At 65.7% G+C, this 57,063-nt stretch carries 53 protein-coding genes (1 of these 53 only partly in view); 31 read left to right on the top strand and 22 right to left on the bottom strand.

The genetic code is table 11. The features are described 5' to 3' along the window. On the top strand, positions 1-1,714 hold the 3' portion of the coding sequence (locus ACTXG9_RS13670; RefSeq protein ID WP_031270010.1) for a TonB-dependent receptor. 1,043 nt of this gene lie to the left of the window's left edge; the window shows 1,714 of its 2,757 coding nt (coding positions 1,044-2,757); its start codon lies beyond the left edge, outside the window; the stop codon is at positions 1,712-1,714. A gap of 281 nt (positions 1,715-1,995) precedes the next feature. Here ACTXG9_RS13670 and ACTXG9_RS13665 read toward each other — a convergent pair whose 3' ends face one another. Then, the gene (locus tag ACTXG9_RS13665) at positions 1,996-3,609 is read right to left on the bottom strand and encodes an alpha-glucosidase family protein (protein WP_111101858.1); all 1,614 of its coding nucleotides are present in this window, start codon (positions 3,607-3,609) and stop codon (positions 1,996-1,998) included. A gap of 214 nt (positions 3,610-3,823) precedes the next feature. On the opposite strand from ACTXG9_RS13665, the gene ACTXG9_RS13660 reads away from it, so the two are divergent. Next, positions 3,824-4,822 (top strand): polyprenyl synthetase family protein, encoded by a 999-nt coding sequence (locus ACTXG9_RS13660; protein ID WP_111101859.1) that lies wholly within the window; start codon positions 3,824-3,826, stop codon positions 4,820-4,822. Between the two features lie 288 nt (positions 4,823-5,110). On the opposite strand, the gene ACTXG9_RS13655 is transcribed toward ACTXG9_RS13660, so the two are convergent. Further along, a complete protein-coding gene (locus ACTXG9_RS13655) occupies positions 5,111-5,902 on the bottom strand; it encodes a dienelactone hydrolase family protein (protein WP_456115862.1) in 792 nt (263 codons plus the stop codon). 133 nt (positions 5,903-6,035) lie between these two features. Here ACTXG9_RS13655 and ACTXG9_RS13650 point away from each other — a divergent pair, with 133 nt between their 5' ends. Next, the gene (locus ACTXG9_RS13650) at positions 6,036-6,629 is read left to right on the top strand and encodes an SMI1/KNR4 family protein (RefSeq protein ID WP_329859523.1); all 594 of its coding nucleotides are present in this window, start codon (positions 6,036-6,038) and stop codon (positions 6,627-6,629) included. A gap of 60 nt (positions 6,630-6,689) precedes the next feature. Here the strand turns inward: ACTXG9_RS13650 and ACTXG9_RS13645 are convergent, their stop codons facing one another. From ACTXG9_RS13645 to ACTXG9_RS13630, 4 genes are all read right to left on the bottom strand, one after another. Next, on the bottom strand, positions 6,690-7,223 hold the full coding sequence (locus tag ACTXG9_RS13645) for a hypothetical protein (RefSeq protein WP_111101861.1): 534 nt from the start codon (positions 7,221-7,223) through the stop codon (positions 6,690-6,692). Positions 7,224-7,318: 95 nt separating this feature from the next. Beyond that, positions 7,319-8,728 (bottom strand): UDP-N-acetylmuramoyl-L-alanine--D-glutamate ligase, encoded by a 1,410-nt coding sequence (murD, locus tag ACTXG9_RS13640; protein WP_197576105.1) that lies wholly within the window; start codon positions 8,726-8,728, stop codon positions 7,319-7,321. Then, a complete protein-coding gene (gene murL, locus ACTXG9_RS13635; protein WP_197576104.1) occupies positions 8,709-10,061 on the bottom strand; it encodes a UDP-N-acetyl-alpha-D-muramoyl-L-alanyl-L-glutamate epimerase in 1,353 nt (450 codons plus the stop codon). Before murL ends, murD begins: the two co-directional genes overlap by 20 nt. A 76-nt stretch (positions 10,062-10,137) precedes the next feature. Beyond that, on the bottom strand, positions 10,138-12,732 hold the full coding sequence (locus ACTXG9_RS13630) for a bifunctional aspartate kinase/diaminopimelate decarboxylase (protein ID WP_329859524.1): 2,595 nt from the start codon (positions 12,730-12,732) through the stop codon (positions 10,138-10,140). A gap of 75 nt (positions 12,733-12,807) precedes the next feature. On the opposite strand from ACTXG9_RS13630, the gene ACTXG9_RS13625 reads away from it, so the two are divergent. Both ACTXG9_RS13625 and ACTXG9_RS13620 read left to right on the top strand, forming a co-directional pair. Beyond that, positions 12,808-13,683, top strand: coding sequence for a PhzF family phenazine biosynthesis isomerase (locus ACTXG9_RS13625; RefSeq protein WP_134730457.1), 876 nt, complete (start codon positions 12,808-12,810; stop codon positions 13,681-13,683). 113 nt (positions 13,684-13,796) lie between these two features. Further along, positions 13,797-14,675 carry a PhzF family phenazine biosynthesis protein gene (locus tag ACTXG9_RS13620; RefSeq protein ID WP_019659395.1) on the top strand — a complete coding sequence of 293 codons (879 nt, stop codon included), beginning with the start codon at positions 13,797-13,799 and terminating at the stop codon, positions 14,673-14,675. 99 nt (positions 14,676-14,774) lie between these two features. On the opposite strand, the gene ACTXG9_RS13615 is transcribed toward ACTXG9_RS13620, so the two are convergent. Then, positions 14,775-15,206, bottom strand: coding sequence for an OsmC family protein (locus ACTXG9_RS13615; RefSeq protein WP_111098229.1), 432 nt, complete (start codon positions 15,204-15,206; stop codon positions 14,775-14,777). Positions 15,207-15,578: 372 nt separating this feature from the next. Between ACTXG9_RS13615 and ACTXG9_RS13610 the strand changes: the two genes are divergently transcribed. From ACTXG9_RS13610 to ACTXG9_RS13595, 4 genes are all read left to right on the top strand, one after another. Beyond that, on the top strand, positions 15,579-15,977 hold the full coding sequence (locus tag ACTXG9_RS13610; protein ID WP_005408442.1) for an HU family DNA-binding protein: 399 nt from the start codon (positions 15,579-15,581) through the stop codon (positions 15,975-15,977). Positions 15,978-16,259: 282 nt separating this feature from the next. Continuing rightward, on the top strand, positions 16,260-16,568 hold the full coding sequence (locus ACTXG9_RS13605; protein ID WP_019659397.1) for a DUF3861 family protein: 309 nt from the start codon (positions 16,260-16,262) through the stop codon (positions 16,566-16,568). Between the two features lie 55 nt (positions 16,569-16,623). Beyond that, positions 16,624-17,172: a hypothetical protein gene (locus tag ACTXG9_RS13600; protein ID WP_019659398.1), complete on the top strand. Its 549-nt coding sequence runs from the start codon at positions 16,624-16,626 to the stop codon at positions 17,170-17,172. Positions 17,173-17,254: 82 nt separating this feature from the next. Then, on the top strand, positions 17,255-17,851 hold the full coding sequence (locus ACTXG9_RS13595; protein WP_019659399.1) for a DUF1439 domain-containing protein: 597 nt from the start codon (positions 17,255-17,257) through the stop codon (positions 17,849-17,851). Positions 17,852-17,923: 72 nt separating this feature from the next. Here the strand turns inward: ACTXG9_RS13595 and ACTXG9_RS13590 are convergent, their stop codons facing one another. Further along, positions 17,924-18,466, bottom strand: coding sequence for a type 1 glutamine amidotransferase domain-containing protein (locus tag ACTXG9_RS13590; protein ID WP_019659400.1), 543 nt, complete (start codon positions 18,464-18,466; stop codon positions 17,924-17,926). 161 nt (positions 18,467-18,627) lie between these two features. Next, positions 18,628-19,095 carry an SET domain-containing protein gene (locus tag ACTXG9_RS13585; RefSeq protein WP_026346957.1) on the bottom strand — a complete coding sequence of 156 codons (468 nt, stop codon included), beginning with the start codon at positions 19,093-19,095 and terminating at the stop codon, positions 18,628-18,630. A 206-nt stretch (positions 19,096-19,301) separates the two neighbouring features. On the opposite strand from ACTXG9_RS13585, the gene ACTXG9_RS13580 reads away from it, so the two are divergent. The 5 genes from ACTXG9_RS13580 (at position 19,302) to ACTXG9_RS13560 (ending at position 24,605) form a co-directional block, all read left to right on the top strand. Continuing rightward, a complete protein-coding gene (locus ACTXG9_RS13580) occupies positions 19,302-19,757 on the top strand; it encodes an SUF system Fe-S cluster assembly regulator (RefSeq protein WP_005408436.1) in 456 nt (151 codons plus the stop codon). A gap of 18 nt (positions 19,758-19,775) precedes the next feature. Beyond that, positions 19,776-21,251 carry a Fe-S cluster assembly protein SufB gene (gene sufB / locus ACTXG9_RS13575; protein WP_019659402.1) on the top strand — a complete coding sequence of 492 codons (1,476 nt, stop codon included), beginning with the start codon at positions 19,776-19,778 and terminating at the stop codon, positions 21,249-21,251. A 74-nt stretch (positions 21,252-21,325) separates the two neighbouring features. Continuing rightward, positions 21,326-22,090 (top strand): Fe-S cluster assembly ATPase SufC, encoded by a 765-nt coding sequence (sufC, locus tag ACTXG9_RS13570; RefSeq protein ID WP_111098228.1) that lies wholly within the window; start codon positions 21,326-21,328, stop codon positions 22,088-22,090. After that, positions 22,090-23,352 (top strand): Fe-S cluster assembly protein SufD, encoded by a 1,263-nt coding sequence (gene sufD, locus ACTXG9_RS13565; RefSeq protein ID WP_456115814.1) that lies wholly within the window; start codon positions 22,090-22,092, stop codon positions 23,350-23,352. The genes sufC and sufD overlap by 1 nt, the downstream gene beginning before the upstream one ends. Next, the gene (locus ACTXG9_RS13560; protein ID WP_010483557.1) at positions 23,349-24,605 is read left to right on the top strand and encodes a cysteine desulfurase; all 1,257 of its coding nucleotides are present in this window, start codon (positions 23,349-23,351) and stop codon (positions 24,603-24,605) included. Before sufD ends, ACTXG9_RS13560 begins: the two co-directional genes overlap by 4 nt. Positions 24,606-24,781: 176 nt before the next feature. Here the strand turns inward: ACTXG9_RS13560 and ACTXG9_RS13555 are convergent, their stop codons facing one another. The 9 genes from ACTXG9_RS13555 to ACTXG9_RS13515 form a co-directional block, all read right to left on the bottom strand. Continuing rightward, positions 24,782-25,084: a hypothetical protein gene (locus ACTXG9_RS13555; RefSeq protein ID WP_021203140.1), complete on the bottom strand. Its 303-nt coding sequence runs from the start codon at positions 25,082-25,084 to the stop codon at positions 24,782-24,784. A gap of 58 nt (positions 25,085-25,142) precedes the next feature. Next, entirely contained in the window at positions 25,143-25,535 is a 393-nt protein-coding gene (locus ACTXG9_RS13550) for a hypothetical protein (RefSeq protein ID WP_197574768.1), read from the bottom strand. Between the two features lie 311 nt (positions 25,536-25,846). Continuing rightward, the gene (locus tag ACTXG9_RS13545) at positions 25,847-26,308 is read right to left on the bottom strand and encodes a hypothetical protein (protein WP_021203141.1); all 462 of its coding nucleotides are present in this window, start codon (positions 26,306-26,308) and stop codon (positions 25,847-25,849) included. A gap of 31 nt (positions 26,309-26,339) precedes the next feature. Next, positions 26,340-26,822 carry a hypothetical protein gene (locus ACTXG9_RS13540; RefSeq protein WP_206621310.1) on the bottom strand — a complete coding sequence of 161 codons (483 nt, stop codon included), beginning with the start codon at positions 26,820-26,822 and terminating at the stop codon, positions 26,340-26,342. Between the two features lie 686 nt (positions 26,823-27,508). Further along, positions 27,509-28,015 (bottom strand): hypothetical protein, encoded by a 507-nt coding sequence (locus ACTXG9_RS13535; protein ID WP_197574770.1) that lies wholly within the window; start codon positions 28,013-28,015, stop codon positions 27,509-27,511. Positions 28,016-28,553: 538 nt separating this feature from the next. After that, a complete protein-coding gene (locus ACTXG9_RS13530) occupies positions 28,554-28,775 on the bottom strand; it encodes a hypothetical protein (RefSeq protein WP_019659408.1) in 222 nt (73 codons plus the stop codon). Positions 28,776-29,145: 370 nt separating this feature from the next. Beyond that, positions 29,146-29,601: a hypothetical protein gene (locus ACTXG9_RS13525; RefSeq protein ID WP_019659411.1), complete on the bottom strand. Its 456-nt coding sequence runs from the start codon at positions 29,599-29,601 to the stop codon at positions 29,146-29,148. Then, positions 29,588-30,511 carry an RHS repeat-associated core domain-containing protein gene (locus ACTXG9_RS13520; RefSeq protein WP_100463638.1) on the bottom strand — a complete coding sequence of 308 codons (924 nt, stop codon included), beginning with the start codon at positions 30,509-30,511 and terminating at the stop codon, positions 29,588-29,590. Before ACTXG9_RS13520 ends, ACTXG9_RS13525 begins: the two co-directional genes overlap by 14 nt. A 3-nt stretch (positions 30,512-30,514) precedes the next feature. Next, positions 30,515-35,845, bottom strand: a complete 5,331-nt coding sequence (locus ACTXG9_RS13515) for an RHS repeat domain-containing protein (RefSeq protein ID WP_206621311.1) — start codon at positions 35,843-35,845, stop codon at positions 30,515-30,517. A 241-nt stretch (positions 35,846-36,086) separates the two neighbouring features. Between ACTXG9_RS13515 and ACTXG9_RS13510 the strand changes: the two genes are divergently transcribed. From ACTXG9_RS13510 to ACTXG9_RS13450, 13 genes are all read left to right on the top strand, one after another. Next, positions 36,087-36,626 carry a GNAT family N-acetyltransferase gene (locus tag ACTXG9_RS13510; protein WP_021202565.1) on the top strand — a complete coding sequence of 180 codons (540 nt, stop codon included), beginning with the start codon at positions 36,087-36,089 and terminating at the stop codon, positions 36,624-36,626. Further along, on the top strand, positions 36,623-36,955 hold the full coding sequence (locus ACTXG9_RS13505) for a non-heme iron oxygenase ferredoxin subunit (protein WP_010483575.1): 333 nt from the start codon (positions 36,623-36,625) through the stop codon (positions 36,953-36,955). Before ACTXG9_RS13510 ends, ACTXG9_RS13505 begins: the two co-directional genes overlap by 4 nt. Before the next feature lie 204 nt (positions 36,956-37,159). After that, entirely contained in the window at positions 37,160-37,564 is a 405-nt protein-coding gene (locus ACTXG9_RS13500; RefSeq protein ID WP_021202566.1) for a hypothetical protein, read from the top strand. A gap of 148 nt (positions 37,565-37,712) precedes the next feature. Further along, positions 37,713-40,019 (top strand): TonB-dependent receptor domain-containing protein, encoded by a 2,307-nt coding sequence (locus ACTXG9_RS13495; protein WP_206621312.1) that lies wholly within the window; start codon positions 37,713-37,715, stop codon positions 40,017-40,019. A 68-nt stretch (positions 40,020-40,087) separates the two neighbouring features. Beyond that, the gene (locus ACTXG9_RS13490) at positions 40,088-40,807 is read left to right on the top strand and encodes a tetratricopeptide repeat protein (protein ID WP_206621313.1); all 720 of its coding nucleotides are present in this window, start codon (positions 40,088-40,090) and stop codon (positions 40,805-40,807) included. Between the two features lie 10 nt (positions 40,808-40,817). Further along, positions 40,818-41,495, top strand: a complete 678-nt coding sequence (locus ACTXG9_RS13485; protein ID WP_134735822.1) for a Fe2+-dependent dioxygenase — start codon at positions 40,818-40,820, stop codon at positions 41,493-41,495. 164 nt (positions 41,496-41,659) lie between these two features. Beyond that, on the top strand, positions 41,660-42,061 hold the full coding sequence (locus ACTXG9_RS13480) for a hypothetical protein (protein WP_021202570.1): 402 nt from the start codon (positions 41,660-41,662) through the stop codon (positions 42,059-42,061). Between the two features lie 145 nt (positions 42,062-42,206). Next, entirely contained in the window at positions 42,207-44,627 is a 2,421-nt protein-coding gene (locus ACTXG9_RS13475; protein ID WP_456115813.1) for a TonB-dependent receptor domain-containing protein, read from the top strand. Positions 44,628-44,803: 176 nt separating this feature from the next. Beyond that, positions 44,804-45,442: a PepSY-associated TM helix domain-containing protein gene (locus ACTXG9_RS13470; protein WP_021202572.1), complete on the top strand. Its 639-nt coding sequence runs from the start codon at positions 44,804-44,806 to the stop codon at positions 45,440-45,442. A 26-nt stretch (positions 45,443-45,468) separates the two neighbouring features. Further along, positions 45,469-45,987 carry a DUF2271 domain-containing protein gene (locus ACTXG9_RS13465; RefSeq protein WP_021202573.1) on the top strand — a complete coding sequence of 173 codons (519 nt, stop codon included), beginning with the start codon at positions 45,469-45,471 and terminating at the stop codon, positions 45,985-45,987. A gap of 74 nt (positions 45,988-46,061) precedes the next feature. Beyond that, complete coding sequence (locus tag ACTXG9_RS13460) at positions 46,062-46,865, top strand: DUF4198 domain-containing protein (RefSeq protein ID WP_021202574.1); 804 nt, start codon at positions 46,062-46,064, stop codon at positions 46,863-46,865. Between the two features lie 54 nt (positions 46,866-46,919). Then, entirely contained in the window at positions 46,920-47,891 is a 972-nt protein-coding gene (locus ACTXG9_RS13455) for an FAD:protein FMN transferase (protein WP_456115812.1), read from the top strand. Continuing rightward, positions 47,888-49,492, top strand: a complete 1,605-nt coding sequence (locus ACTXG9_RS13450) for a sulfite reductase subunit alpha (protein WP_456115811.1) — start codon at positions 47,888-47,890, stop codon at positions 49,490-49,492. The genes ACTXG9_RS13455 and ACTXG9_RS13450 overlap by 4 nt, the downstream gene beginning before the upstream one ends. A 213-nt stretch (positions 49,493-49,705) precedes the next feature. Here ACTXG9_RS13450 and ACTXG9_RS13445 read toward each other — a convergent pair whose 3' ends face one another. The 4 genes from ACTXG9_RS13445 to ACTXG9_RS13430 form a co-directional block, all read right to left on the bottom strand. After that, positions 49,706-50,314, bottom strand: coding sequence for a HutD/Ves family protein (locus tag ACTXG9_RS13445; protein ID WP_021202577.1), 609 nt, complete (start codon positions 50,312-50,314; stop codon positions 49,706-49,708). Between the two features lie 34 nt (positions 50,315-50,348). Then, positions 50,349-51,074 carry a murein L,D-transpeptidase catalytic domain family protein gene (locus ACTXG9_RS13440; RefSeq protein ID WP_019659426.1) on the bottom strand — a complete coding sequence of 242 codons (726 nt, stop codon included), beginning with the start codon at positions 51,072-51,074 and terminating at the stop codon, positions 50,349-50,351. 17 nt (positions 51,075-51,091) lie between these two features. After that, a complete protein-coding gene (locus ACTXG9_RS13435; protein WP_111104316.1) occupies positions 51,092-52,174 on the bottom strand; it encodes a L,D-transpeptidase in 1,083 nt (360 codons plus the stop codon). A 351-nt stretch (positions 52,175-52,525) separates the two neighbouring features. Then, a complete protein-coding gene (locus ACTXG9_RS13430; protein ID WP_227844087.1) occupies positions 52,526-52,852 on the bottom strand; it encodes a ComEA family DNA-binding protein in 327 nt (108 codons plus the stop codon). A gap of 199 nt (positions 52,853-53,051) precedes the next feature. On the opposite strand from ACTXG9_RS13430, the gene ACTXG9_RS13425 reads away from it, so the two are divergent. The 4 genes from ACTXG9_RS13425 (at position 53,052) to murU (ending at position 56,681) form a co-directional block, all read left to right on the top strand. Then, complete coding sequence (locus tag ACTXG9_RS13425; RefSeq protein WP_021202579.1) at positions 53,052-54,545, top strand: M20 family metallopeptidase; 1,494 nt, start codon at positions 53,052-53,054, stop codon at positions 54,543-54,545. 70 nt (positions 54,546-54,615) lie between these two features. Then, entirely contained in the window at positions 54,616-54,885 is a 270-nt protein-coding gene (locus ACTXG9_RS13420) for a GlsB/YeaQ/YmgE family stress response membrane protein (RefSeq protein ID WP_019659430.1), read from the top strand. A 63-nt stretch (positions 54,886-54,948) separates the two neighbouring features. Further along, positions 54,949-55,974 carry an aminoglycoside phosphotransferase family protein gene (locus tag ACTXG9_RS13415; RefSeq protein WP_456115810.1) on the top strand — a complete coding sequence of 342 codons (1,026 nt, stop codon included), beginning with the start codon at positions 54,949-54,951 and terminating at the stop codon, positions 55,972-55,974. Next, positions 55,971-56,681 carry an N-acetylmuramate alpha-1-phosphate uridylyltransferase MurU gene (murU, locus tag ACTXG9_RS13410; protein WP_111098211.1) on the top strand — a complete coding sequence of 237 codons (711 nt, stop codon included), beginning with the start codon at positions 55,971-55,973 and terminating at the stop codon, positions 56,679-56,681. Before ACTXG9_RS13415 ends, murU begins: the two co-directional genes overlap by 4 nt. Positions 56,682-57,063 lie beyond the last annotated feature (382 nt).

The raw sequence follows: 57,063 nt of genomic DNA, 5'->3' as shown, positions 1-57,063 counted from the left end.
GCTGGTGCGCGGCATGTACAACAAGCGCAAGGACAAGATCGATGCGTTCGGCTGGAACAACGAGTTCAACTTCAGCGGCGTCAAGCTGGTCGCCGACCTGAACTACTCCAAGGCCACGCGCGATGAGCTGAACCTGGAAAACAACCTGCAGCTGACCCCGATGCCACAGCTGGATACGGTCGGCGTGTCGATCCGCCAGAACGGCTTCTCGCAGATCAGCCCGGGCCTGAACTACTCCAATCCCGATGCGCTGTTCCTGACCAACACCATCTACGGCTCCGGCTACGGCAAGGTGCCGCAGGTGGAAGACCGCCTGAAGGGTGGCAAGCTGGCCGCCACCATCGCGCTGCCCGATGCCATCGCGTCGTGGGCGCCGGACATCGACATCGGCGTGAACTACGCCGACCGCCGCAAGGTGAAGACCCAGTCCGAAGGCAACATCCTGCTGGGTGCGCAGGGCGATGCCAACATCGCCTCGGACCTGCAGTATCGCCCGGTCAACCTCGGCTTCGCCGGCCTCGGCACCATCCCGGCCTGGAACGTCCCGGCCGCGGTCGGCCGCTACATGACCTTCAACCCGGTCGACAACCTGGACTACCTGATTCCCAAGTCGTGGACGGTGCAGGAGAAGATCACCACCGCCTGGGCGCGCCTGAACATCAACGCCGACATCGGCGACGTCGGCGTGCGCGGCAACATCGGCGTGCAGATGCAGCACACCGACCAGAGCTCGGATTCGCGCTACTGGGACAGCTCGCAGTCGGCCGGCAACAACGTGCAGCCGTACTCGAACGGCCGCACCTACAACGATTGGCTGCCGAGCCTGAACCTGGCCTTCCTGTTCCCGCACCAGCAGACGCTGCGCTTCGCCGTCGCCAAGCAGGTCGCACGCCCACGTGTGGACCAGATGCGCGCCGGCCTGGAGTTCGGCGTGGACACCGGCACCGGCCGCCCCGGCGGCAGCGGCGGCAATCCGCTGCTGGACCCATGGCGTGCCACCGCGCTGGACCTGTCCTATGAGAAGTACTTCGGCGAGAAGGCCTACGTGGCCGCCGCGATCTTCTACAAGGACCTGAAGAGCTACGTCTACACCCAGTCGGTCGATAACTACGACTTCACCGCGCTGCTGGGCAGCTACGTGCCGCCGCCGGGCATGACCGCACCGGTGCTGACCACCGGCACCTTCTCCGCGCCGCAGAACGGCAAGGGCGGCACGCTGAAGGGCCTGGAGCTGACCGCATCGTTCCCGCTGGAGATGCTGACCGACAGCCTGCGTGGCTTCGGCGTGCAGGCCAGCGCGACCTTCAACAAGAGCGACATCACCATCCTGGATCCGGAGAGCGCCTCCAGCGTGGGCAGTGACCCGATCAGCCTGCCGGGCCTGTCCAAGCGCGTGTACAACTTCACTGCCTATTACGAGCGCAGCGGTTTTGAAGCACGCGTCAGCCAGCGCCGCCGATCGGACTTCATCGGTGAGATCGGCAACTTCAACGGCAACCGCAGCCTGCGCTATGTCGTCGGCGAAAACGTGACCGATGCGCAGGTCAGCTACACCTTCAGCGACAGCAGCGCCCTGCGTGGCCTGACCCTTCTGCTGCAGGGCAGCAACCTGACCAACGAGCCGTACCGCACCTACGCCGGCAGCAAGGACCGCCCGCTGGAGTACATCGAATGGGGCCGCACCTACATGCTGGGCGTGAACTACAAGTTCTGACCACAGCCGGGTAGTGCCGGCCGCTGGCCGGCAACCACCCCATCGGTAGCGCCGGGCCATGCCCGGCGACGGAAGCCAGGAGCAGGACCGGAAACCCGCTGCGCAGGCAGCGGGTTTTCTTCTGCGCGAATGCCGGCAGCGGATCGGCAAGGCCCATGCAGCGACGCTCCAACCCGTAGATCCACGCCATGCGTGGATGCCGTTCTCTGGAACTCCACCCACAAAAAAGGGACGGGGCGCTTCGGCCCCGTCCCCGCAAGTACCGCCACCGGAGAAAACGGTCAGCTGCGTCGGGCGCAATACACCGCGCGCGGCGGCAGCTGGAGTTCGTTGCCCTGCATCGTGCCCGCATCCGGGCCCGGTACCGCCACCTGCTGCCAGTTCCCCGGCGGCAGCGGATGGGTCACCGCCTCGGCCGACAGGTTGAAGGCCAGCAGGAGGGTTTCATCTGCAAGCATACGCTCGAACAGCAGCACAGGCTCGGCACTTTCAAGGAATCTGATGCTGCCGTGCAGGAGGGCCGGCTGGGTATGCCGCCAGGCCAGGAACGCGCGGAACGCCGCCAGCACCGAATGCGGGTCGCGCTCCTGCACGGCCACCGCCGCCGCGCGGTGCTCGGCCGGGATCGGCAGCCAGGGCTGCCCGGTGGTGAAACCCGCTAACGGCGCATCGGTCCATGGCAGCGGGGTACGGCAGCCGTCGCGGCCCTTGAAATTCGGCCAGAAGGTGATGCCATACGGGTCCTGCAGGGCCTCGAACGGCACCTCGGCCTCGGCCAGGCCCAGCTCCTCGCCCTGGTACAGGCAGACCGAACCGCGCAGCGAGCACAGCATCGCCACCAGCATCCGCGCCAGGCGCGGATCGGCCGGGTGACCGCCCCAGCGGCTGACCGCACGCTCCACGTCGTGATTGGACACCGCCCAGCACGGCCAGCCTTCGGTCATCGCCGCTTCCAGCCGCGAGACCGTATCGCGGATGTAGGCCGCACTGTAGTCGTCCACCAGCAGCTCGAAGCTGTAGCCCATGTGCAGGCGGCCATCGCGGGTGTACTCGGCCGTGGTGGCCAGCGAGTCTTCCGAAGAGATCTCGCCCAGGCTGACCGCCCCCGGGTATTCGTCCAGCAGCGCGCGCAGGCGCTCCAGGAACGGCAGGTTCTCCGGCTGGGTATTGTTGTAGTAGTGGTACTGGTAAGCGTACGGGTTGTCCGGGCTGAAGCCGCGCCCCACCCGCTTCTCCGCCGGCTTGGGCGGGTTGTCACGCAGCTGCGCATCGTGGAAGCAGAAGTTGATCGCATCCAGGCGGAAGCCATCCACGCCGCGATCGAGCCAGAAGCGGACATTGTCCAGGGTGGCCTGCTGCACGTCCGGGTGATGGAAGTTCAGGTCCGGCTGGTCGACCAGGAAGTTGTGCAGGTAGTACTGCTCGCGGCGCGGCTCCCATTGCCAGGCACAGCCGCCGAACAGTGACAGCCAGTTGTTGGGCGGGGTGCCGTCCTCGCGCGGGTCGGCCCAGACGTACCAGTCCGCCTTCGGATTGCTGCGGTCCTGGCGGCTCTCGCGGAACCAGGCATGCTCGATCGAGGTATGGCTCAGCACCTGGTCGATCATCACCTTCAGGCCCAGGCCGTGGGCCTTGGCCAGCAGGCGGTCGAAGTCGTCCAGGCTGCCGAACAGCGGGTCGACGTCGCGGTAGTCGGCGATGTCGTAGCCGAAGTCGGCCATGGGGGACTTGAAGAACGGCGAGATCCAGATCGCATCCACGCCCAGCGCGGCAATGTGGTCCAGGCGCTCGATGATGCCCGGCAGGTCGCCCACCCCATCGCCGTTGGCATCGAGGAAACTGCGCGGGTAGATCTGGTAGATGACGGCTCCGCGCCACCATGGATAGTGCGACATCGACAGCCCCCCTCCGGGCATGCGGGACCCGCCGGCAGCGGGCCGAAATCCTGATCCGGCAAGCTTAGCGGTGGCCTCGCGGGCATGGCGCAACCTGCATACGTATTCACGCGAAGGGCCGCGCAGGCCGGGCTGGAATTGCCGCTCGGACCGGTTTGCGCCCGAATTCACGGCCAGCGCCTATAATCGATGGTGAGCCTGAAAGCCTGATCGCATGACCATCACCGAAGACACCCGTCCCGCCCTGGGCCTGCCCCAGATCCAGTCGCTTGCCGCGGCCGACATGGCCGCCGTCGACGCCCTGATCCGGCGCCGGCTGTCTTCGGACGTCGTGCTGATCAACCAGATCGCCGACCACATCATTTCCGCCGGCGGCAAGCGCCTGCGCCCGATGCTGGTGATGCTGGCCGGCCACGCGGTCGGCCAGGCCGGCCCGGAGCACCACCAGCTGGCGGCGATCATCGAGTTCATCCACACCTCCACCCTGCTGCACGACGACGTGGTGGACGAATCCAGCCTGCGCCGTGGCCGCAGCACCGCCAACGCACTGTGGGGCAACGCGCCCAGCGTGCTGGTAGGCGACTTCCTGTACTCGCGCAGCTTCCAGCTGATGGTCGAGCTGGAGCGCATGCCGGTGATGCAGATCCTGGCCGATGCCACCAACCGCATCGCCGAGGGTGAAGTGCTGCAGCTGCTGCATGTGCACAACCCGGACACCGATGAAGCCGCCTACCTGCGCGTGATCGAGCGCAAGACCGCGGTGCTGTTCGCCGCCGGCACCCGCCTGGGCGCGCTGGCCAGTGGCGTAGACGAAGCCAAGCAACAGGCCCTGTTCGACTACGGCATGCACCTGGGCTACGCGTTCCAGATTGCCGACGACGTGCTGGACTACTCGGCCAACGCCGAGGAGCTGGGCAAGAACCTGGGCGACGACCTCGCCGAGGGCAAGGCCACGCTGCCGCTGATCCACGCGATGGCCCACTCCGACGACGCTACCCGCGAACGCCTGCGCACCATCGTGCAGGACGGCGACGCCTCGGCGATGCCGGAAGTACTGGCCGCGATCCGTGCCACCGGCGGCCTGGAGTACAGCCGCGCGCGTGCCGAGGAATATGCCGAAGCCGCCGAGCGCGCGCTCGATGGCCTGGGCGACAACGATGCCGTGGCCGCCCTGCGTGGCCTGGCCCGCTACGCGGTGCAGCGCTCGCATTGACCGGTAGTGCCGACCAACGGTCGGCACGTACCAAACCGGCATTCCGGTGGGTGCCGACCGTTGGTCGGCACTGAAACGGTCGCATTGACCGCATCTGGTAGTGCCGGCCGCTGGCCGGCATTGAAGCCTCGGTAGGTGCCGGCCGCTGGCCGGCATTGAAGCATCGGTAGGTGCCGACCGTTGGTCGGCACTGAAGCATCGGTAGTGCCGGCCGCTGGCCGGCATTCCCGATGACATCCGCAGCATCATGAGGTTGCCGGCCAGCGGCCGGCACTACCGCTGCACGAATCAACGTTTCTCGAAGCGCTCCTCGAAGAACTCATCCAGCGCCTTCCACGCGCGCTTGGCCGCCCGCTCGTTGTACTGGCACCCCGGCGGGCTGTTGGCGTCGCGCTCGGCGAAGCAGTGCACGGCACCGCTGTAGTTGGTGAACTCCCAATCGACCTTGGCCGCGTCCATTTCCTTCTGGAAAGCGGCGATGTCCTCGGCGGTCACGCTCTTGTCATCGGCCCCATTGAGCACCAGCACGGACGGATGGCTGCCACCGGCCTGCGCCGGCAGCGGTGAACCCAGCCCGCCGTGCAGGCTGACCACAGCGGCCAGCGGCGCACCGGCGCGAGCCAGCTCCAGCACCGTGGTGCCACCGAAACAGAAACCGACCGCACCGATCCGGCTGGCATCCAGCGGTACCTTGCCGGCCTGCGCCTTGAGCACGTTCACCGCTTCCAGTGCACGCGCGCGCAGCAGCGGCCTGTCGTTGCGCAGCTTGGTCGCCACCGGCCCGGCCTCGGCATCGGTCTTCGGCCGCACGCCCTTTCCGTAGACATCGGCCACCAGCACCACGTAGTCGTCACCGGCCAGCTGCTTGGCCTTCTCGATGGCCGATTCGTTCACGCCCTTCCAGTTCGGCACCATCACCAGGCCCGGGCGCTTGTCGTGCCCACCATGGTCATAGACCAGCACGCCACTGAAGGTCGTGCCCTGGTGCTTCCACTCCACCGGCTGCGTCTTCATCGCCGCCCACGCCGGCATCGTCGCCAGCCCCAGGATCATCGCCACACCGCATCGCCAACGATTCATGCGCCTGCTCCGCAAGAAAAAGGGGACGGAGGGGATTAAGCCGTATTCGCCCCTCCCGCGTCGCATTCTGCATTGGCGGCGTGACGCAGGTGTGGTTGGATACGACTTAATCCCCTCCGTCCCCTTTTTTCGCATGAATCTTGTTGATCGCTTTCTGTCTGGCCTGATCCCGCGTTTGCCTGCCGAGGATGCCCCGCAATGGGCACATGTCCAGGGCGCCAGCGCCGAGGACCTGCAGCGCCTGCGTGTGCAGTGGCCGCAGGTGCCGGGCAGCCTGGTGGAACTCCTATCGCGCGTGGATGGCACCCACTACCGGGAGTACCCCGGCGGCAAGGTCTGCGTACTGATGCTGGGCTCGGACGTGGAGGACGGTGGCTACCCGTACTACCTGCGCTCGGTCGCGCAGATCTTCGAGGACCAGCAGCAGTGGGACGACAGCATCCGTTCCATCTACGAAGAGTGGCTGGATGAGGAGCCGGAGATCCTCGGTGAGGGCATCGACGGTGATCTGCCGATGAGCAGGCGCCTGTGCTTCTCGCACTGCATGAACAACGGTGGCACCTCGATGCTGTATCTGGATTTCGATCCGGCACCGGGCGGCACCGTCGGCCAGGTGGTGCGCTATCTGCACGATCCGGACAGCTACATAATCATCGCACCCAGCTTCGATGCGTACCTGCAGCAGCTGATTGATCGCGATTACGCGTTCATCCGGCACGAGGACTGAAATCCAGCCGAGCATGGGCTCGGCTCTACAGTAGATCCACGCCATGCGTGGATAACGGCCTCACCCGCCTTCGATCCAATTCAATGTGCCCGGCTCGAACGCCAGCAGATCCGCTGCGGCCAGCTGGCCCCGCGGCCAGTGACGTTCCGGCGGCTTCGGCTGCCGGGCACCGACCGAACCGTCGTAGTCGCGTACCAGCAGTCCGACGCGTGCCGCGCCTGCGGCCAGCAGGGCATCGATGCGCTGCAACCACTGGCCGGCATCCCCCAGAGCTTCATCGCGACGTACCTGCTGATCCTGTTCATGGCGCGCTCGCTGCTCGGCCAGCGCGCGGGCGATCTTGGCTTCGCTCCAGCCCTTCTTCCGCCAGCGCTCGGCATCGCCCTTCCACTCCCGCTCGGCCCGCGACGAGGCCAGCGCAGTACCGCAATCGCAGTGCGCGGCGCTCAGCCACGGCTGCCAGCCGGGCCCGACCGCGGCCTGCAGGCTGGGCGAATCCTGTACGAACAGGCGCCGGCCGCTCCGCTCCATGATCGTGGCGGCTTTCACGTTCGCACACGAGGTGGGCAGGAACAGGGTGACGAAGGTGCACATGCGGCTATCCGGGTCCGTCCGGGGATACGCCCATGGTAACTCGCCCGGGTCAGAGCCCTTTCCTGAGGAAAGGGATCCGACCCCGTTCTGGCGGATCAGGCGATGCCCAACCCCGGAATCGCGCTGATGCTGTCCGGATCGAATCCGGCCAGTTCGGCGAAATGGCGACCACGCGCCACGTAATCGCGGTAGGCACCAAAACTGGGCGCGCCCGGCGACAGCAGCACCACCCCGCCCTGCGCACCCAGCGCCGCGCGTGCAAGCGCCATCGCCTCGGGCAGATCCGACGCCGCGTGCAGACCGAAGCAGCCGGCATCGGCCAGCGGCTGCAGCATGGCATGGATGCGCGGGCCGTTGCTGCCCATGGTCACGATCTCCACCGGTGGCACGTCGTGGGCCATGTGCTGCATGAAATCGGTCCAGTCCAGGCCACGGTCGTGCCCGCCCACCAGCAGCGCGATGCGCTGCCCGGCGAAGCACTCCAGCGCGGCCAGGCTGGCGTGCGGCGTGGTGCTGATCGAATCGTTGACGTAGGTCAGGCCATCGGCCACGCCGATGCGCTGCAGGCGGTTCGGCAGCGGACGGAAATCCTGCACCGCCGGTGCCAGCGCCACCGCGTCCAGGCCCAGTGCCTCCAGCGCGGCCAGCACCGCGCACAGGTTGCCGCGATTGTGACGGCCCGGCAGCGGCGTGTTACGGGTATCGAACACGGCCTGCTCACCGCGATGCACGATGTCGCCCCGCATGTGCCAGCCCTGCGGCTGGTTGAACCAGACCACCTCACTCTCGGGCAGCGACAGTGCCGCCAAGTGCGGATCTGCGGCATTGAGCACGGCGATGCGCGGTGCGGCTTCCGTCACCAGCCGCAGCTTGTCCTCGATGTAACGCTGTTCGCTGCCGTGCCAGTCCAGGTGTTCCGGGAACAGGTTCAGCACCACGGCCACCTGCGGGCGGGCGCCACTGCGCGCCACCTCACCGGTCTGGTAGCTGGACAGTTCCACCGCCCAATACTCGGGCGCGGGCTGGGGATCCAGCACTTCAAGCAGCGGCAGGCCGATGTTGCCGACCAGTCCGGTGCGATGCCCGGCGGCCCGCAGCAGGTGCGCGACCAGCGCGGTGGTGGTGCTCTTGCCCTTGGTGCCGGTCACGCACACGGTGTCGTGCACGATGCCATCGTCAGCCGCGTGCTCCGCAAACCACAGCGCGGTGCCGCCGATGAAGGTGGTGCCCTGCTCTGCCGCCGCCAGCGCGATCGGCTGGTAAGGGCTGATGCCGGGCGACTTGATCACCACATCGAACGCCGCCAGCGCTTCGGCCGAGGGTTCGCCAAGTACCTGCAGCGCGCCCTGCGTTTCCGCACGCGCGGCTTCGGCTTCAGCGGCCGGGCAGAACAGGCTCAGGCCAAGCGTTGGCAGGCGCTCACGCAGCACCGCAAACGCGGCGCGGCCCTCACGGCCCCAGCCCCACAGCGCGACGCGCTTTCCTTCAAGCTTCGAAATCTTCACGCACCCGTTCCCACAGCGCAGCCGGAACGCGGTGCTCGCCCTGCAGCTGCAGCAGCGGTGCCAGTTCCAGTTCGGCGGCATCCAGCTGCGGCTGGATCTCATTGCAGAAGCGCTTCACCAACAGGTCTTCCTTCCATTCCGGGCGCTGCGCCAAGGTCGCCATCGCCGCACGCGATTCGCGGCCTTCGCCCACGCACTCGAACGGCTTGTGGTCCTGGAATTCCAGCAGCGCGTCGAAGCCACCGGCCTGTTCAGCATCGTCCAGCAGGTTGCGGCCAAAGATGCGCACCAGGCGCGTCTTGGGCATGAACGGGGCCAGCGCCAGGAAGACGAAATGGCACTTCGGGCAGACACCGCACCAGCGGTTCACCGGGCGCTCGCCGAGGATGTGGAAATTGCGGTTGCAGCTGGAGAAGTGCGCGTCGTAGAAATCGGTCTTGGCGAACTGGCGGGCCACCGCCAGCTCGGACATCGGGCGCAGCAGCGAGTAGTACTGCAGATCCGCCGCCACGTACTTGCGCACATGGCTGCCGAACGCCTGCTCGCAGGCCCAGCCCTTGGACCACTGGTGATTCACTTCGCCGGTGCCCGGAATCTGGCTGCCGTAGCTGGCCGAACGCTCGTTGGAGAACACGACCTGGTCCACGCCGTGCAGCAACGCGGCCAGCACCATGATTGCCGAGTTCACCACCGTCACCGGGATATGGCCGTTCCAGGCGCCCTGGCGGTTCAACTCGAACAGTTCCGGCGCCAGCGTGCGGCCCAGGTTCAATGTCGGCAGGCCGGTGCGCTCAGCGCACGCACGGATCAGCTGCGAGCCACCGATCCAGGTCACGGTCTCGTCCACGCCGGCACGGCGCAGCGCTTCGATGCTGACCAGCGAATCCTTGCCGCCGCCGATGGCCACCAGCGCGTGCGGCCGCAGGCCCAGCGCCGGCGCCTGCACAGCCTCGCCCTGCACCGGCAACCGGAAGCGGCCGCGCAGGTTCAGGCCGTTGCGATAGGCGAATTCGCCCAGGCCATTGAGGTAAATGGTCTCCACCAGTGCGGCGGTATCGGCATCGATGCTGTAACTGTCGATGCTGACCGTATCCGGTACGCCGGCCTTGTAGTAGCTGACGCCGGCAATCAGGTGCAGCAGCTGCAGCGCACGCTGCACGGCGGCGGCGCGCGCCTCGTCCAGCGGGAACGGGGCACCGGGCACGGTGATGGTTTCCACCATCTCCGGGCCGTCGTCGAAGGCGTAGACCAGCCGGGCCACGCCGGTATCCGCTGCGAAGTCGCAACGGACGAAGCGGAAGCGGGAAACCTGGTGTTTGTCGAAAGCAGTCATGGTGTATCCGGTCAGGCACGGGCCCGCGCGAGGGCGCGGGGCGTGTCGGTGGGCGGGTGCAGGGCGAGCATGGTGATCATTCGATCACGTCTTCGCGCGGCAACATCCGCTGGTTGTAGGTGTTGGCCATCACATAGCCGTAGGCACCGGCATCTGCGATCAGCATCACGTCGTCCGGCGCGGTGGACACCGGCAGCTTGCGGCGCTTGCCGAACACATCGCTGGATTCGCAGATCGGGCCGACCACATCGAACGCCGCTTCGGCATAACCGCCCTGGCGGCTGAGGTTCTCGATGTCATGCCAAGCGTCGTACAGCGCCGGGCGCATCAGTGCGTTCATGCCGGCGTCCAGGCCGACACGGCGCACGCCGTCCTTTTCCACCACCTGGGTGGCATGGGTCAGCAGCACGCCCGATTCGGCCACCAGGTAGCGGCCCGGCTCGATCGCCAGGCGGAATGCCGGGTGCAGCGCCTTTACCTCGGTCAGGCCCTCGGCCCAGGCGTCCAGGTCGAAGGGTTCGTCTTCGTCGCTGTACGGAATTGGCAGGCCGCCACCGATATCGATGGTCTGCACGCTGCCGATGCGGCGGGCGAAACCGGCCAGCTCATCGCACATCAGGCGCCAGTGCTGCGCGGTTTCCACGCCGCTGCCCAGGTGCGCATGCAGGCCCACCACGCGGCTGCCCAGTTCGGTGGCCGCGCGCACGAACTCGTCGACGCGGGCGATCGGCAGGCCGAACTTGGACTCCTTGCCACCGGTACGGACCTTGGCGTGGTGGCCCTCGCCCCGGCCCAGATCGACGCGCAGCCACAGCTCGCGGTTGCGGAACAGGTCCGGCCAGCGCTGCAGCGCTTCCACGTTGTCGACGGTCACGGTCACGCCCAGCGCGAACGCCGCCTCGTACTCGCTGCGCGGGCAGAAGCTGGGGGTGAACAGCACGCGCCTGGGCGACAGTTCCGGCAGGTGCTGGAACACATGCTTCAGCTCGCCGTGCGACACGCACTCCAGGCCGAAGCCTTCGGCTTCCAGCAGCTGCAGGATGGCCGGGTGGCTGTTGGCCTTGATCGCGTAGTAGCGCTGGTCGATCGGCTTGATTGCGGCCAGTGCACGGGCGCGGGCGCGCACCGTCGGCAGGTGATAGACGTAGCGCGGCGTACCGGCATCGGCCAGCTGCAGCAGGTGCGCACGCTGGCCGCGCCACCACGGCGTGCCGCGCGGGCGCACGGTGCCGGCAATCTCGCGCCAGCGCGGGCCGAACACTTCGGTCTCCTCCACCGGCATCGCGCCGCTGTCGATCAGCTCGGCGTGCAGGATCGGCAGCAGGCCATCGGCATCGGCCTCGTCGATGACGAAGGTCAGGTTCAGGTCGTTGGACGACTGCGAGATCATGTGCACGCGCTCGCGGCCGAAGGTGGCCCACACGTCCGACAGCTTGTGCAGCAGCGAGCGCATGCCGCGGCCCACCAGGGTGATCGCCGCGCACGGCACGATCACCTTCACCTTGCAGATCTGCGACAGGTCGGCCGACAGCGCGGCCAGCACATCGGTGTTGACCAGGTTCTCGGACGGGTCCAGCGACACGGTGACGTTGGTCTCGGCCGAACCGATCAGGTCCACCGACAGGCCGTGCTTCTTGAACAGGTTGAACACATCGGCCAGGAAGCCGACCTGCTGCCACATGCCGATGCCTTCCATCGACACCAGCACGATGCCATTGCGGCGGCTGATCGCCTTCACCCCCGGCACCGGTGCGGCGCTGCCATCGATGCTGGTGCCCGGCAGTTCCGGGCGCTCGGTATCGAGGATGGCCATCGGCACGCCGGCATCGCGGCACGGCTTGATCGAGCGCGGGTGAAGCACCTTGGCGCCGGTGGTGGCGATTTCCTGCGCTTCGTAATAGTCCAGGCGGGTCAGCAGGCGCGCGTCCGGCACGTCCTTGGGATTGGCGCTGAACATGCCCGGCACATCGGTCCAGATCTCCACCCGGCTGGCGCCGAGCAGCGCACCGAAGTACGCCGCCGAGGTATCCGAGCCACCACGGCCGAGGATGGCGGTACCGCCATCGGCATGCCGCGAAATGAAGCCCTGGGTGATCAGCAGGCGGGTCGGCTGCGCGCGGAAGCGCTGCACCCACTCCGCGTCTGCGCGCCACTGGCAGTTCACCGACAGGCGCTGCGACCAGTCGCTCTGGTTCGGCTGCGGCGGCATCGCGTCCAGCCACTGGCGGGCATCCATCCAGCCCATGTCCAGGCCCGAGGCGCGCAGGTAGGCCGCGCCCAGGGTGGAGGACAGCAGCTCGCCCTGGCCCAGCACTTCGGCCTGCCAGTCGAGCGGACGGGTGGCTGCACGCGCATCGTCGAGCAGGCCCTGCAGCGCGGCCAGCCGTTCGGCCAGCACCTCGCGACCCAGGCCGAGTTCGGCCAGGAAGCCTTCATGGCGTTCGACCAGCGCTGCCACGCGGTCCCGGCTATCGGGCGCGCCGTCGGCAATCGCGGTCAGTTCGTTGGTGACCCCGGACAGCGCCGATACCACCACCAGCACGCGCGAGCCGGTCTCTTCCGCGCGTTTTTTCGCCAGCTTCCCGATCGTGTCCCAGCGGTGACGACGCGACACCGAAGTGCCGCCGAACTTCAGTACGATCCAACGATCGACAAGGGGGGAAGCTGACATGGATTGGCTATGTAGAATGTGGGGAAGCCGCCCTCGGGGGCGGAACCTTTGATTCTAAGCGCATTATCCCCGTAGATGGCCGTCCTCCGTTACCTGCAGCTCGATGTCTTCGCCGCCCGCCCCGGCACCGGCAACCCGCTGGGCGCCATCCTGGACACCGACGGGCTCTCCAGCCGCCAGATGCAGGCCCTGGCTACCTGGCTGAACCTCTCCGAGACGGTGTTCTTCCTGCGCCCCACCGCGCCCGGCGCCGATTACCACATCCGCATCTTCACCCCGACCCGCGAGCTGGCGTTTGCCGGCCACCCCAGCGTCGGCGCCGCCTGGGCGGCGGTGACCTGCGGCCTGGCCCAGCCTCGCGACGGCGCCCTGCTGCAGCAGTGCGTGGCAGGGTTGCTGCCAGTACGGGTGAGCGGCCCGGCCGAGGCACTGGAGATCCAGCTGGCCAGCCCGCCGGCACGGCAACTGGACACGGCCGCGGACGGAGCACCCGAAACACTGCTGGCCCTCGCCGCCAACGGGCACGTGCCCGAACTCTGGGACAACGGCGCGCGCTGGTGGCTGTTGCCGCTACGCGACGCCGCCGCCGTACGCGGGCTGGCACCGGACATGGCCGCGCTGGCCGCCTGGAGTCTCGCCACCGACGCTACAGGCCTGGCCGTCTTCGCCGACGAGGCCAGCTCCGACCACACCCGCGTGGTGCGTGCCTTCTGCCCCGCTGATGCGCCCGCCGTGCCCGAGGATCCAGTGACCGGCAGTGCCAATGCGCTGATAGGCGCCTGGCTGCGGCAGCGGAATGCTCTGCCCGGCCGCGAGGGCCGCTACGTGGCCAGCCAGGGCCGCGAAGTGGGCCGCGATGGCCGCGTGCAGGTGCAGGTCGACGCGCAGGGCACGGTGTGGATCGGCGGCCAGGTGCAGCCGGTCATCGACGGCCAGATCCGTTGGCTGTAGAGCCGAGCCCACGCTCGGCTGCTTCTTCTCACACCCCGACACAGCCGAGCATGGGCTCGGCTCTACAACCGCGCGTTAAGCTGCGCGCCAACCGATCCTGGAGTTTCGCCCCGATGACCACCCGCCGTTTCCTGCAGCTGGATGTGTTCTCACCGCGCGCCGGCGCTGGCAACCCGCTGGCCGTGGTACTCGATGCCGAGGGCCTGGACGACGCCAGCATGCAGGCGATCGCGCGCTGGACGCGTCTGCCCGAGACCACCTTCGTGTTCCCGCCCCAGGCAGCCGGTGCCAGCTACCGGCTGCGCATGTTCAGCCCGCAGAAGGAAGTGCCGTTCGCCGGCCACCCCAGCGTCGGCACCGCGCATGCGGTGCTGCAGGTGGGCCTGGCCGGAGCGGTTGACGGTGTGCTGGTGCAGGACGGCATTGCCGGCGCGCTGCCGCTGCGCGTCAGCGGTGAGGGTACGCAACAGCGCATCGCCATCCGCACCCCGCGCGCGCAGCTGGCCGAAACTGCCGAGGCCTGCGATCCACGCCTGCAGGCTGCACTGAGGGGCTGGCCGCTGGGTTCGTTGCCGCCGGCGCGCATGCAGGGCGGGCGTAGCTGGTGGGTGGTGCAGGTGGCCGATGAAGCCGCGTTGCGCGCCCTGCAACCCGACTGGGATGCGGTGGCCGCACTGGCCGAGTCCACCGACAGCATGGGCGTGTTCGCCTATGCCTTCAGCGATGGCGGTGAGGGATTCGATCTGGCCGTGCGTGCCTTCGTCGGCAACGGTCGCCGCTTCGAGGACGCCGCCTCGGGTGCGGCCAATGCGGTGCTTGCCGCATGGCTGGACCTGCGCGACGCGCTGCCGCGTGGGCGGACGCCGTTCGAAGTCAGCCAAGGCCGCGAAGTCGGCCATGACGCGCGCCTGACCCTGCTGGTCGATGAGGATGGCGAGGTATGGTCAGGCGGCCAGGTGCAGACCGTCATCACCGGCACCATCGATTGGTAAAGGGACACTGTAGAGCCGAGCCCGCGCTCGGCTGCTCTCCGGCCAGATCACGGGAGCTGCAGAAGCCGAGCATGGGCTCGGCTCTACAGATGCGTCGGCTCAGCCCAGTTCGGCTTCCAGGCTGATCGGCACCGCACTGAGCGCCTTGGACACCGGGCAGTTCTGCTTGGCGTCATCGGCAATGGCGCGGAACTGCGTCGCGTCGATGCCAGGCACCACCGCCTTTACCTTCAGCCGGATCTGCGACAGCTGCGGGCCGCCTTCCATCGACAGGTCGACCTTGGCTTCGGTGTCCAGCGAGGTCGGGGTAAAGCCAGCCTCGCCGAGCTTGGCCGACAGCGCCATGGTGAAACAGCCGGCATGTGCGGCGGCAATCAGCTCTTCCGGATTGGTGCCCTTTTCGTCGCCGAAGCGGCTGTTGAAGCCGTAGCGGGTCCTGTCCAGCAGTCCACTCTGCGGCGTGCTCAGCTGCCCCTTGCCCGACTTCAGATCGCCTTCCCAGTGCGCGGTGGCGTGTCGCGAGATTCCCATTGTGCTGCTCCTGCGTGGCGGTGATGAACGGCCACCCTCGCATGCCACGCGTTAGCCCTGCGTCGCTCCGCCGCACGCCCCACGTCGCCCCCGCCCCCGGAAGATGGACACTTCCTCGCCAGCGCGCAACGCATTTTCCTCTTGTTTTCAGTGGTTTCGCGCAGTGCACCAATGGGCAGGCGGCGGGCTTCGAGCACGCTGACACGCCCCCAGCCCCCACCGCCGGCCATGTACTGAATCGGCCTGGATATGAAAAAACATGCACTTTCCGCGCTTCGGGCTATTGGCGGCGCCCAAGAGTTGCCCTACATTGCGCTTGCCGACGGGGTTCGGCGCCGACCAAACAACCAACCGTTCACGGAACAGGAAACCATGGCAAAGACCGCTAAGAAGGCTGCCCCGAAGAAGGCAGTGAAGAAAGTCGCGACGAAGGCAGCCGCCAAGCCGGCCGCTCCGAAGCCGATCAAGGAAGTGCTGACCAAGTCCGGCCTGGTTGCACACATCGCTGAAGCCTCCGGCGTCGTCGCCAAGGACGTCCGCGCTGTGCTGGCCTCGCTGGAAAGCGCCGTCGCCTCCTCGGTGCACAAGAAGGGCGCTGGCTCGTTCACCCTGCCGGGCCTGCTGAAGATCACCACCGTCAATGTGCCGGCCAAGCCGAAGCGCAAGGGCATCAACCCGTTCACCAAGGAAGAGCAGTGGTTCGCTGCCAAGCCGGCCACCACCAAGCTGAAGGTGCGTCCGCTGAAGAAGCTGAAGGACGCCGCGCTGTAAGCGCGCGCCCCAACGCGGATTGCAACGGGACGGCTCTGGCCGTCCCGTTTTTTTTGCGCGCTTCCCGCGCCATGCGTGGATGCGCCGCCCCGGGGCCATCCGCAACACAGCGTTGCCGCATATCGGGAAACGACCGCTCAGGCCCGCCGTCACTGGCAGGGCGCGCCCTGTGCAGGCCCCGGAACGTACCGGGTGGAACACTGCGTGCGGCGCCAGCCGTCGCAGCCGGCCGTGGCCTTGCCTATGGTGAGCACATCCTCCACAGCTACGGCGAGCACCCCCATGGCCAGCCCCTCCACCCGCTACCGGATCTCGGTGACCCCCATCGAAAAGGACGGGTTGCAGTGCACCGGGCGCTGCACCATCGAACTGGAACATCGCGCCAGCCGAGACCTCATGCGCCTGCTGGAAGCGGCGCCGCGCACCGCTGGCGTCAGCGGCGACGAGCGCGCGACCCTGGTGATCGCCACCCAGCTGCTGCGCGACATCGTGCAGCGCCACGCCGAAACAGAAGGCCATGCCCTGGCCGCCATCGCCGCGCAGGTGCTGCCGGCGCTGGATGCACTGGAACAGCTGCCCTCCTCCCGCTGATCGCCGCACAGCCGATACACTGCCTCCTTCCGTTCGCCTCGGGGAGGAGGCTGGCATGCGCAGGTTCCTGATACTGATCGCACCACTGGTGCTGCTGGCCTGCTCCAGGCCGCCATCGCAATCCGACGCAGCGGATGCCGCACCGCCGGTAGCGGCCAGGACGACTGCCAGCACGAAGCCACAGACCGCCGCAGCAAGCGATGCAGCGGCTGCGCGGGCCATCGATGTCGATCCCCTGTTTGCCGCCGTCGCGGCCGACGCCGAGCTGCCCGCGGCCATGCTCAACGCGTATGTCATGGCCCTGCTCAATCGCGATCGCAAGGCCGCCGACGCCGCGTGGACTTTCCCGCCCAGCGATGCCCGGCGCGCTGACGATGCCGCATTGCGCCAGCTGACGGACGTACGCAGCCTGCGCCTGACCAGCGAGCTGCCGATCGCGCGCGACGGCCACCAGCCGCCTCAGCTGCTGGAGGTTCCGGTGCGGATCCGCGCGGTGACTCCTGAAGGCACCTTCCGCTTCGGCGGCTGGTACCGGGTGCAACCCAGCGCCGACGGCAGCGCCTGGCAGATCCAGTCGGCACAACTGCGGCCATCGCTGGACTGAACCGTTGCGGCGGCATGCACGCGCGATTCAGCCGGCAAGGCTACTCTTTGAACCATCCATTCCGCATCCATCGGTCTCTGCCATGCGCCTGCGTTCCCTGATGACCCGCCTCGCGGCCTCCACCGTGCTGATCGCCGCTGCAATCGGCGCCCAGGCTGCGCCTTCCATTTCCGGCCGGGAACTGTCGGTCGGTGCCAGCGACGTACAGCAGTACCTTGATGGCAGCTTCCCGCGCACGCAGGACGCGCTCGGCGGCCTGATCGCCCTGACGATGAGCCACCCGCAGCTGAGCCTTCCGGCCGGCGAGCGCTTGAACCTGGGCATGGATGTGGCGCTGGCCACCGCCGGTGGTAGCCCGGCCAAACTTGGTACGGTGAAGCTGAGCAGCGGCCTGCGCTACGACGCGCAGACCCAGGGGTTCCACCTGCAGCAGCCGAGCGTGGATGACTTCACCCCGGCCAACCAGGGCGGTCGTCTCGACTCCCGTACCCGCGGCCTGCTCAACGCCTGGCTGAGCGACTACGCCCAGCGGGAGCCGATCTACAAGCTGGACCCGGCCGTGGCCGGCATGCTCGGCGCCCTGCAGGTGCAGTCGGCACAGGTGAAGAACGGCAAGCTGGTGGTCACCTTCAACCAGAACCTGGGCAACCTGGTGCCAGCGGGCCTGCTGGGCAAATAAGGTAGTGCCGGCCGCTGGCCGGCACGCGTCTCACTTGCGTGCCGGCCAGGGGCCGGCACTACCGGCAAGGCATCACGCGGCAAGTGCTTTTACCACCGCCTCGCTGAAGGCCGGAATGTCATCCGGCTTGCGGCTGGTGATCACGTTACCGTCGACCACCACCTCGGCATCGCGCCAGTTCGCCCCCGCATTGGTCAGATCCTGCTGAAGGGACGGCCAGGACGTCAGCGCGCGGCCATCGGCGAGGCCACTGTTGATCAGCAGCCACGGGCCATGGCAGATCGCCGCCACAGGCTTGCCTGCTTCGTCTACTGCGCGGACAAAGCCGAGTACAGCCTCGTCGGTACGCAGCGTGTCCGGATTGATGACCCCTCCCGGCAGCACCAGGGCATCGAAGCTGGCCGGATCGGCCTCATCCAGCGGAATATCCACTGCAACGGCGTCGCCCCAGTTCTTCTCTTTCCAGCCCTTGATCGTCGCCTCCTTTGCAGGCGACACGACGCTGACGCGCGCGCCTTCGGCTTCCAGCAGCCGCTTGGGTTCGGTCAGTTCGGACTGTTCAAAGCCGTGGGTGGCCAGGATGGCAATCTGCTTGCCCTTCAATCGTTCTGCCATGGGTGCACTCCGGTTTGGGGAGCCGACAGAATGGAAGAACGGCCCTTGCAGGGCAGTGACCCTGCCGTGCACGGCAGGTGGAGAGCTCCAGGTGGTGCCGGCCGCTGGCCGGCACCTGCATCGCGCCATGCCGGCCAGCGGCCGGCCCTACCCGGTACCGGTCAGCGCTTGGGCTGCAGCATGGTGCCGGTGCACTTGGGCGAGCCGCAGCGGCACTCCCAGATCTTCTTCAGCTTGGCAGTGTGACGCTCGGCCAGAGTGATGCCGTAGTTGTAGGTCAGTTCCTCGCCGGGCGTGATGTCACGCAGCGCCTCGATGAACACCTTGTCACCGCGGCTGTCGCCGTCCTCGTCTTCCTCGATCACGGCCTCGCAGTTCGGCTCGCAGCTGTGGTTGATCCAGCGCGCGTCATTGCCTTTGTAGTTGGCATCGATCACCCAGTCGTCGTTGAGGGTGAACAGGAAGGTGTGGCCGCTTTCGACGTCGCCGCTGTCATCGGCATCAACATCGCCGTGGCTGCGCAGCAGGCCCTTGTACTGGATCACGCGCTCGCCCTGCTTGATCGGGGCCACGGCGAACACGCCGTTGCCATGGATGGCGGACTTGCGGGCTTGGATCTTCTTCGGCATCGGCACGGGCTGTTTGCAGCGGATGGAACCTGGATTCTCGCCCATTCCGGGTGATTGCGAAAATCACCCCGGTAGCGCAGCATGGCGCCCCGGCAACGGCCCGGCGCGTCCTCCCGCCCGGCCCAGCGCCGGCTGAATGCCCGGGTTGGATGGCGGCGAATAAAAGCGTACAATTTCAGTCCGCTTTAAGAACCACTCGCATCCCCATGTTGCGTGTCACCAAGCTCACAGATTACGCCACCGTGGTACTGACCGTGCTTGCCGCCCGTCCGGGCGAGGTGCTCAGTGCCACCGAGCTGGCCGAATTCACCGGCCTGGAGCCGCCCACCGTCAGCAAGGTGCTCAAGCCACTGGCCCAGGCCGGCCTGGTCGAAGGCCTGCGCGGTGTCCGTGGCGGCTACCGCCTGACCCGCCCGGCCATCGAGATCTCGCTGTTCGAAGTGGTCGAAGCGATGGAAGGGCCGCTGGCCCTGACCGAATGCAGCCACGACCACCACCAGTGCGGCATGGCGCCCAAGTGCGGCGCGCGCAGCAGCTGGCGGCTGATCAACGACGTGGTCTCCGAGGCCCTGCGCGATGTCACCCTCGCCCAGATCCTGCCCCCTCTTCCCCTTGCCGATGACGAACAGCGCCGCACCATCGCTGTCGACGTCGTCTCCTGATCCACAGGCAGCCCCCCCATGGCCACCGAAACCATCGAAAACGTCGCCCACGACGACACCCCCAACCGCGAGATCCACGAGCAGCTCGGCCGCAAGTATTCGGCCGGCTTCATCACCGAGATCGAGTCGGACTCCCTGCCGCCGGGCCTGGACGAGGACACCATCCGTGCCCTGTCGGCCAAGAAGGACGAGCCGGAGTGGATGACGCAGTGGCGCCTGGACGCCTACCGCCACTTCCTGACCCTGCCGATGCCGGACTGGGCCAAGCTGGAGATCGCCCCGATCGACTTGCAGGCGCTCAGCTACTACTCCGCGCCCAAGGGCCCGAAGTACGCCTCGCTGGACGACGTGCCGAAGGAACTGCTCGACACCTACGACAAGCTGGGCGTGCCGCTGCACGAGCGTGCCAAGCTGGCAGGCGTGGCGGTGGACGCGGTGTTCGACTCGGTGTCGGTCGGTACCACCTTCCGCAAGGAACTGGCCGAGAAGGGCATCATCTTCTGCTCGATGTCCGAGGCCATCAAGGAACATCCGGAACTGGTCCGCCAGTACCTGGGCACCGTGGTGCCGGTGGGCGACAACTACTTCGCCGCGCTCAATTCGGCGGTGTTTTCCGATGGCAGCTTCGTGTTCATTCCCAAGGGCGTGCGCTGCCCGATGGAGCTGAGCACCTACTTCCGCATCAACGCCGGCCACACCGGCCAGTTCGAGCGCACCCTGATCGTGTGTGAGGACAAGGCCTACGTGTCCTACCTGGAAGGCTGCACCGCGCCGATGCGCGACGAGAACCAGCTGCACGCCGCCGTGGTCGAGCTGGTCGCGCTGGAAGACGCGGAGATCAAATACTCCACCGTGCAGAACTGGTACCCGGGCGACGAGAACGGCGTCGGCGGCATCTACAACTTCGTCACCAAGCGTGCCGAGTGCCGCGGCGCGCGCAGCAAGGTCACCTGGACCCAGGTCGAGACCGGCTCGGCGATCACCTGGAAGTACCCGTCCTGCGTGCTGCTGGGCGACGACTCGGTCGGTGAGTTCCACTCCGTGGCGCTGACCCACCACCGCCAGCAGGCCGACACCGGCACCAAGATGATCCACGTCGGCAAGCGCACCAAGAGCAAGATCGTCAGCAAGGGCATCAGCGCCGGCCGCGGCCAGAACACCTACCGCGGCCTGGTGCGGGTGGACCGCAACGCCGATGGCGCGCGTAACTACACCCAGTGCGATTCGCTGCTGATCGGCAAGCAGTGCGGCGCGCACACCTTCCCCTACATCGAGGTGAAGAACCCGGGCGCCACCGTCGAGCACGAGGCCACCACCTCCAAGATCTCCGACGACCAGCTGTTCTACTGCCGCGCCCGTGGCATCAGCCAGGAAGACGCGGTGTCGATGATCGTCGACGGCTTCTGCAAGCAGGTGTTCCGCGAACTGCCGATGGAGTTCGCGGTGGAAGCCAAGAAGCTGCTGGAAGTCTCGCTGGAAGGTTCGGTGGGCTGACCGCCCGCCCCTGCCCCTCGCAAACGCATTCTCTTTACCGGCGGGCCGCGGCCCGCCCCACGGAAATCCCCACCATGCTGAAGATCGAAAACCTCCACGCCCGCATCGGCGACAAGGAAATCCTCAAGGGCCTGTCGCTGGACGTCCAGCCGGGCCAGGTGCACGCCATCATGGGCCCGAACGGCGCCGGCAAGTCCACCCTGGGCAATGTCCTGGCCGGCCGCGACGGCTACGAAGTGACCGAAGGCAGCGTGCAGTTCGACGGCGTCGACCTGCTCGACCAGGACCCGGAAGCGCGCGCCGCCGCCGGCCTGTTCCTGGCGTTCCAGTACCCGGTGGAGATCCCGGGCGTGAACAACACCTACTTCCTGCGCGCGGCACTGAACGCCCAGCGCAAGGCACGCGGCGAGGAAGAACTCGATTCCATGCAGTTCCTCAAGCTGGTGCGCCAGAAGCTGGCCGTGCTGCACCTGAAGGACGAACTGCTGCACCGTGGCGTCAACGAAGGCTTCTCCGGTGGCGAGAAGAAGCGCAACGAGATCTTCCAGCTGGCCGTGCTGGAACCGAAGCTGGCGATCCTGGACGAAACCGACTCGGGCCTGGACATCGATGCACTGAAGAGCGTGGCCGATGGTGTCAACGCACTGCGCGCTGCTGATCGCTCGTTCCTGGTCATCACCCACTACCAGCGCCTGCTGGACTACATCAAGCCGGACGTGGTGCACGTGCTGGCCGATGGCCGCATCGTCAAGACCGGTGGCCCGGAACTGGCCCTGGAACTGGAAGCGCACGGCTATGATTTCCTGAAGGACCGGGTCGTGCCCGAGGCGGCGGTCTGATGAGCGCCCTGCTTGATTCGATGGCCCAGGCCTTCTGCGGCAGCGATGCGCGCCGCGAAGTGCTGGATGCGGCCCTGCGCGATGGCCTGCCGGCCGCCCGCAACGAAGCCTGGAAGTACACCTCGCTGCGGCAGCTGGAACGCCGTGCGTTCGCTGCGGCACCGCTGCAGGGCCCGGCGCTGGACGCCGCCCTGCTGGAGGACATTCCGGCACCGCGCCTGGTGTTCGTCAATGGCCGCCTGGATGCCGCACTGAGCAACGTGCAGGCCCTGCCGGCCGGCGTGCAGCTGCAGCCGCTGTCGGCCGCACTGGCCGCTGGCGAAGACGCCGTGCGTTTCCTTGGCCGCCGCTACGAGCGCAGCGAGGAGATCTTCGCCCGCCTGAATGCTGCCCTGGCCGATGAAGGCGTGGTGCTGCGCGTGGATGAAGGCGTGCAGGTCGACGTGCCGCTGCAGCTGGTGTTCGCCAGCGTCGCCGGTGACACCGACCTGGCCTGGCATCACCGCCACCTGATCGAACTGCGTGCCGGCGCCAGCTTGGGCGTAGTCGAGCATCGCTTCAGCGTGGGCGACTCCGCCCACCTGGACAATACCGTGCTGCATGCCCATGTCGCCCGCGATGCCGTGCTCAAGCACGCCCGCGTGCAGGCCGGCAGCGCGCGCCAGACCAGCTTCCTGCGCACCGACGCGGTGCTGGCCCGCGACGCGCAGTACCACCGCGTGGACCTGGAACTGGGCGCCGCGCTCAGCCGCCATGAACTGAACGTGCGCCTGGAAGGCGACAATGCCCAGCTGACCGCCAACGGCGTGCTGCTTGGCAATGGCCGCCGCCACGTCGAAACCCGCCTGGGTATCGACCACATCGCACGCGATACCGCCTGCGAACTGCTGTGGCGCGGCGTCGCCGCCAACCGCAGCCGCGTGGTGTTCCATGGTGGCATCCAGATCCGCGAAGGCGCCGATGGCACCGACGCGAACCTGTCCAACAAGAACCTGCTGCTGTCGGCCGATGCCGAGATCGACACCCAGCCGACGCTGGTGATCGACGCCGATGAAGTGAAGGCCGCGCATGGCGCGACCGTCGGCCAGCTCGACGCCAATGCGCTGTTCTACCTGCGCTCGCGCGGCCTGCCGCAGGCACAGGCGCAGGCACTGCTGAGCGCCGCGTTCTGCCACGAGCCGTTGAAGATTCTGCCGGACGCACTGCGTGCGCAGCTGGCACGCCGCCTGGACAAGGCCCTCGCCGAGGCGGGTGTGGCATGAACCTGTCCACGCCGCGACCGATCGAAGAACGCACCGGCGCCCCCGACTGGGACCGCGTCCGCCTCGACTTCCCGCTGCTGATGCGTGAAGTGCATGGCAAGCCGCTGGTCTATTTCGACAATGCCAACACCGGCCAGAAGCCGGTGCAGGTGATCGGCGCGGTGGACGAGTTCTACCGCCGCTACAACGCCAACGTCAGCCGCGCGGTGCATGCACTGGGCAGCGAAGCCACCGACGCCTACGAAGGCGCACGCAACACGCTGGCACGCTTCCTCAACGTGCGCCCCAGCGACCTGGTGCTGTGCAGCGGCACCACCTTCGCCATCAACCTGGTGGCCTACTCGTGGGCGCTGCCGCGGCTGAAGGCCGGTGACGTGATCCTGATCACGCGCATGGAGCACCACGCCAACATCGTGCCGTGGCAGCTGGTCGCGCAGCGTACCGGTGCCACCATCCGCGTGGCCGAGATCACCCCCGATGGCGCGCTGGACCTGGATGCGCTGCGCGCGGCGATGACCCCGGAGGTCAAGCTGCTGGCCGTCACCCACGTCTCCAACGTGCTGGGCACGGTCAACCCGGTGCGCGAGATCTGCCGCGAAGCGCGCAAGCGCGGCATCATCACCGTGGTCGATGGCTCGCAGGCCGTGCCGCACCGCAAGGTCGACGTGGCCGCGATCGGCTGCGACTTCTACGCCATCACCGGCCACAAGATGTGCGGCCCGACCGGCACCGGTGCGCTGTGGGCGCGCCGCGAGCACCTGGACGCGATGCCGCCGTTCCTCGGTGGCGGCGAGATGATCAAGGAAGTCAGCTTCGACGGCACCGTGTTCAACGATGCCCCGCACAAATTCGAAGCCGGCACCCCGAACATCGCCGGTTTCATCGGCCTGGGTGTGGCTGCCGACTACCTGCAGCAGCTTGGCCAGGAGAACGTGGAAGCACGCGAAGCCGAACTGCTGGCGCACTTCACCGAAGAACTGCGCCGCGTCGACGGCCTGCGCATCATCGGCGAAGCGCCGGAGAAGGCTGCGGTGGTCTCGTTCCTGATCGATGGCGCGCATGCGCACGATCTGGCCACCCTTCTGGATCTGGAAGGCGTGGCCGTGCGCTCGGGTCAGCACTGCGCACACCCGCTGCTGCAGTACTTCGGCGTCGCGGCTACCTGCCGCGCCTCGCTCGCGTTCTACAACACGCATGCCGAGATCGAGCGGTTCATGACGGCGTTGACGAAGGTGCGAAAGCTGCTGGGCTGAAGATTCGCCAGAATCGAGGAAGTATGAGAACGTCGCAGGAAACTGCGGCGTTTTTTATTGCGCACTGAACGCAACCAAGCAGAGGCGTGACCGGGAAGCACCGAGTGATGCCAGGAACGGGCAATCTCACCCTAATGCCGATCCATCCACCATCAACGGCCTTGAGGCACCGTCTCCTACATGCCAACAAGCATGGATACCCCGGATGCAATCAAGAAGACGTACATCATCACGACGCCCCTCAGCACCCACCGTTCCCCCTGATGGAGCGTCTGCCCTTTGGAAGTAAGGGCAAGCACTGCAATACCGCGCAAGCACCTAAGCCACCAATCAACCTTGATGATTCCAACTGCAGCGAGTACTTCCGGCCGTTCACGCTCGATTTTAAGCAACATCCTGTGAGCCGCAAATGCGTTTATCCACATGGCACCTAGAATGATGGAAGCCCAAATGGGGAAGCTCTCAACAAGGCTTTTCATCGTTCTTCACCCTGGCACCGCGCTATAAAAACTCGTCAAACAGGCGCCGAAGATCAAATCAATCCGCAATTTCTGCAATACGGCAAACCCCTCCACCCACATCCGCCTCAACTCTGACGTAGAGATTATTCGTAAAATACACATCCCCATGGCAAACCACGCGGACACTGCTCTCGTAGTAAGTTACAAGAAGTGAGGAATCAGTAGCGACCTCAGGCTTCACAACCCTGCTTTCACCGACAGGAATTGATCCTACGCCTACCACACCACCGCCAACCTCCAAGCTGACGCCATAAATCACGCCCCTTCCAACATTCTTTACAACAATCACCGGATCCGACAACCAATCACAACCCTGCAACCCCAGCGAAAGAACCACAGCAGCCAGGCATGATTGGATTCGACCACTCCACGCGGTTGAGTGCTCAGCACCCAGCTTGCATTTCGCCATTTCTTGCAGCCTCCGAACATGGAGAAGAATCTGCACCTCCCGAACTGATGTACCGCCCCGGCCAGTGTTCCAAAGCCATCAACAACGCGACGGCGCTCGATGACTCAGCCGCCACATTTACACCCTGCTCAGCTGAAGCGAGAAGCTGGCACCGTTCGCGAGCACTGATCAGCTCGGGAAGCGCGACAGAGATTCTCACGATGCCCGACAGGGTTCACCCTCCCACGGGTGTTTAGTCTCTCACCCGGCGAGCCCAACTATCACAGCGAGTTGATCAACTGAAGTGTTGAACAACGACGCTAGCCACTCCTTCAAGAGAACGGATTGGAGATGGCCGCATAAATCACTTCAGGCGGCTCATCAATTCCGAGCGCCTCTCTATGCATCATCTCCTCAATATAGCGATGTTTTTCTATGTCCCCAGGATAGGGGCTTGCCACCTCAAGAAAATCACGACCACCAACAGCTACAACAAAACGCTCATGAATATCCCAATAGCACAGTGAGCCGGACGAATGGTGGCGCAGCACAACTTCGAAACCTTCAGCGCGACTATCAATCTCGTAAATATCGTAGGCATCAGCAATGAGAACATCCTCAATCTGCTCGCCGTCCGCAGATATCCTCGACAGCAGCGGCCGGTCACTGCCAGAGACCTTGCAAAATGCGAGCCATATAAAATAGCAATCCACAATTGACAACGACCACGGGTATACAGCGTTGCTCCGCCCTTTCACATATTTCATAAAAAGCAGGGAATCATCACCAAACATGCAACCTACTCCTCCTTAAGTCCAACCTTAATCACCTCTTTAATCTTGGTTCCGGTTCGTTCAGCGCTGAGCCGGGCTGAGGAGTCGATGCGTTCAAGGGCGCAAGAAGACCCTTGACGTACCCACCGAGGCCAACTACGTCCTCAGCTGTACCAATCAGGTCCCGTCGCATCATCTTCTCGACATGCTCTACACCACCAAGTCGCGCGACAACATCCGCAAGGAAAGTGACATCTCCCGCAAATAACGTCACGTCCTGATCCAGCTTTACAACCCAGCGACCATCACGCGAAAACAAGAAATGATCACGCATGAAGTTCCCATCTTCCAGCCAGTAGGAGCGCAGGCCATCCAGACCTCGCTCAATTTCCACGGGGCTTCCCCTGTCGGAGCACTCTGAACATCGAACCGCGCACATTGCGATATCTGCAAAGTGCTCCGAAAGTGCGCTCAGCCACGCCGCCCAAACATCGTTCGGAGCAAAGTCCTCATACAGGTTGCGATCAAACGCCATCCCTGCCCAGTCCTCCCGGAGGAGAGGGAGATCCGGAGGGTTAGCATCCGAGAGGGATGCCGCAATGCAGTCTGGCAAGCAACATTTATTGCTCATGGCTTTTCTGACTGCACTCAAGCCCACTCATCAATACTCCGCCTAACGGCCAACACCTGTGCTTCGGCATAGCGGGGATCGCGAATACGGATATCGGCATCATCAAGATAGTGCCATATCACGTGAGGAACCCCTATTTCATACGAACTTGACCGAATCACGTTCTTGATAAATTCCGCCCTCTGGTACCAGCCAGACACCTGTTCCTCGGAAGCAGGCTCGGATTCCAACAGCCTCCGCAGACAGGCTAGAACGATATTCTTTTCATCGATAGCGCTCAATGCGAAACCTCATATTATTCAACCAAGGGGAAATTCCCCCAAAGCCTATCGGCGTGATCGATCAGCTCGCAATGACACAGACGCAATCGCGCAACGTGGAGAACTGAGCTGCCCAGGAGTGCCATGGCGTACTGTGACATCTGCGACTCTACCAGCGATCGAGAACGTTCCGAGGCCCCTTCCTGGCAAGTTTCACCCCTAACACGGGGAACATGTGATCACATGTTAGGCGCGCCTTTGAATCATCCCGCTTTCCTGCCATAGAAGGCAGAAATGAAAGCACATGACGTCATTTCCACAACCTATCACTCACTTCAGATCTTCAAGATTGACGAGCACATCCCCAAATTTCGCACGTGGAAGGGGACCAGGGATTCGTAGGGAGCGAACTTCAAGGGGGGCGTGAATTTCGCCAAGCAGCAGATCACCTGTCGAATTGTCACTCTCCCTTGTCCTGAACACCCCGATTATCGAGACCCATGAATACGCGTATTCATCAAATACGCTTTGCTGCAGATCTATTGGCCCTCTAATTCGAACTTGGGTCTCCTCAGTCACTCCGGCCTCAAACAACTCTTTGCTTGAATTCAGTACAAAGAGCTCCCGGCTCACCCCGAGATAGCCCTCCATCCGCACCAACTTTCCATCGAATAGCCGGGGCGTAGCAGCCAGTTCCCGGAAGCTGACCCGGCAGGCGGAGCTGCCCTCGACGCCACAGGTCGTTCCAAACGGTACGCCCACACCTTCTTGATACCTGCAACCAGCCCCATAAAAAATAAAAACAATAACCACGAAAAACCGGAAATAAACATTCACGCCCACACCCCCGCGTCGCCATCCAGCGCCATGGGATACCGCTCACTTTCGCTGCACTCCCGCAAACCGCCCCTCCTCTGCCAGCCGAAAAATTCGCAGAATCATTGATAGCCAAGTTCATCAACAACAGCCTTGCACTTGGAATCCAAATCGACATGAAATGATTTCAACTCCTCGGACGGTAGTTTCCCGTCGTCCGAGCGATGCATTACTGCATATCCGCGCAACCCTGCCACCGTCCCCTCAGGAGCAATGTTGTAGATATCCCCACCCCACCCCCGCGACGACTTTACATAGTCAGCCACCACCAAAAGACAGTCGTCATCCAGTCGACCGCTTCCTATTTCATGTAGCGAACAACCAGCGACAGATACGAGACATAGCGCTGAAGTTAGCGCAAGCCCTTGAAGAACCATCGCTCGTCGTCGGCATCGAGATGAACTTGTGGATTTCACAGCACTCCCGCCACTTGTCGAGAAACCCAGGAAGGAACACCGTGGGCCGCCTGCCCCCCCCCGCGTTTGCAGTAATGATTCTATCAATAGCGCGTCAGCGACTGTTTGACGACAACGTGCTCCCATTCTACTTGGGATAGCCTTTCGCCCCTCGCCCCTTCAGCCATGGCCATCTGAACCAGCTCACCAGAAGGCTCATACACCGTACGCTCGATGACATTTCCATTGACAGCGGTGATCGCCACCGTTGAAACCAACGCATCGGTGTAACTGTACTCGACCACTTCCTGGGCAGCGGCCAGCACTATATTCAGGCCACGCGCACCAGCACCGCGAGTACCGCCCGAATCAGTGGAGAGCCAGCCCTTTTTCCAGCCGACAGCCCGCCCTCGACCTCTCGGCAACAATCGTCACGCACTCATTCATAGGAAGCCCACAGGTGTCCGCCGTGGTTCCAGCTCAGCACGCTACGATTGAAGGCCTGCAAAATCACCAGCGCGGCAGACATCGCAGCTGGAGCCGACATAGGCCTGAACCGGAATGCCCCCCCGCCATCGGCACCGTTCTCCAGTAGGAAGGGAGTGCCATAACCGTCCCTAACAGTTGATCGACGAACGAGCCTCAACCACCATCATGAGACACTGCCTTCTCAATGCGAAAAACGACATGCGGGCGTCAAGAAACGAATGATGAATCAACAGATACATCATCGTAATCGAGAGATGCAAAATCAGAAACCGACATCTTCCCTTGAATGCGCAGCAAGCCAATGTAGGCTGACTTAGCCAGGAGTGACTCATAATCATTAGAAAGGAGCACCGCCCTGAGCCACTCCTCGATTGAAGCTGCTTCAAGCTTCCCCCGAAGCACTGCAGAAACAAGCGATTCAATCATAAGCCTACGATTATCATCAACAGGTTCCTGCCCCACCGTAACAATTCCAATAAAACAACCAAGAATCAACGGATCTGCCCAACGCAACCCGCCGATGAAAATAGCCCTCTCTCGGATCTCCGGATCACGATGAAACAACGACCTCGACACCAACATGTAGCTTGAGGAATCGGGGTCATCTGTGAGAATACCCGAGATCTTGTAAAGCCTATCAAGCAGCAAGCTATCTTCCACCACCAAGCGTCTCCTTCATCTTCGCTATGTTTTCATCCGCCTTGTCAAGCGTTCGCTGGATCCTAACACGCTGCCCTCTAGAAAGACTCGGATTATTCAAGCTCCCCCTCAAACTTTTTGCGGCAGAGCTCAGCCCCTTCAGTGAATTTTGCATCTCTGTCACATGATCAAAGCCGGTCTCAATTCCGCGAAGCTCTTTAGCAACTCCGTCAAAGTCGTGAGGCTTTGCATTATTGTCAACAATGTTATTTATTTTCTTAATTGCCTGCTGCTGAGATCGAGTGAGCGACGCAACGCGACTGGCAATATTGATAAATGCATTCTTCGCACCACCGATGACAGCTGCAGTCGCTGCCGGAATACGACTGGCAGCTAGAACTGAAACACCCGCAACGGCTCCGGCCGCTCTTGCCTCCTGGCGAGACCGGCGCTCATCCAACCCCATCTCGCCGTTTATGACAGCCAGATCATCTCTCATCATCTGGCATGTGGATACGCTCTCACAACGGCCGTCAGGGTCTACATGACCGTAGGGATTTCCAAGGGCATATTTATAGCGATTGAAGTTGGATGACGTATGCCCATTGGCCTCAACCGGATCCGCACTTATGAAAGATCCAATAGCCGGATCATAATACCGCTGCTGCATGTAACTCAGCCCGGTCCCGGAGTCCGTCACATGCCCCGTATATCCCGGCCCATCCTTCAACGGCCGGTTGACCACCGCCCCATACGGCTCATACACCGTACGCTCGATGACATTTCCGCTGGCATCGGTGATCGCCACCGGTGAACCCAGTGCATCAGTGTGGATGTACTCGACCACTTCCTGTGCGACTGCCGGAGCCATACAGGCCGCCAGCACCACCACCGCGAGTACCGCCCGAATCAACAGCAAAGAGAGTCCATTCATGGCTTAGTCCCAGCTCAGTACGCCGCGGGTGACGGGATGGTCGGCCGACCACGGTGAGCAACCACCTGCATTGCAGGCACGCACGCGATAGTCACCAGCACAGTAGGCATTGCCGCCTGCACTCACATAAGCGTTCGGCCCGGTATACAGGCGCTTTCCACCGCCACCACTCTCAAGCTGGTACTCGGTCGCATCGGCCACTTGGCTCCAGCCCACCGAGCACTGCACCTGATACGGCGCCTTGCGGGTGGTCAACCATTCGGCAAGGTAGAAGCTGGGCGTGCCAGGCGGAAGTGCGACCACAACCGTCGCAATGCCCGAGTACGGACTGCACCCCGCGAAATTGCACGCCCTCACGCGATAGGCGTAGCTGCCTTTTCCACGGCTGGCGCCAAAGCTGTTTCCGCCGCCGTTATGCACCACTGTCCAGCCACCACCGTTGGCACTCTCCTCCAGCACGAAACTCTCGCTGTTGGCTGGCACCGACCAGCTCAGGCTGTACTGCGGCACGTTCACCAGGCCCGGCGCGTTGATCACCGGCTCGATCGTCGGCGGCCCGATCACCGCTACCGTCGCCGTGGCCGACCACGGTCCGCAGCCTGCGCCATTGCAGGCGGCAACCCGATAGCCATAGCTGCCGACCCCGCGCGCAGCGGTGGCATAGGAACCCGCGTTGCCGTCGAACAGCGTGACCCATCCGCCACCATTGCTGCTTTCCTGCAAGGTGTAACGCGTGGCACCAGCCACCCCGTTCCAGCCAATGCCGATACTGCCCGGCGCAGCGCGTGCCGGCGCAGAGAGACCTGGCGCAGTGGCGGGCGGATACACCACCGTCACCGCAGCCGTGGCGCTGTATCCCGTGCATCCCACCGGATTGCATGCGCGAACCCGGTAGTTGTAGCTTCCCGCTGCCTTGCCACTGAAGGCCTTGGATTGACTGATGGCGTTGTGCACCTGGGCCCAGGCGCCGCCATTGGCGCTTTCCTCCAGCTCATAGCGCTCGGCACCAGAGGCCGCAGACCATGCCACGCTGAAACTGCCATTGAAGGCTGTGGCAGGCACGTTCAAGGTCGGCACGGTGGATGGCGCCAGTGCCACGGCCACTGATGCGACATTGCTCCATCCGCCGCACACCGCCCGGCAGCCGCGCACCCGGAACTGATAGGTTCCCGTGACCAGGCCGGTGCTGGTGAACGATTGCGCCGCGCCATCGAAGACCGTGCTCCAGGTGCCCGCAAGCGCACGCTGCAGCTCATAGCGGTTGGCACCACCGGCCGGGCTCCAGGTCAGGTTAACGCTGCCCTGGGTGATGTAGCCCGGCGCACTCAGCGCGGGAACGCTGGGTGCGGCTTCGCCATGCACCTGGGACACAAGGCTGCCTGACAGGTAGAGATAGTCGGTCTGTTTGCCGGTACGTTCGTTGCGCTGGAATCGCAGCACACCGCCGTTGTCGTAGAACGAATAGATCGCCCCCTTGCCACTGGCGCTGGCCTTCACCCGGCGCCCGTGGGCGTCGTACTCGTAACTCTCTGCTGTACCCGCCGCACGCAGTCGGTTGCCGTAATCAAACGCGAAAGCTTGACCATTGCGCACCGATAGATTGCCCTGCACGTCATAGCCAAGACCGGTGACGGTTGCCCCGGTTCCGGTTTCGATCACGTTGACCAGCCGATTGGTCGGATCGAAATAGTGCGTACGATCGCGGCTGCCGACCTTGGCACGGCGCAGGTTGTCCAGCGCATCATACTCATACAGTGCGTTGCCGAAGCCCGGTGCAGTGACCGTCCGCAACCGGTCCAGGCCGTCATAGGTCATGTCCCGGTTACCGGGCGCCCCGGGCAGGCCATCGGAAATGGCCATCACATTGCCGCCGGCATCGTAGTCGTAGCTGTCATCCAGCACTGCGGCCGCTGCGGTGGCATCGCGGCTGCGGTCGGGCAGCCCGCGGGCATTCTGGGTCAACGTGTGCACGATCCCGTTGCCATAGACGAAGCGGGCCAATGCGCCGTTGGCGAAGTAACTGGCCTCTTTCGCATAGCCACCGACCGTCGTCGCCCGACCCAGTGCATCCGGCGTATAGCTGACGACGCGCCCCCCCGGGTAGATATTGCTGGCCAGTGTGCCGTTGGCATCGTAGCCATAGGCCAGGCTCAGGCTTCCCAGATCCGGATGCTGCAGGGTTTCGCCACTGAGCAGGCGGCGGCGGTTGTACTGGTAGCGGTTGACGACCATCGGCCGGGCCGGGTCGTTCTGCGTATTGATCTCGGCAGGCAGACCATCAGGCGCGTAGGACCAGTTCTGATTTCCGCGCCCATCCGGGAAGATCAGGGTCGACAAGCGGTTGGCAGCATCGTAACTGCGCTTCACCGCACGTCCACTGGCCAGCGCTTCACTGCGGTTGCAGTCGGTGGTGCTGGTCAAACCCGTGCCGGCCGCCGACCACAGCACGTTGCCTGCCGCGTCGTAGTCCTGCACGGTCGCGCCGGTTTCCGGTTCGATGGTCTTGCACAGCTGCTGGTAGCCGTCATAGACGTAGCGGCGGGTCAGCGACTGGCTGCCGTCTGCACTGCGGCGGGTGATCGCCAGCGGCTTGCCCAACGTGTCTCGCTGGATCTCGGTCACCACGCCTTCCGGATGCTGCAGCGTCAGCGGCATCTCATAGCTGGGCTGGTCGTAGGCAAGATGACGGGTCGTCGTGGCCTGGCCGCGTGGATTGGTCACCTTCACCGACAGATTGCCCACGTACTCGGTGCGGGTAACCAGTGCCCCCAGCTCGGACGATTGACTGACCACGGTGGGGCGGCCCAACGCGTCGTACTGCGTCGTGGTGCCGGCCAGGGTGGCATTGATATCGGAGAACTGCCGCGTGGGATACGAGGCAAACACGGTCTTGCCGCTGGTGTCGTAGCGGGTCACCACGGCGCTGTCCAGCACGTTGTTGGCGTTTTCGGTCACCAGCACCGGGCGGAACATCGCATCCAGGTAGGTATCCGTGCGCCGCCCGCCCTGCGTGCGAGAGTGCTTCCACGCACCGGCGGGCACCCCCAGCTGCGCGCCACCCAGCCGCTGCAGGTCCATGGTTACGCCATTCCAGTTCACGCTGTCGCCGCCAGGGAACTGCTGGCTGCGCAGCCTGCCCATGCTGTCGTAGCTGAAGCTGGTGGTTGCGCCGGTTTCGTCGGTCAGCGAGGTGATCCAACCGTTGTCGTCGACGGCAACCGTGCGCACCGCGCCATTGGGCGCTTCGGGCGTGGCCGGCATGCGCAGCTGCTGCGGAACGCCACGCTTCCATCCCGAAAGATGGCTGGTATTGCCGCGGCCATCGGCCACCGAGGCAACCGTGCCGTCGGCTGCGTAGGTCACCTGCTGCGCCAGGCGGCCGAATGCATAGGCGCGTAACGGCAGTGCTTTGGCCGTATCGAATTCGGTTCGCGACTGCTCGATGCCATTGAGCACACTGCGCGCCACCTGGCCGTTCACCCATAGCGCGGGATTGTCGTAGTAGCTGGTGCTGCTGGTGCGACTCTGGCCGGCGGAATTCGCTTCGACAACGGAAACTTCGCGGACGAAGGCATCAAAGGCCTGCACCGTACGGGTGAACTGCACGCCGTCCTGATTGATGATCGTGCTCTGCACTGGGCGGTTCAGATGCTCTCCCAGCTCCGTGGCCCCGTACTTGAGATTCCGACCCGCCTCGCGCGGGAACGGTGCGCTGGCAAGCTGCGCGTCCGGGTAGTAGTTACTGCGCTCGGTTCGAACCACCGCGCCACCAGAGCTGGTTGTCGTCGACAGCAGCAGACCGTCGTTATAGCCAACTTCCTTTCCGAATTCGTATGTCCGGATCGTGCCATCCGGCAGGGTTTCAATCGTTATCTTGGGCTCTGCCTGCCCCACCGGGATCGCCGGCCACCCAGCCTGGTCGACTCTCCTGTCGTACTCCCACCCCAGATTGGTGTACTGATAGCTCCACTCCGCCGTGGGCATCCCCGGGCCACTTATCCGCTTTGCCACCAGCGACATCGCGTCCCGATAGATAGGCGTGAGATTCCATCCGTCGGCCAGCAACTGGTCGTCGCCGGAAGTCTGGCAGTTGAATGGAACATTCTTGCGGCCATGCCGGAAGGGTCGGAACACGAAGGTTCCCACCGCGCCTGATGGGTGCGTGATGGAGGCTGCAACCTCGGTCTCCACAATCTTGTTCGTCTTCGCGCAAAGAGCCGGGACCTCCATATAGGCCCAAACGTCCTGCCCGGTGTACTCCTGATACTTCTTCGTCACATTGACAGGCGGCAGGTTGTAGCTCCACGCCGTCCCGTCCGGCAGCGTCACCGACTGCAACACACCGGCCGGGGTGTAGCCATAGGTCCAGGTTCGACCCGCTGCCGTCGCCGTTGCGATACGGCCCAGGGAGTCATAGGCAAGGCTGATGCTGCGCCCATCGTTGGCAACGATTCGATCCAGCCGCCCGCCACTCCATTCGTAGCGGACCCAGTTACCGAAACGATCGACAACCTGGGATGGATAGAGGAAGACCTTTTTCCGTTTCAGCGTGGCATGGGTGATGGTGTCGTAGGGCTGGAGAACGGCAGACTCGTTCTCGCGCGCCACCATCCAGTCGAAGTAGTACTTGGTTCCATCCGGCGCGTGGCCCAGAAAGCCTTCGCCCGGCTGGCCGCTCTTGAGCGCACTGAGGCAGGAGAAGAACCATCCCCCTTTTGTGTTCCAGGGCGTTGGCGTGCCAACCTGCGGAGTTGGCTGGCGCGCGTCCCCGCTGCCCGCCAGGACGGTTTCACCCCCTCCGCCCGGCAATGAAAGCCTCACCCCATCCCAATAGGTGTGGGGAGAAAAATTGATGGTCTGGGTATGCTTGTAGTTCCAGACATCCAGCGACGGAGGTGCGGAAACTGTCGAGCAACGGGCGCTTGGCGTCCAATGCCCGCCGATCGCAGTTTCCGGCTGGTCTCCGTAAGTGCCTGAAAGCGACGGAATGTCGAGATCCCAGTTTCCATACTCCTTGTCATTTGCACTGCCGCTGACATCCCCATAACTGCGGCTGAGCGAAACCGCGAGCCCACCATTGCCCGGAATCGAAATATCCGTGGCCTTGAAGCTGATCGAGCCGTCGTAGAGATTGACCTGCTCGCCGAAGATCTCGCCCTTCAGCGGCTCGACAAGGTCCCCGTACTTCAGTCGCTTGTCGTACTCCTGCCGCCAGGTGGGAACGATCTGGGCGGAAACGCCGACCGGTGCCAGCACGCACAGGGCAACGACACCGAGAAGCAGACCCTTGGCAGCCATTGCCGCGCGCGGATATGAAATGAGGCCAGACTGCATGCAGATCCTCCCTGGATCGACGTCCCTGTGTGCCCCACCCGCGCCGAACGGCAGTTGACCTTCGACCAGGCGGCACCCACGCCGGCAGACAGCCACGCGTTGCTTCACGGTGGGTGGGTGCTGGTCACAGATATGAACGAATAATGAAGATGGCGTCAAGTCTACGTATTGGCCACACTCGGCAAAGTCACGTCAGCCAGCAGCCTCCCGTGCCCTTCCCCGCTCCACCTAGAATGTCCCCATGAGCACCCTGACCTTCCGCGCCGCCACGCCGGCCGACATCCCCGCCCTCATTGCCCTCGTCACCTCGGCCTACCGCGGCGATGCCAGCCGCGTCGGCTGGACCACCGAAGCCGACCTGCTGGACGGCGCCCGCATCGACGCCGAAGGCATCCAGGCCGACCTGGACCGCCCGCGCTCCACCATCCTGCTGGCCGAGCGCGGGGACCAGCTGGTGGCCTGCGCCCATGTCGCCGATGTCGACGGCAAGGGCTATTTCGGCATGTTCTCGGTCGACCCGGCCCAGCAGGGTGGCGGCGTTGGCAAGCAGCTGATGGACGCCGCCGAAGCGCACGCCGCACGCGAATGGAACGTGCCGGTGATGCAGATGACGGTGATCGACGTGCGCGACGAACTGATCGCCTTCTACGAGCGTCGCGGCTACAGCCGCACCGGCATCAAGAAGCCGTTCCCGTATGGCGACGAGCGTTTCGGCATCCCCAAGCGCGACGACCTGCGCTTCGAGATCCTTGAAAAGCCGTTGACCGGAGCAGTCGCGTGAGCGAGGCCTGGACCTTTGTCTGTGCCGGCGCCGAGCTGTTGCCGGGCGAAATGAAGAGTGTGTTCGACGAGGTGACCGGCACGCCGATCGTGGTATTCAACCTCGACGGCGAGCTGTACGCCCTGGAAGACCAGTGCACGCATGAAGAGTTCGAGCTGTCCTCGGGCGAGTTCAACACCACCGAAGGCAGTGTGGAGTGCGTGCTGCACGGGGCGCGCTTCGACGTGCGTGACGGGCGCGCTTTGTGCGCGCCGGCCTACAGCCCTGTGCCCAAGTTTCCGGTGAAGCGCGAGCACGACGCCATCTGGACCCGCGACGACCGGGATTGAGGCGGCGCTCCGCCCGGAGAGACCATTCACGGGGCGCCCCGCCAGAGAGCATCAACCCATGGGGTGGATCTACCGGCAGGCCATGAGGACCCTTCCAGGGCGCCCCGTGGCCGCCTCGGGGGGCCGCCACGCCCCGTACATGCGAATCATTATCGTTGATGTTATTCTACGTAACATCTTCGTAACGACTCCGCCCCTCGCGCCATGGCTTCGCCCGCGCCCACCGCCACGCTGTGCCAGCTTGCCCGTCAAGGGTGGCCGCTGCTTGTGGCCGTGCTGCTGACGCTGCTGCTGGGCTGGTCGGCACTGCACGAAGGACGCGACAACGGCCCTGCTGCCAACGGCTGGCAGGCACAGGCTGAAGATCTGCAGCAGGTCATGCCGATGCCGGCCCCGCCGGCGGACGAGTGCCCGCACCCTGCCGCGCCAGCACCGGAGCCGCCGCTGGATGGCGAGGGCACCATGCCCTGTACCGGACTGGCTCCCCCGCGCGCCGCCCTGGTCGTGCATATTCCGCTGTGGCGCTCCAACGCCCTGCGCTGGCAGCTGCACGATCCCGCACTGCGGTTGAACCCCGGCCACGCACCGCCCGCACCGCACGCCAGCTGAGACGCCCTGCGGCTGTTGCCGTGCGTCTGACGTCATTCGCCCATAGCCGAGCATCGGCTCGGCTCTACAGACGAAGCTCTCCACGTGCCCACGCGCTGCCTGCGCTGCGGCTCTCCCCCTTTCCCGATCCACGCCACGACCCATCGCCATGACCTACATCACGTCCCGCAAGCACGCCCCGCGCGTTTCCCTGCTCGCCACCGCCACCCTGGCCGCGGGCTTCGCGCCGCTGGCTGCGCAGGCCGCCGACAGCGCCGACGCCGGCTCCCGCAACGCCACTGAGCTGGACAAGGTGCAGGTGCGCGGCAGCTGGTTCAACCCGTCCTCGCCGAAGTTCACCGCCGAGCTGCTGGACACCCCGAAGTCAGTGTCGATCGTGTCGGAGAAGCTGATCGCCGAAACCGGTGCGACCAACCTGCAGGATGCGCTGCGCATGGTGCCGGGCATCACCTTCGGTGCCGGCGAAGGCGGCAATCCGACCGGTGACCGCCCGTTCATCCGTGGCTTCGATTCGCAGAGCAACGTGTTCGTCGACGGCCTGCGCGACGTCGGCTCGCAGACCCGCGAGATCTTCGACCTGGAGCAGGTGGAAGTGGTCAAGGGCCCGAGCTCGGCCTACGGCGGCCGTGATTCCGGTGGTGGCAGCCTGAACCTGGTGAGCAAGACGCCGAAGCTGAAGAACGAGACCAGCGCCAGCATGGGCATCGGTACCGACAGCTACGCACGCGGCACCGTGGACGCCAACTACGTGCTGGGCGACGGCATCGCCGCCCGCCTGAACCTGATGAAGCACGCGTCGGACATCGCCGGTCGTGATGCGGCCAATGTCAGCCGTTGGGGCATCGCGCCGTCGATCGCGTTCGGCCTGAACGGCCCGGCGCAGCTGATCGCCAGCCACTACCACATGCAGAGCGATGACCTGCCCGATGCGGGTGGCTTCCCCTACAACAATCCGTTCTCCAGCGGCCCGAACGTGGCCAGGAACGGTGATGGCCGCCCAGTGGTGCCGGACCGCAACAACTACTACGGCCTGGTCGACCGTGACTTCCAGCGCACCCGCGCCGACATCAGCACTCTGGACGCCAGCTACGACTTCGGTGGCCACAAGCTTCGCAACATCGCGCGCCTGGGCAACACCAGCAACGACTACCTGTGGACCCAGCCGGACGACAGCAAGGGCAACCCCAACCTGTACGGCACCTTGTGGCGTCGCACCAACACCCGTGCGGTCGACGTCAAGAGCTTCGCCGACCAGCTGGGCCTGACCGGTGCGTTCCAGACCGGCGCGCTCAAGCACAGCTACAGCGCGGGCCTGGAGTACAGCGACGAGAAGATGACCCGTGGCAGCTACCTGATGTCGCCGGGCACCGCCAATCCCCTTGAAAACAGCGCCAACAGCACTCGCTGCCAGGTGTCCGGCGCGGCCACCGGCTACAACTGCACCGACTTCAACAAGCCGAACCCGAACGATCCGTGGGCGGCCGGTCAGATCGTCTATCGCAGCGACAAGGCGCTGGACGTCGAGCAGCGCACCAGGACCACCTCGGCCTACGTGTTCGACACCATCGAGCTCAATGAGCAGTGGATGATCAACCTCGGCCTGCGCTACGACGACTTCCGTACCACCCTGACCACGCCGGTGGCCGGCAAGGCACCGACCCGCGTGCGCAACAGCAACGACTTCCTGAACTACCAGGCCGGCGTGGTGTTCAAGCCGGCCGCCAACGGCAGCATCTACCTGTCCTGGGGCACCTCCTCGACCCCGCCGGGCATGGACGGTGGTGACGGTTCGGACGGCCTGAGCGCGGCCGTTGCCGACCTCAAGCCGCAGGACACGAAGAACCTCGAACTGGGCACCAAGTGGGACCTGCTGGACAACCGCCTGAACCTGACTGCTGCGATCTTCCACACCGTGATGAACAACGCGCGCGTGACCATCGACAACGGCACCAGCCAGAACGCCGGCAAGAAAGAGATCAACGGTTTCGAGCTGGGCTTCAACGGCCAGTTGACCGAGGCCTGGAGCCTGTACGGCGGCTACACCTACCTCGATTCCGAGCTGAAGGACAATGGCTTTGTCTGTGGCGCACCGGTGGGCCGCACCTGCCCGTCCAACGTCTACGTGCCATCGCCGAACAACGGCAACGAATTCCCGAACACCGCCAGGCACAGCGCCAACCTGTGGACCACGTACCGCTTCCCGATCGGCCTGACCGTCGGCGCCGGTGCGTTCTACTCGGACAAGCAGTACGGTGATGTGGCCAACACCAAGTGGATTGCCAGCTACACCCGCTTCGACGCGATGGCCAGCTACGCGATCCAGGACAACATCAGCCTGCAGCTCAACGTGCAGAACCTGACCGACAAGACCTACTTCACCAAGGCCTATGCCTCGCACTACGCGAGCATCGCCCCGGGTCGCTCGGCCACCCTGGCACTGAACGTGAAGTTCTGATGTAACTTCGCTCCACCACGGCGGCAGGCGCTCCTGCCGCCGTTTTTGTTTCCGGCGATACTCACCCCATGGCGACCCTTACCCCCATCGACAGCGACGCCCTGGCCGAACTGCTGCAGCACGACCCGGCAGCCGCGTTCGCACGCGTGCGCGACGCCGCACAGGCCGGGCAGGTCGATGCACAACTGCTGCTCGCGCAGATGCACATGGAAGGCAAAGGCACCGCGCAGGACGCCTCGGCTGCGCTGCTCTGGTACGAAACCGCCGCCAACAACGGCGCGCCTATGGCGATGAACATGCTCGGCCGCTGCCATGAGCTGGGCCAGGGCACCACGCCCGATCCCACGCTGGCCGCGGTGTGGTACCGGCGCGCGGCCGACACCGGGCTGGACTGGGGCCTGTACAACCTGGCCAACCTGCTGGCCACCGGCCGCGGCGTGCCGCTGGACCGCGCGCAGGCGCTGGCGCTGTACACGCGTGCCGCGCACCTGGGCCACGCCAAATCGATGAACCTGCTGGCCCGCCACCTCGAAGACGGACTGGAGATCGAGCGCGATCCGCAGGCGGCGCTGGACTGGTACCAGCGCGCGGCCGAGGCCGGTGATTTCCGCGGCCAGGCCAACTACGCCTCGATCCTGCTGCAGGCCGGCCAGGTCGAGCAGGCCGTGCACTGGCTGCGGCTTGCACTGGCCCACGGCAGCCCGGCGTTCATGGCGCATCTCGTGCCGGAACTGGCCGCATCGCCGCATCCACAGGTGCGCGCCCTGGTCGCACCGCCGTCCCTCTGAGGAGTCCCGCATGCTGCTGCACATCCCCGACGTTCTCAGCGCCGACCAGGTGGCCGACTTCCGCCGCCGGCTGGATGCCGCCGACTGGACCGATGGCCGCGAGACCGTCGGCCATCTGGGCGCGCAGGCCAAGCACAACCAGCAGCTGCCCGAGGCCTCACCGCTGCGCCGCGAACTGGGCGAGATCATCCTCGTCGCGCTGGCCCGGCATCCGCTGTTCTTCAGCGCCGCGCTGCCACTGAAGTACCTGCCACCGCGCTTCAACCGCTACAGCGGCGGCGGCACCTATGGTTTCCACGTCGACGGCGCGGTGATGAACCTGGCCAACGGCGAACAGCTGCGTTCGGACATCTCCTGCACCCTGTTCCTGTCCGCGCCGGACGAGTACGAGGGCGGCGAACTGATCATCAGCGATACCTACGGCGAGCATGAAGTGAAGCTGCCCGCTGGCGACCTGATCGTGTACCCGTCCAGCAGCCTGCACCAGGTGCGGCCGGTCACCCGAGGTGCGCGCGTGGCCTCGTTCTTCTGGGTACAAAGCATGGTCCGCGACGATGTGCAGCGCCGCCTGCTGTGGGAAATGGATGGCGCGATCGAGCGCCTGCGGCAGACCGGCGGCGACGCCGAGGCGGTGCTGCAGCTGACCGGCGTGTACCACAACCTGCTGCGGCGATGGAGCGAAGTCTGAGCCCCATCCGGCCAGTCCGCGACATTTTGGCAATCATTCTCATTTGCAACAGATAACAGCTCTCATTACAATCACGCCCCGTTGATGCCGGCCGCTGCCGGCAGACCCTTGGGGACCCCTGCTTGCTGCGCCCGCTTCGCCCTCGCCCACTCATCCATCGCAAGATGGGCACCGCCATGCGCGGCCAGCGTCCTGCGCTGGCCAGCCTGCTGGCGTGGGTGGCGATGCTGGCCTTGCTGCTGGGCACCCTGCCCCTGCTGCCACACGGGCAAGCCGGAATGGCCGTGCAGATGCCGCTGGAAGAGCGCGGTGGCGAAGCCCCCCTGCTGGAAGAGGCACCGGCCAAGCTGCGCCGCTGTGCTGCCGCCCCGGTGAAATCAGCCGAGAAGGCACGCCCGCCGTTGCTGCTGGCCAGCCAATGGCTGCGCACCGAGCTTGAACTCGTACCCGCTACGCCGGCCATGCCCGGCGTGCGCCCGGACTGGCCGCTGGCCGCTCCGGACACGCCCTGGGCCGACGCGCCCGGACGCCGCCAGCAACGCGGCCAGGCGCCGCCGCTCGCCTGATTCACGGCCCCGCGTGACCACCTGCACGGTCGCGTCAGCGCGCCGCTGCCTGCTTCATCCCTGCCGCCCCTGACCGGGCCTCCCCGTGCATGCCGACCGTTCGCGCCTGGCATCGCACCACCCTGCATCCTTCGAGGTTACTGCCATGGCCCAGCGCCATCGTGTCCGTTCGTCCCTGTCCCGTACCCTGCTGACCAGCGCCGTGCTGGTGGCCATGACCGCCCCTGCCTTCGCCCACGGTGACGCTTCCGGCACGCCACAGACGCTGGACAAGGTGGTGGTCACCGCCTCCGGCTTCGAGCAGAAGGTGGTCGATGCACCGGCCAGCATCAGCGTGGTCAGCCGCGAGGAACTCAGCAAGCGCCCCTACACCAACCTGGTCGACGCGCTGCGCGACGTCGAAGGCATCGACGTCGGCCTGGAGGCCAGCGACAAGAACGGCCGCGCCACCATCTCCATGCGCGGCCTGCCGTCCGAATACACCCTGGTGCTGATCGACGGCCGCCGCCAGAGCAATGTCGGCCAGCTGTACCCGAACAACTTCGGTGGCGGCCAGTTCGCCTACCTGCCGCCGCTGGACGCGATCGAACGCATCGAAGTGGTGCGCGGCCCGATGTCCACGCTGTACGGCTCGGACGCGATGGGCGGCGTGATCAACATCATCACCCGACGCAACCAGGACCGCTGGCACGGCGCCGTGACCCAGGGCTTCACCGTGCAGCAGGATGACCAGTTCGGTGATGCGCGCACCACCGACCTTTACTTGAGCGGCCCGCTGCTGAAGGACCGCCTCAGCCTGGCGGTGCGCGGCAGCTACTACGACGCCAAGGCCTCCAACCCGGAGTGGGATGCACTGACCCTGCCCGACGGCAGCCTGTGGGAGCGCAGCATCGGCTTCGGCGGCGGTGGCAAGTCGGTGGCCAACACCAACTGGAACACTGGCGTACGCCTGGATTTCCGCGTCAACGATGATCACGAACTGTGGCTGGACTACGACGTGTCGCGGCAGAAGTACGACAACAGCGAAGGACAGACCGGCACGCTGGACAGCCTGGCCAGCCTCTGGCGCGTCGGCAACGCGGTCATCCCCAACCCGAGCGGCAGCGGCACCGTCACCCGCCGCGTGGTGCAGCCGCGCGTGGGCTACACCGCCTACCAGCGCTACGAGCGCGATCAGCTGTCGCTGACCCACCAGGGCCGCTACAGCTTCGGCACCTGGCAGACCTCACTGACCCACAGCAAGAGCAGCAACCTCGGTCGTTCGCTGCCGCTGACCCTGGACGAGCGCGCCAACCTGCAGACGCTGTGGAATGACGTCTGCCGTCGTACCGGTGCTGCCAACAACTGCGCGGCCGGCCGTGGCAATGCGCTGACTGCGCTCAATCCCAGCGAGATGGCGCGCCTGCAGGCGTTCCTGCCGCGTCCGCTGCGCACCATGGAGCTGGAAGGCTACGTGCTCGACACGATGCTCGACCTGGACTTCGGCGCGCACACGCTGACCGTCGGCGGCCAGTACAACGACACCGACATGATTGACGGCGTGTTCGGCATGGATGGCGCCGGCTACCGCAGCAACACCAAGCAGAAGCACCGCATGTGGGCGCTGTTCGCCGAGGACAACTGGGCGCTGACCGATACCCTCACCGCTACCTTCGGCCTGCGCTACGACGACCACAACGTGTTCGGCAGCCATGTCAGCCCGCGCGGCTACCTTGTGTGGAACGCCAGCGATGCGTGGACCTTCAAGGGCGGCGTCAGCACCGGCTACAAGACCCCGCGACCGGACCAGCTGTTCCCGGGCATCACCGGCTTCGGTGGCCAGGGCGTGCTGCCATTGGTCGGTTCGCCGAACCTCAAGCCTGAAACCAGCACCAACTACGAGCTGGCCGCCTACTACGAGGGCCAGCGCTGGGGCTTCAACGTCACCGGCTTCTTCAACACGTTCGAAGACAAGATCGCCAGCGGCGGCACCTTCCCCAACTGCGAAGTGGCCCGCGCCGGCAGCGGCTACTGCGTGGACATCGGCCCAGGCTGGGCAGCACTGGGCTACAGCACCTTCACCCAGAGCGTGAACATCGACAAGGCCGAGACCCGCGGTGCCGAGCTGGCCGGTCATGTCGACCTGCTCGACACCCTGCAGCTGCGCGGCAACTACACCTGGACGAAGAGTGAGCAGACCAGTGGCGCACAGAAGGGGCTGCCGATCAGCGGCACCATGCCGGCAAAACACATGGCCAACGCCAGCCTCAACTGGCAGGTCAACGAAGCGGTCAGCCTGTCGCTGATCGGCGAGGGCCGCTACGACCGCTACCGCGACACGCTGCTGGACGCCAACGGCGCCAGCCACACCCGCTACTACGAGGACTACACCATCTTCCATCTCGGTGGCAGCTGGAAGGCCACGCCCTGGCTGACGGTGAACGCACGGGTCAACAACCTGCTCGACAAGGATTTCGTCTCGCAGTCGTGCCTGTTGATCAGCCAGAGCGAGTTCAACTGCGTGGACGACTACGCGACCAAGGACCAGCGCCGCAGCTACTGGATTTCGCTGAACGCGAAGTTCTGACCGCCACGCACCGGTAGTGCCGGCCGCTGGCCGGCAATCCGACGTTGTTTCCCGGAACCCCGGTAGTGCCGGCCGCTGGCCGGCAATCGCCCTCCAGGGATACAGAACGACACGCAATTGCGAGCTATTCTCATCAATGATGTAATGGGCAGTCCCCGTCCGCCTCGAACCGTGCCGTGAGCCGTCCTGCCTCTTCCACCGTGCAGCAGCAACAGAACCGTGGCTTCTGGCTGCGGACGCTGCACCAGTGGCACTGGATCAGCTCGGCGGTGTGCCTGATCGGCATGCTGCTGTTCGCGGTGACTGGCCTGACCCTCAACCATGCAGCGAAGATCGAGGCCAAGCCCGAGGTGCAGAACCAGCATCTGAAGCTGCCGGCCGAACTGCTGGGCCAACTGGGCACGCGCGAGGACGGCAACGCACCGATTCCGCGCCCGGCCCGGCAATGGCTGGACACGCAGCTGGGCATCGCCATTGGCGGCCGCCCGGCCGAGTGGTCGACCGAGGAGATCTACCTGTCGCTGCCGCGCCCCGGTGGCGACGCCTGGCTGAGCATCGACCGCGAGACCGGCGCGGTGGAATACGAATCGACCTCGCGCGGCGCGGTGTCCTACCTCAACGACCTGCACAAGGGCCGCAACGCGGGCCCGGCGTGGGGCTGGTTCCTGGACCTGTTCGCCGTGGCCTGCCTGGTGTTCTGCATCACCGGCCTGTTCCTGCTGCACCTGCATGCGCGGCAGCGGCGCATGACCTGGCCGCTGGTCGGCCTCGGTCTGATGATCCCGCTGCTGATCGCCCTGCTGCTGATCCACTGACTTTCCTTCGTTTCCGGAGCCGCCCCATGCGCGTCACCCTGACCATCGCCCTCAGCGGCCTGCTGGCCACCTCGCCGGCCTATGCCACCACCCTCGACATCAACGTCGAAGTGCCCAAGCTCAACGTGGCCGAGTACCACCGCCCGTACGTGGCAGTGTGGCTGGAAGGCGCCGACCAGAAGGTCGCGGCCAATCTGTCGGTCTGGTACCAGCAGACCAGCAACAGCGAAGGCCACGGCACCAAGTGGCTGCCCGACCTGCGCCAGTGGTGGCGCAAGAGCGGCCGCACCCTGCAGGTGCCGGTGGACGGCGTGACCGGCCCGACCCGCCCGGCCGGCAAGCACGCGCTGTCGTTCAACGACAAGCAGCCGGCACTGAAGCAGCTGGCCCCCGGCAACTACACCCTGGTGGTCGAGGCGGTGCGCGAAGTCGGCGGCCGTGAACTGCTGAAGATCCCCTTTACCTGGCCGGCCACCGCCGCGCAGAACGGCAAGGCGCAGGGCGCCACCGAACTGGGCCAGGTCACCCTGTCCGTCAAACCCTGAGAGGGGACGGAGGGGATCAAGTCGTAATCCCCTTCTCCTTGCCGCATCACCCCGCATCCACTGGAGTCCTCCGCATGAAGCGCACGCTCGTCCTCGCCGCCGCCCTGGCCGCTGCCCTTCCCTTCTCCGCCCTGGCCCACAAGGCCTGGCTGCTGCCCTCGCAGACCGTGATCGCCGGCAACGCACCGTGGATCACCGTCGACGGTGCGGTCTCCAACGACCTGTTCTACTTCAACCACGTGCCGCTGCGCCTGGAATCGGTGGTGATCACCGCGCCGGACGGCAGCACCGTGCAGCCGCAGAACGCAGCGACCGGCAAGTACCGCAGCGTGTTCGACATCGAACTGAAGCAGCCCGGCACCTACCGCATCGCGTCGGTCAATGACGGCCTGTTCGCCACCTACGAGCAGAACGGCGAGCGCAAGCGCTGGCGTGGCAGCGTTGCCACTTTCGGTGAACTGCCGAAGGATGCGAAGAAGCTGGAAGTGAGCCAGTCGGTCGGCCGCGTGGAGACCTTCGTCACCAACGGCGCGCCGAACGACACCGCGCTGAAGCCGACCAACCGCGGCATCGAGCTGGTCGCGGTCGGCCACCCGAACGATCTGTTCGCCGGCGAGGAAGCCACCTTCCGCGTGCTGGTCGACGGCAAGCCGGCCGCCGGCCTGGAATTCGAGATCGTGCGTGGTGCCACCCGCTACCGCAACGCACAGGACGAACTGAAGGTCACCAGCGATGCCAAGGGCGAGATCAAGGTGACCTGGCCGGAAGCCGGCATGTACTGGCTGGAGACCGGCACCGAGGACAACAAGACCTCGGTGAAGCAGGCCGCCAAGCGCCGCCTGAGCTACGTGGCCACGCTGGAAGTGCTGCCGCAGTAATGACGTGGACCGCGATGCCGGGCAGCCCCGGCATCGCATCTGCAGCACACCACCATGACCGATCCCCTGCTCGACATCGCCCGCCTCGGTGGCACTACCATGGGCACCACCTGGAGCGTGTCGCTGGTCGCGCCGCGCCAGCGCGACCTGCACCCGCTGCATGCCGGCATCCAGGCGCGGCTGGACGAGGTGGTCGCGCAGATGAGCACCTGGGAGCCCGGCTCGGACCTGAGCCGCTACAACCGCGCCAACGCGGGCCAATGGTGCGCGCTGCCGGCTGAGACCCGCCAGGTGCTGGCCTGCGCACAGGCCATCGCCGCCGCCAGCGATGGTGCATTCGATCCCACCGTCGGCCCGTTGGTGGCACTGTGGGGTTTCGGTGCACATGCCGGCGAACGCCGCCAACCCGATGCCGCCACCGTGCAGGCCACGCGCGAGCGCTGCGGTTGGCAGCGCCTGCAATGGCGCAGCGATGCGCTGCTGCAACCGGGCGGACTGGAACTGGATCTGTCGGCGATCGCCAAGGGGTTCGGCGTCGATCACGTGGCCGCCTGGCTGCGCGATCAGGGCATCGCTGCTGCACTGATCGAGGTCGGTGGCGAACTGGCCGGCTACGGCCGAAAACCGGACGGCCAGCCGTGGCGCGTGCTGGTGGAGTCCGCACCGGAAGAAGACGCGCACACCGAAACACCACCGCGGGTGCTGGCACTGGAGGACAAGGCGGTGGCCACCTCCGGTGATCGCTGGCACCAGTACCAGGCCGATGGCGAGGCTTACAGTCACAGCCTGGACCCGCGCTCTGGCAGACCGGTGCGCCAGGTCGCCGCAGCGGTCACCGTGGTGGCGGACGACGCCATGCACGCCGATGCCTGGGCCACCGCACTGACCGTGCTCGGCCACGAACAGGGCATGGCGCTGGCCGAACGCGAAGGCCTGGCTGCACGCTACCTGCAGCGTGCAGCCGCCGGCCCGCGGGAATTTCTCAGCAGCGCCTTCCAGCGCCTGCTCGACGAGCAGGACGCATGAGCGCACGTCCATCGCGCGCGTGGCTCGGCAACGCACTGGCCCTGCTCCTGCTGGCGCTGATCGCCTGGGCGCTGCTGCGACTGCATCTCGGCGAAGCCTGGTGGCAGGGCGCGCCGCCGGCACGGCAAACGCAGATTGCGATCATCGCCACCGCGCTGTATGCGCTGGCCTGCGCTGCACTGTGGTGGCGTGGGCGACCGCGCGACGATGCTGCCTCTGGCGACGTCGCACCGATCCTGATGGTCTGGTCCAGCCAGACCGGTTTTGCCCGCGAACTGGCCGAACGCAGTGCCGAGGCATTGCGCGGTGCCGGCGTGCCGGTGCGTGTGCGCGGCCTGCATGAGGTCGACGCCACGCTGCTGGCCGACAGCCAGCGTGCATTGTTCATCGCCAGCACCACTGGCGAAGGCGACCCACCCGATCATGCGCTGCCGTTCCTGCGCGGCGTGATGACCTCACCGCCTGCGCTGCAGCACCTGCAGTACGGCGTGCTCGCACTGGGCGACCGCAGTTACGGCCACTTCTGCGGATTCGGCCACCAGCTCGACCAGTGGCTGCGCCAGCACGGTGCGCATCCGCTGTTCGATGCGATCGACGTCGACAACGCCGATCCGGCCGCGCTGCGCCATTGGCAGCAGTTGCTGGGCCAGCTCGGCGGCGGCGCCAGCGAACTGCCCGACTGGAGCCCGGCCGAGTACCAGCCGTGGACGCTGCTGCAACGTGAGCATCTGAACCCGGGCAGCCCCGGCGGCCCCGTGTATTGGTTGCGCCTGCAGCCCCCGGCCGATGCAGATGCACAGTGGCAGGCCGGTGACATCGCCGAGATCGGCCCGCAGCACGCACCGCACACCGTGCGTGCCTGGCTGGACGCACAACGCTTCGATGCGGATACCGTGCTGGATGACGGGCAGACGTTGCTGGCACGCGTCGCGCGCTCGCACCTGCCCTCATTGGTTCCCCCGGGTGATCTGCCCGCATTGCTGGCGACCCTGCAACCGCTGCCCCATCGCGAGTACTCGATCGCCTCGGTGATGGCCGACGGTGCGGTCGAGCTGCTGCTGCGCCGACAGCTGCGCGCCGACGGAACACCCGGCATCGGCAGTGGCTGGCTGTGCGACCACGCGGCCATTGGCGAGCCGGTGCAGCTGCGCCTGCGCCGCAACGACAATTTCCACGGCGTCGCCGCCGAGGTACCGCTGCTGCTGATCGGCAACGGCACTGGCATCGCCGGCCTGCGCGCACACCTGCACGAACGCGTGCGCAGTGGCGCCCGCCGCACCTGGCTGCTGTTCGGTGAGCGCACCGCCACGCACGACTTCCACTTCGGTGAAGAACTGCAGGCGATGCTGGCCGACGGCACGCTGGCGCGGCTGGATGCAGTGTTCAGCCGCGATGGCGGTGCGCATCGCTACGTGCAGGACCGGTTGCTGGCCGAAGCGGCAACACTGCGCCGGTGGGTGGATGAGGGCGCCACGATCCTGGTCTGCGGCAGCCTGCAGGGCATGGCCCCGGCGGTGGATGCGGTGATCGAACAGGTGCTGGGTGTTGCGGGCAAGGAAGCGCTGTTGCTGGCCGGTCGTTACCGGCGCGATGTGTATTGAGGTTGCCGCATCCACGCATGGCGTGGATCTACTGAACGCACCGACGCCTGCGAACCGCCTTCTGGTGGGTGCGAACCTTGGTTCGCACCATGACGCAGCATTGGCGGCCGTATCCACGCATGGCGTGGATCTACTGCGCGGCGTGTCCAGGCATGGCAACTACACCCCAGTAGATCCACGCCATGCGTGGATTGAGCCACCGGCGCCCAGGCATCATCCCGCCGCCGCACTGACCCGTATCGCCAACAACTCGCCACCGCCCTGCAACGCGTGCCGCTGACGTTCGCCGGCCGCCAACCACGCGGTATCGCCGGCCCGTAGCGCGGGCAGGCCGCTGTCGGCACCGAACTCCGCCTGACCGGACAGCAGATGCAACGCCCAGGCCACGCCCGGTTCGCAGAAGAAGAACATCGCGCCCACCAGCGGCCGATGCAGCAGTTCGGCCTGCAGCAGATCGCGTTTCCACATCAGGTTGAAATCGTGGGTGGTGCCATCCACCAGTTCGCCGTGCAGCCTTTCCTCTCCCGCAAAGCGCACGCGCCCGTGCGGCGGCAGCACCTGGGCCACGCGGCCATCCTCGAAATGCAGGCGCACGCCATTGCCCTGCAGCAGCACCAGTTCTCGCTCCACGCCGGGGAAGGCGGAGAACGCGGCGTCCTGTTCGATTTCGGCCACCGACAGGCGCAGCGCCCAGTCATCCCCCTGCGCGGGCAGGCGCAGGATCTCGCGGGTCCAGCCCAGGCCGTTGCGCCAACGTTCGCGGCGGTAGTCCAGGCGGGAGATCAACTGGCTCGGAGTGTGCAGCAGGGAGTCGATGTTCATCGGCGCATTGCATCATGCCGCGCGCCGTCGTGCATCACCGCGTGGCGAGCGTGCCCTGGCCACCGCACCCGCCGGCCAGCAGCTGCGAGTGCTTCAACCAGTCCTGGTCGGGGTAGTAAGCAAACACCATCGTGCCACCACGCAACGCATCGATCAGCGGCTTGGCCACCGACAGCCGCACCGCCGGGCAACCCAGGCTGCGTCCCAGCCGCCCCTGCAGCTGCGCGGTGGCCGGGTTCACATACGGCGCACCATGGATGACGATCGCGCGATCGCGCGCACGGTCATTGAAGCCCGGTTCCAGGCCGGCCAGGCGCAGCGAATAGCCGTTGCCGCCCATGTAGGTCTCCTGCGCGGTGAACGCGCCGAGGCTGGACATGAAACTGCCGTCGCGGTTGGAGAAGTGCTCGGTGCGGTTCTCGCCGCTGTTGCGGCCATGCGCCACCCATTCCTCGAACAGCAGGCGCTGGTGGGCCAGGTCGAACACCCACAGGCGCGGCTCGGTGGACGGGCGCGAGTAATCGATCACGCTGAGCCGATCACCGTTGATGCCCAGCTCCGGCCGCTGCAGCGCGCAGCGCATGGCGCGCGCCGCCAGCTGCAACACGTGGCGGTCGGCCTTGGGCGCACTGCGCGACAGCAGGGCAGCCAGATCATCGGCAGAGGTGGCGAGGGCGGGCGTCTGTGCCAGCGCCGGGGCGCTGGCCGAGGTCGCCAGCAGGCCGAACGCGGCCAGCCGGCACAGGCGGGATGCAGTCATGGGCACAACGAGGGGACTCAGTTGCCCTTGAGGGTGGACCCTGGCGGCTCGGATTCCAAGACCGGCTGCATTCCGGATTCAGCCGGGCTTGGGCGGACCGCCGGCAGCGAGGTCACCAGCAGGGTCGTGCCCGGCACCAGCACCTGGTACAGCTGGCGGGCGAAATCGGCCGGCAGCGCCATCGGCAGCGAGGGCGTGGCCAGCAGGTCCGGCGTGGCCTGGGCGCGGTCCTGGCCCAGCAACGGGTAGGCCGTCCACTGGTGCAGGCGCTGGTTCACGTCCAGCGGGCTGGGGGTGTCGCTGTAACCCTGCCCCATCACGAACAGCGTGGTCCCCTGGAAGGCCGGCAGCGCGTCCGCCTTCAACGGCGACTCGCCGATCATCACGCCATCGCGCAGCACGTACAGGCGCTGGTCGTGCAGGCTGACCAGGATGCCGACCTGCCCGGCCGGGGCCACGCTGTCGTTCCACCACGCCTGCGCCGGCGCTCCGCCCTCTGCCTCCGGCAGGGCCTGCCCACGCGCATTCACGGGTGCCAGCACCGACGGATAGGCCAGGGTCATCGGCGAGCTCTTGGCGTCGGCCACGACCACGGTATCGCCACGCTGGGTTTCGCTGAACAGCTTCTGCGCGAAGGCCTGCGGCAGGCGCACGCAGCCGTGCGAGGCGGGATGCCCGGGCAGGCTGCCGCCATGCAGAGCGATACCGTCCCAGGTCAGCCGCTGCATATACGGCATCGGCGCGCTGTTGTAGAGGTTGGACCTGTGGTCCTTGTCCTTCTGCAGGATGGTGAACACGCCGGTCGGCGTCTCGTGCCCGGCCTTGCCCGAGCTGATCGTGGTCAGGCCGATGGCGATACCGTTGCGGTAGACATAGGCGCGCTGCTCATCGAGGCTGACCACCAGCACGATCGGGCCGGTCGGCGAGATTTCCGGATGCCACAGGTATTCGCCCGGTTTCAGGTCGGTCGGTCCGCGCACTTCAGCGGTGCTGGCTGCGGCCGCGGGCGTGGCTGTCGGCGTCGGCGCAGCGGCGTGGGCCTGCAGTGGCAGGGTCAGTGCCAAGGCGAGCATCAGGGTGGTGGGGCGGTGCACAAGCATCCAGCGGGGTCCTTTCCATGCGGAGCGGCCACCGTACACCATCGGCCCGTGGTGGCCGCGGCAAAACCAGGCGCCGGAAATGAAATTGCCCGGCGACACAGCCATGTGTCGTACCGGGCAATCGTTACGTCCTTGTCGGCCTGCTGCCGCCCCCTCGCATCCTGCGCTGTGGGGGTAGCGTTGCATCCTGCACGCGGCCGCGTCTGTCCTGTTTGTATCTCAGCCCCTTCCACAGGTCTGTGATGCCACCATCCTGGTGAGTGGTGCCGCGTCCTGCGGCGGTCGGTGGTCACGGGCGTCCTGTCCGTGACCGGTGAACCAGCGTCCTGCCGGTTCCGACGATTCCTGCTGTCAGCGCCTCGGTACGGTTCGCACCGGTACCGATCCGGGTACCGGATCCGCCGGCAACAACCTGTTGCCTACGGTGATCCGCTGTCGATTCCGTTCGACGATGGCTTTCCCTATCCCCTTCACCTGCGCCAAGTCCTCGACGCGATGAAACGGGCCGTGTCTGCGCCGGTGCTCGACGATCGCCTCGGCCTTGGCGGCTCCGACCATCGTCAATCCCTGCTGCAGCGCCTGGGCATCGGCGCGGTTGATGTCGATCGGTTCGGCGGCACGCGCCCCAGCGATCCACACGACCAGCACCAGTGCCCTCAACACGACACTCCAAGGCACGACGTGTATCTCCTTGTGATTCTGGACGTCCCGACCGGCAATCCCGTCGGTAGGAACAGTGTCCGTCACCACATGCACACAGCCTATCGGTTTCCTGGATTTCTAAAAGCCAGCCAAATACCCGACGTGATGTAGGAAAAACCCTACCCGTGGCACAGGCGTAGAATGGCGGGATCAGCCCATGCAACCGGAGTTTCAGATGGACAGCGCCAAGCTCGGCCAATTCGTCAATGACAAGTGGGACAGTGAAATCGTCCCGCAGTTGGTCGACTACATCCGCATTCCCAACAAGTCGCCGATGTTCGACGCCAATTGGGTGCAGAACGGCTACATGGAACAGGCGGTCACGCTGATGGAGAACTGGGCCAGGGCCCAGCAGCTGCCCGGCCTGAAGGTTGAAGTGGTGCGCCTGGAAGGCCGCACCCCGCTGATCTTCCTGGAAATTCCGGCCTCCGGCCCGGAAACCGGCGACGACACCATCCTGCTCTACGGCCATCTGGACAAGCAGCCGGAAATGACCGGCTGGGACGACGATCTCGGCCCGTGGACCCCGGTCCTGCGCGGCGACAAACTGTATGGCCGCGGCGGTGCGGATGACGGCTACGCCATCTTCGGCTCGCTGGCCGCGGTGCTGGCGCTGCAGGCCCAGGGCCTGCCGCACGCCCGCTGCGTGGTGCTGATCGAAGCCTGTGAAGAATCGGGCAGCTACGACCTGCCGGCCTACGTCGACCACCTGGCCGACCGCATCGGCAAGCCGTCGCTGGTGGTCTGCCTGGATTCGGGCTGCGCCAACTACGACCAGCTGTGGTGCACCACCTCGCTGCGCGGCCTGACCGGCGGCAACTTCACCGTGAAGGTGCTCAACGAAGGCGTGCATTCCGGCGATGCCTCCGGCGTGGTGCCGTCCAGCTTCCGCCTGCTGCGCCAGCTGCTGTCGCGCATCGAGGACCAGGACACCGGCCGCATCCTGATCGACGGCATGAACGTGGAAATCCCAGCCGAACGCCTGGAACAGGCCAAGCGCGCGGCCGAAGTGGTGGATACCGAGATCTTCGAGAAGTTCCCGATGGTCGACGGCCTGCGCCCCATGAACGAGGACCTGACCGAGCTGGTGCTCAACCGCACCTGGCGCCCGGCGCTGTCGGTCACCGGCGTCGGTGGCATGCCGCCGCTGGAATCGGCCGGCAACGTGCTGCGTCCACAGACCTCGGTGAAGCTCTCGCTGCGCCTGCCGCCGACTGCCGATGGCAAGACCTGCGGGGAACTGCTGAAGGAAGCGCTGCTGCGCGACCCGCCGAACGGCGCGCAGGTCACCCTGGACCTGGAAAAGGCCTCCACCGGCTGGAACGCACCGGCCATGGCGCCGTGGCTGACCCAGGCCATTGACGACGCCAGCCAGGCTTTCTTCGGCAAGCCGGCGATGTACATGGGCGAAGGCGGCTCGATCCCGTTCATGGGCATGCTGGGCGAGAAGTTCCCGGGCGCGCAGTTCATGATCACCGGCGTGCTCGGCCCGCATTCCAATGCACATGGCCCCAACGAGTTCCTGCACATCCCGATGGGCAAGAAGGTCACCGCCTGCGTGTCCAAGGTGATCAGCGAGCACTATGCCGCCAGCCTGCGCGGCGAGACCAGCGGTTCGCCGGTGGCTGCCGACAGCGGCACCCGCCACGGCGACCACGGCTGCTGCTGATTACGGCACACCGTGACGGACGCAGCCTGGCCTTGCTAGGCTGCGTCCACCCAAAGCGGAACACATGCACATGAATGGTCTGTTCGGCAGCAGCAGCTGGCTGTACATCCTGCTGGTCGGCTTCGTCGTCGGCCTGCTCGGGCGCTTCTTCATGCCCGGCAACAACCGCATGGGCTGCCTGCTGACCATCGTGCTGGGCATCATTGGCGCGCTGGTGGCCGGTTGGTTCGGCCAGTACATGGGCTGGTACGCTCCCGGCGAACCGGCCGGTTTCCTCGGTGCGGTAGTGGGCGCGGTGGCCGTGCTGGCCGTCCTGCGCCTGTTCAGCGGCCGCCGCTGACCCCGTCCCTCCTTCCCCCCTGCTCCCGACGTTGGCGCGCCCGGCGCGCCCGGATATGCCCGCATGACCGAACCCGCCTCCGATCCCCAGCGCAGCGCGCAGCGCCTGCAGTGGGCCCGTACCCAGCTCGATGACGCCAACGCGGTAGTCGAACGCGCTTCGGTGGATGCCGGCATGCGCAGCTACTGGCGTACCACCAGCACGCGCGGCAGCCACATCGTGATGGACGCTCCGCCGGGGCTGGAAGATCCGCGGCCGTGGCTGCGCATGCGCGGCCTGCTGCACGACAACGGCCTGCGCGTACCTGCATTGCTGGCGCAGGACCTGGAAGCCGGCTTCCTGCTGCTGGAAGATCTCGGCGGCCCGACCCTGGCCAGGATCCTCGACGAGCGCAACGCCGATGAATGGTTCGGCCGTTCGATCGAACAGCTGCTGCGCCTGCAGGCGATTCCGGTACCGGCCGACTTCGGCCAGTTCGGCGAAGCGCTGCTGCAGCGCGATGCCGGCCTGTTCGACGAATGGTTCCTGCAACGCCACCTGCAGCTGGAACTGGACTGCGGCGAGATCGAAGGGCTGCAGCTGGTACACCGCCGGTTGATGGACAACGCATTGGGCCAGGCCCAGCTGATGACCCACCGCGACTACATGCCGCGCAACCTGATGCCGGTCGACGACGGCCCCGCGGTGCTGGATTTCCAGGACCTGGTGCGTGGCCCGATCGCCTACGATGCGGTGAGCCTGTTCAAGGACGCCTTCCTGAGCTGGCCGCTGCAGCGCGTGGACGAGTGGCTGGCGCAGTACCACGAGCGCGCACGCGACGCCGGCCTGCCGGTACCCGACCGCGCCACCTTCCTGCGCGATGCCGACTGGATGGGTATCCAGCGCCACGTGAAGATCCTTGGCCTGTTCTGCCGCCTGCGCTACCGCGACAACAAGGGCCATTACCTGGACGACGCGCCGCGCTTCATCGGCTACCTGGATGAAGTACTGCCGCGCTACCGCGAGCTGGCACCGCTGCAGCAGCTGCTGGACGAGCGCATCAAGCCGGCGCTGGCCAAGCTGGGTGCACCGATGCGCGTGGCCCGATGAAGGCGCTGGTCTTTGCCGCCGGCCTCGGCGAGCGCATGCGCCCGCTGACCCTGCACACGCCCAAGCCGCTGCTGGATGTGGCTGGCAAGCCGCTGATCGTCTGGCACCTGGAACGCCTGGCCGCACTCGGCGTGCGCGAGGTGGTGGTCAACACCGCGTGGCTGGCCGAGCAGTTCCCTGCAACGCTGGGCGATGGCAGCCAATGGGGCGTGCGCCTGCATTTCCTGCACGAAGGGCCGACCCCGCTGGAAACCGGCGGCGGCATCCTCAACGCATTGCCGGTGCTGGGCGATGCCCCGTTCCTGGTGGTGAACGGCGACATCTGGACCGATTTCGATTTCGCCACGCTGCCGCGCGAGCCGCAGGGCCAGGCACACCTGGTGCTGGTCGACAATCCGGCGCAACACCCCGACGGTGACTACCGCCTCGATACGCAGGGGGTGCTGCACCATGACCGCGAAGGTCCCTGCCTGACCTATGCCGGCATCGGCGTGTACCGTCCTTCGATCGTGGCCGACTGGCGCGCGGTGATCGGCGATGCGCCGGGCAGCGAGCGGCTGCCGCCGAAGTTCTCGGTGGTGCCGCTGCAGAAGCATTTCATGGCGCAGGGGTTGATGACGGGGCAGCACCATCGCGGGCGTTGGACCGATGTGGGTACCGTGGATCGCCTGCGCGCGCTGGATGCTGAGTTGGCGGCGAACGGCTGAGCCCCTCGTGGCTGGACTCATTGAAAGCAGAAGCCGTGCTTGGCCGGTCGGGGTGGGCTGCGCAGGGGACGCTGCAAGTACGTCCATGTAAGCTCGGTCGCCGCATCCATGCGGCTCACGCCCCTGCGCAGCCCACGCCGACCGGCCTCTGACAGTTTCCGTGGGCGTCCAGCCACGGAAGAAAGAAAGAAAAGCAAGAGCGGGTCGCTTCGCTGCGCTTGCTCTGGTGACGGCCAACGGTCGTCACCCACCACAAGCAAGACACGTGTCGACCAAGGTCGACACCCACCAACAGCAGTCAGCAGTGCAGTACGCAATCCCGGCAGATCGCGGGAACCTGTCGAAGGCGGGGTGGGTCCGGTTGCGGGGGCGTGAGCCGCAT

The organism is Stenotrophomonas maltophilia group sp. LNF247 (genome assembly GCF_054083135.1).
Note: the sequence above shows the minus strand (reverse complement) of the source record. Positions and strands in the feature narration are given on the sequence as shown.

Bases quoted from the DNA above. Each gene is read 5' to 3' on its own strand.
- murL (WP_197576104.1), bottom strand. From the start codon at position 10,061: ATGACTGCTTTCGACAAACACCAGGTTTCCCGCTTCCGCTTCGTCCGT.
- ACTXG9_RS13625 (WP_134730457.1), top strand. From the start codon at position 12,808: ATGGCCGTCCTCCGTTACCTGCAGCTCGATGTCTTCGCCGCCCGCCCC.
- ACTXG9_RS13465 (WP_021202573.1), top strand. From the start codon at position 45,469: ATGCGCGTCACCCTGACCATCGCCCTCAGCGGCCTGCTGGCCACCTCG.
- ACTXG9_RS13590 (WP_019659400.1), bottom strand. From the start codon at position 18,466: ATGGCAGAACGATTGAAGGGCAAGCAGATTGCCATCCTGGCCACCCAC.
- ACTXG9_RS13620 (WP_019659395.1), top strand. From the start codon at position 13,797: ATGACCACCCGCCGTTTCCTGCAGCTGGATGTGTTCTCACCGCGCGCC.
- sufC (WP_111098228.1), top strand. From the start codon at position 21,326: ATGCTGAAGATCGAAAACCTCCACGCCCGCATCGGCGACAAGGAAATC.
- ACTXG9_RS13445 (WP_021202577.1), bottom strand. From the start codon at position 50,314: ATGAACATCGACTCCCTGCTGCACACTCCGAGCCAGTTGATCTCCCGC.
- ACTXG9_RS13660 (WP_111101859.1), top strand. From the start codon at position 3,824: ATGACCATCACCGAAGACACCCGTCCCGCCCTGGGCCTGCCCCAGATC.
- ACTXG9_RS13490 (WP_206621313.1), top strand. From the start codon at position 40,088: ATGGCGACCCTTACCCCCATCGACAGCGACGCCCTGGCCGAACTGCTG.
- ACTXG9_RS13655 (WP_456115862.1), bottom strand. From the start codon at position 5,902: ATGAATCGTTGGCGATGCGGTGTGGCGATGATCCTGGGGCTGGCGACG.
- ACTXG9_RS13515 (WP_206621311.1), bottom strand. From the start codon at position 35,845: ATGCAGTCTGGCCTCATTTCATATCCGCGCGCGGCAATGGCTGCCAAG.
- sufB (WP_019659402.1), top strand. From the start codon at position 19,776: ATGGCCACCGAAACCATCGAAAACGTCGCCCACGACGACACCCCCAAC.
- ACTXG9_RS13610 (WP_005408442.1), top strand. From the start codon at position 15,579: ATGGCAAAGACCGCTAAGAAGGCTGCCCCGAAGAAGGCAGTGAAGAAA.
- murU (WP_111098211.1), top strand. From the start codon at position 55,971: ATGAAGGCGCTGGTCTTTGCCGCCGGCCTCGGCGAGCGCATGCGCCCG.
- ACTXG9_RS13425 (WP_021202579.1), top strand. From the start codon at position 53,052: ATGGACAGCGCCAAGCTCGGCCAATTCGTCAATGACAAGTGGGACAGT.
- ACTXG9_RS13510 (WP_021202565.1), top strand. From the start codon at position 36,087: ATGAGCACCCTGACCTTCCGCGCCGCCACGCCGGCCGACATCCCCGCC.
- ACTXG9_RS13520 (WP_100463638.1), bottom strand. From the start codon at position 30,511: ATGAATGGACTCTCTTTGCTGTTGATTCGGGCGGTACTCGCGGTGGTG.
- ACTXG9_RS13460 (WP_021202574.1), top strand. From the start codon at position 46,062: ATGAAGCGCACGCTCGTCCTCGCCGCCGCCCTGGCCGCTGCCCTTCCC.
- ACTXG9_RS13555 (WP_021203140.1), bottom strand. From the start codon at position 25,084: ATGAAAAGCCTTGTTGAGAGCTTCCCCATTTGGGCTTCCATCATTCTA.
- ACTXG9_RS13500 (WP_021202566.1), top strand. From the start codon at position 37,160: ATGGCTTCGCCCGCGCCCACCGCCACGCTGTGCCAGCTTGCCCGTCAA.
- ACTXG9_RS13435 (WP_111104316.1), bottom strand. From the start codon at position 52,174: ATGCTTGTGCACCGCCCCACCACCCTGATGCTCGCCTTGGCACTGACC.
- ACTXG9_RS13480 (WP_021202570.1), top strand. From the start codon at position 41,660: ATGGGCACCGCCATGCGCGGCCAGCGTCCTGCGCTGGCCAGCCTGCTG.
- ACTXG9_RS13540 (WP_206621310.1), bottom strand. From the start codon at position 26,822: ATGGCGTTTGATCGCAACCTGTATGAGGACTTTGCTCCGAACGATGTT.
- ACTXG9_RS13650 (WP_329859523.1), top strand. From the start codon at position 6,036: ATGAATCTTGTTGATCGCTTTCTGTCTGGCCTGATCCCGCGTTTGCCT.
- ACTXG9_RS13595 (WP_019659399.1), top strand. From the start codon at position 17,255: ATGCGCCTGCGTTCCCTGATGACCCGCCTCGCGGCCTCCACCGTGCTG.
- ACTXG9_RS13455 (WP_456115812.1), top strand. From the start codon at position 46,920: ATGACCGATCCCCTGCTCGACATCGCCCGCCTCGGTGGCACTACCATG.
- ACTXG9_RS13475 (WP_456115813.1), top strand. From the start codon at position 42,207: ATGGCCCAGCGCCATCGTGTCCGTTCGTCCCTGTCCCGTACCCTGCTG.
- ACTXG9_RS13630 (WP_329859524.1), bottom strand. From the start codon at position 12,732: ATGTCAGCTTCCCCCCTTGTCGATCGTTGGATCGTACTGAAGTTCGGC.
- ACTXG9_RS13450 (WP_456115811.1), top strand. From the start codon at position 47,888: ATGAGCGCACGTCCATCGCGCGCGTGGCTCGGCAACGCACTGGCCCTG.
- ACTXG9_RS13560 (WP_010483557.1), top strand. From the start codon at position 23,349: ATGAACCTGTCCACGCCGCGACCGATCGAAGAACGCACCGGCGCCCCC.
- ACTXG9_RS13550 (WP_197574768.1), bottom strand. From the start codon at position 25,535: ATGGCGAAATGCAAGCTGGGTGCTGAGCACTCAACCGCGTGGAGTGGT.
- ACTXG9_RS13495 (WP_206621312.1), top strand. From the start codon at position 37,713: ATGACCTACATCACGTCCCGCAAGCACGCCCCGCGCGTTTCCCTGCTC.
- sufD (WP_456115814.1), top strand. From the start codon at position 22,090: ATGAGCGCCCTGCTTGATTCGATGGCCCAGGCCTTCTGCGGCAGCGAT.
- ACTXG9_RS13585 (WP_026346957.1), bottom strand. From the start codon at position 19,095: ATGCCGAAGAAGATCCAAGCCCGCAAGTCCGCCATCCATGGCAACGGC.
- ACTXG9_RS13605 (WP_019659397.1), top strand. From the start codon at position 16,260: ATGGCCAGCCCCTCCACCCGCTACCGGATCTCGGTGACCCCCATCGAA.
- ACTXG9_RS13485 (WP_134735822.1), top strand. From the start codon at position 40,818: ATGCTGCTGCACATCCCCGACGTTCTCAGCGCCGACCAGGTGGCCGAC.
- ACTXG9_RS13420 (WP_019659430.1), top strand. From the start codon at position 54,616: ATGAATGGTCTGTTCGGCAGCAGCAGCTGGCTGTACATCCTGCTGGTC.
- ACTXG9_RS13440 (WP_019659426.1), bottom strand. From the start codon at position 51,074: ATGACTGCATCCCGCCTGTGCCGGCTGGCCGCGTTCGGCCTGCTGGCG.
- ACTXG9_RS13665 (WP_111101858.1), bottom strand. From the start codon at position 3,609: ATGTCGCACTATCCATGGTGGCGCGGAGCCGTCATCTACCAGATCTAC.
- ACTXG9_RS13615 (WP_111098229.1), bottom strand. From the start codon at position 15,206: ATGGGAATCTCGCGACACGCCACCGCGCACTGGGAAGGCGATCTGAAG.
- ACTXG9_RS13645 (WP_111101861.1), bottom strand. From the start codon at position 7,223: ATGTGCACCTTCGTCACCCTGTTCCTGCCCACCTCGTGTGCGAACGTG.
- ACTXG9_RS13545 (WP_021203141.1), bottom strand. From the start codon at position 26,308: ATGTTTGGTGATGATTCCCTGCTTTTTATGAAATATGTGAAAGGGCGG.
- ACTXG9_RS13600 (WP_019659398.1), top strand. From the start codon at position 16,624: ATGCGCAGGTTCCTGATACTGATCGCACCACTGGTGCTGCTGGCCTGC.
- ACTXG9_RS13415 (WP_456115810.1), top strand. From the start codon at position 54,949: ATGACCGAACCCGCCTCCGATCCCCAGCGCAGCGCGCAGCGCCTGCAG.
- ACTXG9_RS13580 (WP_005408436.1), top strand. From the start codon at position 19,302: ATGTTGCGTGTCACCAAGCTCACAGATTACGCCACCGTGGTACTGACC.